General features: G+C 72.4%; 62 protein-coding genes (1 of these 62 running past the window's edge). 17 read left to right on the top strand and 45 right to left on the bottom strand.

Annotated elements, in window-relative coordinates:
* The 3 genes from AB0A74_RS16705 to AB0A74_RS16695 form a co-directional block, all read right to left on the bottom strand.
* A protein-coding gene (locus AB0A74_RS16705; RefSeq protein WP_358250233.1) for a demethylmenaquinone methyltransferase crosses the window boundary here: on the bottom strand, positions 1-282 show its start. Its footprint begins 513 nt before the window's first position; only the first 282 of its 795 coding nucleotides appear in the window; it begins with the start codon at positions 280-282; its stop codon lies off the left edge, out of view.
* Between the two features lie 727 nt (positions 283-1009).
* Complete coding sequence (locus AB0A74_RS16700; RefSeq protein ID WP_358250231.1) at positions 1010-2119, bottom strand: glycosyltransferase; 1110 nt, start codon at positions 2117-2119, stop codon at positions 1010-1012.
* Entirely contained in the window at positions 2116-3219 is a 1104-nt protein-coding gene (locus tag AB0A74_RS16695) for a glycosyltransferase family 1 protein (RefSeq protein ID WP_358250229.1), read from the bottom strand. Before AB0A74_RS16695 ends, AB0A74_RS16700 begins: the two co-directional genes overlap by 4 nt.
* Positions 3220-3374: 155 nt before the next feature.
* Here AB0A74_RS16695 and AB0A74_RS16690 point away from each other — a divergent pair, with 155 nt between their 5' ends.
* Entirely contained in the window at positions 3375-4199 is an 825-nt protein-coding gene (locus AB0A74_RS16690) for an inositol monophosphatase (protein ID WP_358250228.1), read from the top strand.
* Between the two features lie 112 nt (positions 4200-4311).
* On the opposite strand, the gene AB0A74_RS16685 is transcribed toward AB0A74_RS16690, so the two are convergent.
* From AB0A74_RS16685 to AB0A74_RS16655, 7 genes are all read right to left on the bottom strand, one after another.
* Complete coding sequence (locus AB0A74_RS16685) at positions 4312-4839, bottom strand: hypothetical protein (protein WP_358250226.1); 528 nt, start codon at positions 4837-4839, stop codon at positions 4312-4314.
* Between the two features lie 73 nt (positions 4840-4912).
* Positions 4913-5947: a 1,2-phenylacetyl-CoA epoxidase subunit PaaE gene (gene paaE, locus AB0A74_RS16680; RefSeq protein WP_358250225.1), complete on the bottom strand. Its 1035-nt coding sequence runs from the start codon at positions 5945-5947 to the stop codon at positions 4913-4915.
* Entirely contained in the window at positions 5948-6439 is a 492-nt protein-coding gene (gene paaD / locus AB0A74_RS16675; protein ID WP_358250223.1) for a 1,2-phenylacetyl-CoA epoxidase subunit PaaD, read from the bottom strand. It lies immediately after the preceding gene.
* Positions 6433-7314 (bottom strand): 1,2-phenylacetyl-CoA epoxidase subunit PaaC, encoded by an 882-nt coding sequence (paaC, locus tag AB0A74_RS16670; protein ID WP_358250221.1) that lies wholly within the window; start codon positions 7312-7314, stop codon positions 6433-6435. The genes paaD and paaC overlap by 7 nt, the downstream gene beginning before the upstream one ends.
* Positions 7311-7595 carry a 1,2-phenylacetyl-CoA epoxidase subunit PaaB gene (paaB, locus tag AB0A74_RS16665; protein ID WP_121224725.1) on the bottom strand — a complete coding sequence of 95 codons (285 nt, stop codon included), beginning with the start codon at positions 7593-7595 and terminating at the stop codon, positions 7311-7313. The genes paaC and paaB overlap by 4 nt, the downstream gene beginning before the upstream one ends.
* Positions 7592-8524 carry a 1,2-phenylacetyl-CoA epoxidase subunit PaaA gene (paaA, locus tag AB0A74_RS16660; RefSeq protein ID WP_358250219.1) on the bottom strand — a complete coding sequence of 311 codons (933 nt, stop codon included), beginning with the start codon at positions 8522-8524 and terminating at the stop codon, positions 7592-7594. The genes paaB and paaA overlap by 4 nt, the downstream gene beginning before the upstream one ends.
* A gap of 42 nt (positions 8525-8566) precedes the next feature.
* Positions 8567-9001, bottom strand: a complete 435-nt coding sequence (locus tag AB0A74_RS16655) for a DUF3592 domain-containing protein (RefSeq protein WP_358250217.1) — start codon at positions 8999-9001, stop codon at positions 8567-8569.
* Positions 9002-9064: 63 nt separating this feature from the next.
* Here AB0A74_RS16655 and AB0A74_RS16650 point away from each other — a divergent pair, with 63 nt between their 5' ends.
* Genes AB0A74_RS16650 through AB0A74_RS16640 form a run of 3 tightly spaced genes read left to right on the top strand, consistent with a single transcriptional unit; the run spans position 9065 to position 11975 of the window.
* Positions 9065-10294, top strand: a complete 1230-nt coding sequence (locus tag AB0A74_RS16650; RefSeq protein ID WP_358250215.1) for an isochorismate synthase — start codon at positions 9065-9067, stop codon at positions 10292-10294.
* Positions 10295-10338: 44 nt separating this feature from the next.
* On the top strand, positions 10339-10887 hold the full coding sequence (locus tag AB0A74_RS16645; RefSeq protein WP_358250214.1) for a sigma-70 family RNA polymerase sigma factor: 549 nt from the start codon (positions 10339-10341) through the stop codon (positions 10885-10887).
* Positions 10887-11975 carry a CU044_5270 family protein gene (locus tag AB0A74_RS16640; RefSeq protein WP_358250213.1) on the top strand — a complete coding sequence of 363 codons (1089 nt, stop codon included), beginning with the start codon at positions 10887-10889 and terminating at the stop codon, positions 11973-11975. The genes AB0A74_RS16645 and AB0A74_RS16640 overlap by 1 nt, the downstream gene beginning before the upstream one ends.
* A 100-nt stretch (positions 11976-12075) precedes the next feature.
* Here AB0A74_RS16640 and AB0A74_RS16635 read toward each other — a convergent pair whose 3' ends face one another.
* Both AB0A74_RS16635 and menD read right to left on the bottom strand, forming a co-directional pair.
* Positions 12076-13569, bottom strand: coding sequence for a M1 family metallopeptidase (locus AB0A74_RS16635; protein ID WP_358250211.1), 1494 nt, complete (start codon positions 13567-13569; stop codon positions 12076-12078).
* Between the two features lie 56 nt (positions 13570-13625).
* Positions 13626-15254, bottom strand: coding sequence for a 2-succinyl-5-enolpyruvyl-6-hydroxy-3-cyclohexene-1-carboxylic-acid synthase (menD, locus tag AB0A74_RS16630; protein ID WP_358250209.1), 1629 nt, complete (start codon positions 15252-15254; stop codon positions 13626-13628).
* Positions 15255-15416: 162 nt separating this feature from the next.
* Between menD and AB0A74_RS16625 the strand changes: the two genes are divergently transcribed.
* From AB0A74_RS16625 to AB0A74_RS16610, 4 genes are all read left to right on the top strand, one after another.
* Positions 15417-16328, top strand: coding sequence for a 1,4-dihydroxy-2-naphthoyl-CoA synthase (locus AB0A74_RS16625; protein WP_343935266.1), 912 nt, complete (start codon positions 15417-15419; stop codon positions 16326-16328).
* Between the two features lie 526 nt (positions 16329-16854).
* On the top strand, positions 16855-17868 hold the full coding sequence (gene menE / locus AB0A74_RS16620; RefSeq protein ID WP_358250305.1) for an o-succinylbenzoate--CoA ligase: 1014 nt from the start codon (positions 16855-16857) through the stop codon (positions 17866-17868).
* Between the two features lie 131 nt (positions 17869-17999).
* Entirely contained in the window at positions 18000-19265 is a 1266-nt protein-coding gene (locus AB0A74_RS16615) for a hypothetical protein (protein ID WP_358250207.1), read from the top strand.
* Positions 19266-19308: 43 nt separating this feature from the next.
* Positions 19309-20181, top strand: coding sequence for a 1,4-dihydroxy-2-naphthoate polyprenyltransferase (locus AB0A74_RS16610; protein ID WP_358250205.1), 873 nt, complete (start codon positions 19309-19311; stop codon positions 20179-20181).
* A gap of 24 nt (positions 20182-20205) precedes the next feature.
* On the opposite strand, the gene AB0A74_RS16605 is transcribed toward AB0A74_RS16610, so the two are convergent.
* Together AB0A74_RS16605 and AB0A74_RS16600 are read right to left on the bottom strand one after the other, a co-directional pair.
* Entirely contained in the window at positions 20206-20601 is a 396-nt protein-coding gene (locus AB0A74_RS16605; protein WP_358250303.1) for a hypothetical protein, read from the bottom strand.
* 84 nt (positions 20602-20685) lie between these two features.
* On the bottom strand, positions 20686-21735 hold the full coding sequence (locus tag AB0A74_RS16600) for a PLP-dependent cysteine synthase family protein (RefSeq protein WP_358250203.1): 1050 nt from the start codon (positions 21733-21735) through the stop codon (positions 20686-20688).
* 68 nt (positions 21736-21803) lie between these two features.
* On the opposite strand from AB0A74_RS16600, the gene AB0A74_RS16595 reads away from it, so the two are divergent.
* From AB0A74_RS16595 to AB0A74_RS16585, 3 genes are read left to right on the top strand one after another with little or no spacing between them, the layout of a single operon-like run.
* Positions 21804-22796 (top strand): ADP-ribosylglycohydrolase family protein, encoded by a 993-nt coding sequence (locus tag AB0A74_RS16595; RefSeq protein ID WP_358250202.1) that lies wholly within the window; start codon positions 21804-21806, stop codon positions 22794-22796.
* 33 nt (positions 22797-22829) lie between these two features.
* Entirely contained in the window at positions 22830-23150 is a 321-nt protein-coding gene (locus AB0A74_RS16590; protein ID WP_358250200.1) for a helix-turn-helix transcriptional regulator, read from the top strand.
* Positions 23147-23440, top strand: a complete 294-nt coding sequence (locus AB0A74_RS16585; RefSeq protein ID WP_358250198.1) for a hypothetical protein — start codon at positions 23147-23149, stop codon at positions 23438-23440. The genes AB0A74_RS16590 and AB0A74_RS16585 overlap by 4 nt, the downstream gene beginning before the upstream one ends.
* A 14-nt stretch (positions 23441-23454) precedes the next feature.
* Here AB0A74_RS16585 and AB0A74_RS16580 read toward each other — a convergent pair whose 3' ends face one another.
* Positions 23455-23721 (bottom strand): DUF4229 domain-containing protein, encoded by a 267-nt coding sequence (locus tag AB0A74_RS16580; RefSeq protein ID WP_358250196.1) that lies wholly within the window; start codon positions 23719-23721, stop codon positions 23455-23457.
* A gap of 11 nt (positions 23722-23732) precedes the next feature.
* Positions 23733-24194, bottom strand: coding sequence for an Lrp/AsnC family transcriptional regulator (locus tag AB0A74_RS16575; protein WP_358250194.1), 462 nt, complete (start codon positions 24192-24194; stop codon positions 23733-23735).
* A gap of 150 nt (positions 24195-24344) precedes the next feature.
* Here AB0A74_RS16575 and AB0A74_RS16570 point away from each other — a divergent pair, with 150 nt between their 5' ends.
* Both AB0A74_RS16570 and AB0A74_RS16565 read left to right on the top strand, forming a co-directional pair.
* Positions 24345-24563, top strand: a complete 219-nt coding sequence (locus AB0A74_RS16570; protein ID WP_121224681.1) for a BldC family transcriptional regulator — start codon at positions 24345-24347, stop codon at positions 24561-24563.
* A gap of 51 nt (positions 24564-24614) precedes the next feature.
* Complete coding sequence (locus tag AB0A74_RS16565) at positions 24615-24794, top strand: hypothetical protein (protein ID WP_309116979.1); 180 nt, start codon at positions 24615-24617, stop codon at positions 24792-24794.
* 49 nt (positions 24795-24843) lie between these two features.
* On the opposite strand, the gene AB0A74_RS16560 is transcribed toward AB0A74_RS16565, so the two are convergent.
* From AB0A74_RS16560 to AB0A74_RS16545, 4 genes are all read right to left on the bottom strand, one after another.
* Entirely contained in the window at positions 24844-26166 is a 1323-nt protein-coding gene (locus tag AB0A74_RS16560) for an AAA family ATPase (protein WP_358250192.1), read from the bottom strand.
* Positions 26167-26265: 99 nt separating this feature from the next.
* Positions 26266-27204, bottom strand: a complete 939-nt coding sequence (ccsB, locus tag AB0A74_RS16555; RefSeq protein ID WP_358250190.1) for a c-type cytochrome biogenesis protein CcsB — start codon at positions 27202-27204, stop codon at positions 26266-26268.
* Positions 27204-28691: a cytochrome c biogenesis protein ResB gene (locus AB0A74_RS16550; RefSeq protein ID WP_358250301.1), complete on the bottom strand. Its 1488-nt coding sequence runs from the start codon at positions 28689-28691 to the stop codon at positions 27204-27206. Before AB0A74_RS16550 ends, ccsB begins: the two co-directional genes overlap by 1 nt.
* 50 nt (positions 28692-28741) lie before the next feature.
* The gene (locus tag AB0A74_RS16545; RefSeq protein ID WP_358250188.1) at positions 28742-29518 is read right to left on the bottom strand and encodes a cytochrome c biogenesis CcdA family protein; all 777 of its coding nucleotides are present in this window, start codon (positions 29516-29518) and stop codon (positions 28742-28744) included.
* Positions 29519-29675: 157 nt separating this feature from the next.
* Between AB0A74_RS16545 and AB0A74_RS16540 the strand changes: the two genes are divergently transcribed.
* Positions 29676-30632: a M64 family metallopeptidase gene (locus tag AB0A74_RS16540; RefSeq protein ID WP_358250186.1), complete on the top strand. Its 957-nt coding sequence runs from the start codon at positions 29676-29678 to the stop codon at positions 30630-30632.
* A gap of 641 nt (positions 30633-31273) precedes the next feature.
* On the opposite strand, the gene AB0A74_RS16535 is transcribed toward AB0A74_RS16540, so the two are convergent.
* The 20 genes from AB0A74_RS16535 to AB0A74_RS16440 all read right to left on the bottom strand — a co-directional run bounded on the left by AB0A74_RS16535 (position 31274) and on the right by AB0A74_RS16440 (position 48373).
* A complete protein-coding gene (locus tag AB0A74_RS16535) occupies positions 31274-31840 on the bottom strand; it encodes a TlpA disulfide reductase family protein (RefSeq protein WP_358250184.1) in 567 nt (188 codons plus the stop codon).
* Positions 31837-32466, bottom strand: coding sequence for a histidine phosphatase family protein (locus tag AB0A74_RS16530; protein ID WP_358250182.1), 630 nt, complete (start codon positions 32464-32466; stop codon positions 31837-31839). The genes AB0A74_RS16535 and AB0A74_RS16530 overlap by 4 nt, the downstream gene beginning before the upstream one ends.
* On the bottom strand, positions 32463-33752 hold the full coding sequence (gene hemL / locus AB0A74_RS16525) for a glutamate-1-semialdehyde 2,1-aminomutase (RefSeq protein WP_358250180.1): 1290 nt from the start codon (positions 33750-33752) through the stop codon (positions 32463-32465). Before hemL ends, AB0A74_RS16530 begins: the two co-directional genes overlap by 4 nt.
* Before the next feature lie 11 nt (positions 33753-33763).
* Positions 33764-34063 carry a hypothetical protein gene (locus AB0A74_RS16520; protein WP_358250178.1) on the bottom strand — a complete coding sequence of 100 codons (300 nt, stop codon included), beginning with the start codon at positions 34061-34063 and terminating at the stop codon, positions 33764-33766.
* Between the two features lie 14 nt (positions 34064-34077).
* A complete protein-coding gene (locus tag AB0A74_RS16515) occupies positions 34078-34515 on the bottom strand; it encodes a DUF3093 family protein (protein WP_358250177.1) in 438 nt (145 codons plus the stop codon).
* Positions 34515-35036: a hypothetical protein gene (locus tag AB0A74_RS16510; protein WP_358250175.1), complete on the bottom strand. Its 522-nt coding sequence runs from the start codon at positions 35034-35036 to the stop codon at positions 34515-34517. The genes AB0A74_RS16515 and AB0A74_RS16510 overlap by 1 nt, the downstream gene beginning before the upstream one ends.
* Positions 35033-35785: a hypothetical protein gene (locus AB0A74_RS16505; RefSeq protein ID WP_358250173.1), complete on the bottom strand. Its 753-nt coding sequence runs from the start codon at positions 35783-35785 to the stop codon at positions 35033-35035. Before AB0A74_RS16505 ends, AB0A74_RS16510 begins: the two co-directional genes overlap by 4 nt.
* Before the next feature lie 16 nt (positions 35786-35801).
* A complete protein-coding gene (locus AB0A74_RS16500; RefSeq protein WP_358250172.1) occupies positions 35802-36203 on the bottom strand; it encodes a hypothetical protein in 402 nt (133 codons plus the stop codon).
* Positions 36200-36733, bottom strand: coding sequence for a hypothetical protein (locus tag AB0A74_RS16495; RefSeq protein WP_358250170.1), 534 nt, complete (start codon positions 36731-36733; stop codon positions 36200-36202). The genes AB0A74_RS16500 and AB0A74_RS16495 overlap by 4 nt, the downstream gene beginning before the upstream one ends.
* A gap of 82 nt (positions 36734-36815) precedes the next feature.
* Positions 36816-37508: a hypothetical protein gene (locus tag AB0A74_RS16490; RefSeq protein WP_358250168.1), complete on the bottom strand. Its 693-nt coding sequence runs from the start codon at positions 37506-37508 to the stop codon at positions 36816-36818.
* A 257-nt stretch (positions 37509-37765) separates the two neighbouring features.
* On the bottom strand, positions 37766-38272 hold the full coding sequence (locus AB0A74_RS16485; protein WP_358250166.1) for a hypothetical protein: 507 nt from the start codon (positions 38270-38272) through the stop codon (positions 37766-37768).
* On the bottom strand, positions 38254-39231 hold the full coding sequence (hemB, locus tag AB0A74_RS16480) for a porphobilinogen synthase (RefSeq protein WP_358250164.1): 978 nt from the start codon (positions 39229-39231) through the stop codon (positions 38254-38256). The genes AB0A74_RS16485 and hemB overlap by 19 nt, the downstream gene beginning before the upstream one ends.
* A gap of 62 nt (positions 39232-39293) precedes the next feature.
* On the bottom strand, positions 39294-40826 hold the full coding sequence (locus AB0A74_RS16475; RefSeq protein ID WP_358250163.1) for a bifunctional uroporphyrinogen-III C-methyltransferase/uroporphyrinogen-III synthase: 1533 nt from the start codon (positions 40824-40826) through the stop codon (positions 39294-39296).
* A gap of 14 nt (positions 40827-40840) precedes the next feature.
* Positions 40841-41782: a hydroxymethylbilane synthase gene (gene hemC, locus AB0A74_RS16470; RefSeq protein WP_358250161.1), complete on the bottom strand. Its 942-nt coding sequence runs from the start codon at positions 41780-41782 to the stop codon at positions 40841-40843.
* A complete protein-coding gene (locus tag AB0A74_RS16465; RefSeq protein ID WP_358250159.1) occupies positions 41779-43113 on the bottom strand; it encodes a glutamyl-tRNA reductase in 1335 nt (444 codons plus the stop codon). The genes hemC and AB0A74_RS16465 overlap by 4 nt, the downstream gene beginning before the upstream one ends.
* A 70-nt stretch (positions 43114-43183) precedes the next feature.
* Positions 43184-44110 (bottom strand): redox-sensing transcriptional repressor Rex, encoded by a 927-nt coding sequence (locus tag AB0A74_RS16460; RefSeq protein ID WP_358250157.1) that lies wholly within the window; start codon positions 44108-44110, stop codon positions 43184-43186.
* Between the two features lie 134 nt (positions 44111-44244).
* On the bottom strand, positions 44245-44892 hold the full coding sequence (locus AB0A74_RS16455) for a fasciclin domain-containing protein (protein ID WP_343934189.1): 648 nt from the start codon (positions 44890-44892) through the stop codon (positions 44245-44247).
* Positions 44893-44980: 88 nt separating this feature from the next.
* Positions 44981-46468: a molybdopterin-dependent oxidoreductase gene (locus AB0A74_RS16450; RefSeq protein ID WP_358250155.1), complete on the bottom strand. Its 1488-nt coding sequence runs from the start codon at positions 46466-46468 to the stop codon at positions 44981-44983.
* Positions 46469-46526: 58 nt separating this feature from the next.
* Entirely contained in the window at positions 46527-46763 is a 237-nt protein-coding gene (locus tag AB0A74_RS16445; protein ID WP_358250154.1) for a glutaredoxin family protein, read from the bottom strand.
* Between the two features lie 140 nt (positions 46764-46903).
* A complete protein-coding gene (locus AB0A74_RS16440) occupies positions 46904-48373 on the bottom strand; it encodes an AMP-binding protein (RefSeq protein ID WP_358250153.1) in 1470 nt (489 codons plus the stop codon).
* A 171-nt stretch (positions 48374-48544) separates the two neighbouring features.
* Between AB0A74_RS16440 and AB0A74_RS16435 the strand changes: the two genes are divergently transcribed.
* The 3 genes from AB0A74_RS16435 (at position 48545) to AB0A74_RS16425 (ending at position 51421) form a co-directional block, all read left to right on the top strand.
* Entirely contained in the window at positions 48545-49198 is a 654-nt protein-coding gene (locus tag AB0A74_RS16435; RefSeq protein ID WP_358250151.1) for a sigma-70 family RNA polymerase sigma factor, read from the top strand.
* 102 nt (positions 49199-49300) lie between these two features.
* Positions 49301-50488, top strand: coding sequence for a DUF5667 domain-containing protein (locus AB0A74_RS16430; RefSeq protein ID WP_358250150.1), 1188 nt, complete (start codon positions 49301-49303; stop codon positions 50486-50488).
* A 39-nt stretch (positions 50489-50527) separates the two neighbouring features.
* Positions 50528-51421: an HAD-IB family hydrolase gene (locus tag AB0A74_RS16425; RefSeq protein WP_358250149.1), complete on the top strand. Its 894-nt coding sequence runs from the start codon at positions 50528-50530 to the stop codon at positions 51419-51421.
* A 104-nt stretch (positions 51422-51525) separates the two neighbouring features.
* Here AB0A74_RS16425 and AB0A74_RS16420 read toward each other — a convergent pair whose 3' ends face one another.
* The 5 genes from AB0A74_RS16420 to proC form a co-directional block, all read right to left on the bottom strand.
* Positions 51526-52485, bottom strand: coding sequence for a lysophospholipid acyltransferase family protein (locus AB0A74_RS16420; protein WP_358250147.1), 960 nt, complete (start codon positions 52483-52485; stop codon positions 51526-51528).
* 10 nt (positions 52486-52495) lie between these two features.
* Positions 52496-53533: an NAD-dependent epimerase/dehydratase family protein gene (locus tag AB0A74_RS16415; protein WP_358250146.1), complete on the bottom strand. Its 1038-nt coding sequence runs from the start codon at positions 53531-53533 to the stop codon at positions 52496-52498.
* 183 nt (positions 53534-53716) lie between these two features.
* Positions 53717-53818, bottom strand: coding sequence for an AURKAIP1/COX24 domain-containing protein (locus AB0A74_RS16410; protein ID WP_015105422.1), 102 nt, complete (start codon positions 53816-53818; stop codon positions 53717-53719).
* A 125-nt stretch (positions 53819-53943) separates the two neighbouring features.
* Positions 53944-54153: a helix-turn-helix domain-containing protein gene (locus AB0A74_RS16405; protein ID WP_015105423.1), complete on the bottom strand. Its 210-nt coding sequence runs from the start codon at positions 54151-54153 to the stop codon at positions 53944-53946.
* Positions 54154-54273: 120 nt separating this feature from the next.
* Positions 54274-55086 carry a pyrroline-5-carboxylate reductase gene (gene proC, locus AB0A74_RS16400; RefSeq protein ID WP_358250143.1) on the bottom strand — a complete coding sequence of 271 codons (813 nt, stop codon included), beginning with the start codon at positions 55084-55086 and terminating at the stop codon, positions 54274-54276.
* Positions 55087-55247 lie beyond the last annotated feature (161 nt).

Below are 55247 nucleotides of genomic sequence, written 5' to 3'. Positions count from 1 at the left end.
CACGTCCCGGTGCCGGCCGCCGAGCAACATGCCGATCGAGAAGTCGGCCGCGACGCACCACGCGCCGGACGCCGCGTACTCGACGGTGGACACGGCCGTCCCGGCCGCGAGGTCGAGCACCTTCTCCCCGGCCCGAGCGTCGAGAACCCGCCGACTCCACTCCCGCCAGCGCCGGTCGAACCCCAGGGTCATGACGGAGTTCGTGCGGTCGTAGCCCGCGGCCACGCCGTCGAACATCTCGGCAACCTCGCGGGGGTTCTTGTCCAAACCTGCACGCGACATGACCAAAGCCTAGGCGACACCCCCTGAGACCGAAATCCCGCACACCCCCAGGCAGCCTGACCTGCACGAACGCCCATTACTCACGCTGGCGCGAGCCGTCCAGGTTTACTGCGGACGCAATGTTCACCCGATGTCGCGAATTGATCGCAATTCGGGCACCTTCAGGCTTCGCCGAACGTTGCCGTAAAGAAGAGGAGGCGGCACGGCGCAAGGCAAACGCACCCTCACACCACCCCCAACCACACCACACCTACAGCCGACACAAGCCAGCGAACCTGCCAGCCCCAGCCCCCGATCACCCAGCAGCCCGCCCACCCAGCAGCCCGCCCACCCAGCACCGCCCGCCCCCGCCCACTCCAACCCCGCCCACTCCGCCCGCGCCCAACCCGCCCCCCACACGCTCCGCCCCACCCGAGCCACCACACGCCGCCATGCTCCAGCGCAGGTAGCGCGAGCACGCGGCCCTGGGCCGGCTGGGGTGGCGGGTCACCGGGTGGCGGGTCGTGGGCCTGAGGGGCTGGCGGGTGTCCGCCCGGGGTGCGCGCGTGCGGCTCGCGGGCTTAGGCGGCGGGCGCAGGGTGCCGGTCGAGGCGGCGGGCGCAGGGTGCCGGTTGAGGCGGCGGGCGCAGGGTGCCGGTTGAGGCGGTGGGCGTGCCGGGGTGGGCGGCGTGGAGTGCGGGTGGTGGCTTGGTGGGGCGCTGAGCGGTTGGGTGGCTTGTGGGGCTGGCTAGGTGGCTTGTAGGGCGGTGAGCATGCCGGTTATGGCTGTTTGCCATGGGTATTGTTCGGCTCTTGCTCGGGCGGCTTCTCGGCGTTCTTGTTCCGGGTTGTCCAGGAGGGAGCTCACCGCGCCGGCGAAGGCTGTGGCGTGGTCCGGGACTGCGGCTCCGCAGTCTGGTTGCACGATCTCGCGCAGGGCCGACGACGCCGAGACGACCACCGGGGTGCCCGAGGCCAGGGCTTCCAGGGCCGCCAGGCCGAAGGTCTCGTGGGGGCCCGGGGCCAGGGAGATGTCGGCCGTCGCCAAGAGGGTGGCCACCTCGGTCCGCCGGTTCACGAAACCCAGGAAAGTGACGGGTAGACCGGACGCTCGCCGTTCCAGGGCCTCCCTGCGGGGGCCGTCGCCGGCTATCACCAAGCGGATGTTGTGGCCGGACTCGTGCAGGGCCGCGGCGGTGTCCACGCTGCGTTCCACGTGCTTCTCCGGCGACAGCCGGCCGCAGTGGATCAGGAGGGCGTCGGCGCCTTGGGCCAAGGTTCGCTTGAGGGTCCGGTTGTGGCGGGTCGGCGTGAAGGTGTGCAGGTCCACGCCCAGGGGGACGCGGGTGACGTTGGTGGCGCCGATCCGGTCGAATTCCTGCCTCGCGAAGTCCGTCGTGCACACGACCGTGTCGTAGGACGCCGCCATGCGCGCGTTCGCCCAGTCCGCGCCCGCCCTCGCCAGCGCCGGCGGTAGGAGGAACTGTTCGAGCAGGCGGTCCAGGCGTTCGTGGGAGATCACGACGTTCGGAACGCCGTTCGCCCGCGCCCACTTGCCCATGCCGCGCAGGGTCAGGCGGTCCGACACCTCCAGGCGGTCCGGGCGCAGGTGGTCCAGCAGCGTCCGCACGCGCCACGGGTCCACCGCCCGGTAGCCGCCGGTGCCGGGCAGCCTCGGCGCGGGGAGCGTGATGCGGCGGACGTTGGGGGACAGGTGCTCGTCGGCGTGCGCCGCCCCCGGCACGACCAGGGTCACCTCGTGGCCCGCTCCCGCGTAGCCCGCCCCCAGGTGGTGCAACGCGGTGCGCAGGCCGCCCGACCGCGGACCGTAGAAGTTGGCCAGCTGCACGATCCTCATGCCGCTTGCCGCTCCGGCGTCCCGAGGACGGCGTGGTAGTGGCCCACCAGTTCGGCGCACACCGCGGACCACGTCCGTCCCCGAACCCAGCGCCGGGCGGCGTGGCCGTAACGCTTGCGCCGCAACGGGTCCAGCAGGGCGGTCACGGCGGCGCGCAGGTCGTCGTCGGTGGTGAACAGGTAGCCGGTGTCGGGTTGGACCAGGTCGCGCGGGCCGCCCGCGTCCGGGGCGACCACGGGCACACCGCTGGCCATCGCCTCCTGCACGGCCTGGCAGAACGTCTCGTGCGGTCCGGTGTGCACGAACACGTCCAGCGACGCGTAGGCCTCCGCCAAGGCGGCGCCGGTGCGGAAGCCGAGGAAAGCCGCGCCCGGCAGGTCCCGCCGGAGAGCCGCTTCCTCGGGGCCTTCGCCCACGACGACCAGGCGGATCCCGGGGATGTCGTGCAACGCGCGCAGGCGGTCCACCTGCTTCTCGGGGGACAGCCGGCCGACATAGCCGACCAGGACTTCACCGTTGGGCGCGAGCGAACGGCGCAGGGCGTCGTCACGGCGGTGCGGTGCGAACAGGTCCACGTCCACTCCCCTACCCCACCGGTGGACGCGCGGAACCCCGTGCTCGCGCAACGCGTCAACGGCCCACGTGGACGGCGCGAGGGTGCGGTCCGCCTGGGCGTGCAGGCGGCGGGTCCAGCGCCACGCGGCGCGGGCGGTGAGGCCGAGGCCGTAGTGGCCGGCGAACCCGGCGACGTCGGTCTGGTAGACCGCGACCGTCGGCAGGCCGAGGCGGCGGGCGGCGGACAGGCCCCGCGCGCCCAGGACGAACGGGCTGGCGAGGTGGACGACGTCGGGGCGGAAGTCGGCGAGCGCGGTGAGGACCTTGCGGGTCGGGACGCCGACGGGCAGGGAGCTGAACCGGGGCAGGTCGACGGCGGGCACCCGGACGACCGGGGTGCCGTGGTGGTGGTCCGCGCCCGCGCCGGGTGCGACCACGAGGGCCTGGTGGCCGTGCGCACGCAGGTGCTCCAGCACCCGCAGGACGGAGTTGGTCACCCCGTTCACCTGCGGGAGGAAGCTCTCGGTGACGATCGCTACACGCACGCCGATCACCTTGAGCCGCGAAGGACACGGTGGCGTGACGGATCGGGGAACGAAGGTCGAAATCCTCGCGTCGCGGTTGACGTTGACCGAAGGATCGTCATCGCTTCACCTGGAGGTCGTGTCGCGGACACCAGGGGCGGTGACACTAGGTCGGCATGACCGTCTTGTCGTCCCGACCCGCGCAGCCCGTCGATCCCGGACTGGTGTCGATCGCGCTGGAGATAGCGGGGCGCCTGGCGAACGACGCGTCGGACGTCATCATGGCGACGGCCGGCCGGGGCGCGCGGCCCGACGAGGACGCGTCGCCGTTCGACTGGGTGACCGACACGGACCGCACGCTGGAGCGGCACACGCGGCGGGTGCTGACGGCGGAGTTCCCGGACATCCCGGTGTTCTGCGAGGACACCGACGAGGACGTGGCGTCGGACGCCGAGTTCCGCTGGGTGGTGGACCCGGTGGACGGGACGGCGAACTACGTGGCGGGCGTGCCGTGGTGCGCGTACAGCCTGGCGCTGGTGGACCGGTGGGGGCCGGTCGTGGGCGTGGTCGCGGACCCGTACCGGGCGCAGATCTACGCCGCCGCGCGCGGTCGGGGGATGCGGGCGAACGGGACGCCGGTGCGGCTGGGTGAGCAGGCGGTCAGCTCGATCGTGTGCACGGAGATGACGCGGACCGGGCCGTGGCCGGGGATGGGCGAGTTCATCTCGCGGGCGGCGGTGTCGGGGACCGGGGTGCGGGTGCTGGGGTCGAAGGCGCTGGCGGTGGCGCAGGTGGCGTTGGGTCACGCGGCGGCGGCCGTGCTGCACAGCTACCACGAGTGGGACGTGGCGGGGGCGGTGGCGCTGGCGGTCGAGTCGGGCGCGGCCGTGCTGGACCGGCGTGGCGAGGACGACCCGTTGCCGGTGGACGGGTTGCTGGTGGCGATGCCGGAGGTGGCCGAGGAGGTCCTGGGCTGGTGGCAGTCGTCGATGACCCGATAGTGTGATCAACAACTGCCGGCCGTCGTGCTAGCATCGTCTTGCCGGTTCCAATAGGAGCCGGAAGTGAACCCGGTTCACCGTCCGGACGGTCGGTTGCCGGGTTTCGCGCTTTCTACGGCCTTTCCAGCCGGCACACCGCGTCGACCAGTCCTTCCACTCGCCGCCGCCACTCGCCGCCTGCGCCGTAGCACCATGCGATCGCGTCGCTCGACCACAGCAGCGGGTCCTCAAGGGGCTTGAGGTGCTCGTAGCTGAAGTCCGAGAGCTTGCCCGCCACCGCCGCCAAGGTGTGCCGGTCACGGCCGTCCTGGTGCTGGCAGCTTTCCAACACCAGCCTGGCCGCGCCTGCCTCGACGAGGTGCGCCGCGGCGGCGGCCAGGCACACGCGCCGCGCGACGATGTCGTCGTTGTGCGCGCACAACCAGATCCGGGCGCGCAATCCGAGTGCGTGGAGCCGGGTGACCACCTCGCCTCTCCGGCCGTTGCTCTCCTTGGCGAAGTGGATGCGACGTTGGCCGGGTTTCACCAGGCGTCGGATCGCGGAACGAAGTCGGTCGAGGTCGCGCGGCTGCACGGTGACCACGGCGACCAGGTAGGTGGAGCCTCGGCGGGATTCGTCGAGGAAGGCGTGCAAGGACATGGTGACGATCATGCCGTAGCACTAATGTGATACGACATTCGGCCTAATCGTTACCTGGCTACACTAGTTGCGCTCACGCGTCGAAGTCGACCGTCACCGCCGGGGTCACCGGCACCGACTGGCAGGTCAGCACGAAGCCCGCCTCGACCTCCGCCGGGTCCAGCGCGTAGTTGCGTCGCATCTCCACCTCGCCCGACACGACCAGTGCCCGGCACGTGCCGCACACCCCGCCCTTGCACGCGAACGGCAGGTCCGAGCGCACCCGTTGGGCCGCGTCCAGGATCGGCGTGTCCGGCGGTAGCGGGACCGTCGTCGTCCGCCCGTCCAGGATCACCGTGCCCTCGCCCACCGACGACAGCACCTGCTCGGCGCGTCGGGGCGGCGGTGGGGGTTCGTCCACGTAGAACAGTTCGTGGTGGACCGACGTGGCCGGGACGCCCAGGGACGACAGCACTTCCTCGGCGTCGCGGACCATCCCGTACGGGCCGCACAGCCACCACTGGTCGATGGACGACATCGGCACCACCGACGCGAACAACGCCCGCAGCTTCGCCGCGTCCAACCGGCCCGTGAAAAGCTCCACGTCGCGCGGCTCGCGGGACAGCACGTGGATCAGTTGGAACCTGGACGGGTAGCTGTCCTTCAGGTCCGCCAGGTCCTCCGCGAACATCACCGTGTCGGTGCGGCGGTTGCCGTAGAGCAGCGTCACGCGTTCGCCCGCGGCCAGAGCCGTCGAAGCGATGGACAGAGCCGGCGTGATGCCCGAGCCGGCCACCACCAGGCCGTGGTGGGACCCGCCGGCCGGGGTGAAGCCGCCCGCCGGGGGCAGGACTTCCACCACGTCGCCCGGCGTCAGCCGGTCCACCAGCCACGTCGAGAACAGGCCCGTGTCCACCCGCCGCACGCCGATCCGCGGCGGGGCGCCGACCGGCGCGCAGATCGAGTACGACCGGCGTTCGTCGCCTTGGCGCAGGGTCAGGTACTGGCCCGCGCGGAACGCGAAGTCCGACGCCAGGTCCGCCGGCACGTCGAACGTGATGGCGACCGCGTCCTCGCACAGGCGATCCACGGACGCCACGGTCAGCTTGTGGAACACCGGCCGGGCCATCTAGATCTCCTTGATGTGCTCGAAGGGCTCGGCGCAGTCCAGGCAGCGCCGCAGCGCCTTGCACGCCGTGGACCCGAACCGGGACAGCTCCTCGGTGCGGGGCGACCCGCAGCGCGGGCACGCCACCCGCGCGGACGGCGGGGTGAGGGTCAGGGGAACCGGGCCGACGGCGCGCGGGCCGACGCGGGCCGGGGGCGCGATGCCCGCCTCGGCGAGCTTGCGCCGGCCCTCCTCGCTGATCCAGTCCGTGGTCCACGCCGGGGACAGCGACGTCCGCACCTCGACCTCGGCGTAGCCGGCGGCGCGCAGGGACCGCTTGAGGTCGGCCCCCATCTCCTCGACCGCCGGGCACCCGGAGTAGGTGGGCGTGATGGTCACCAGGACCCGCCCGTCCTCCTCCTCGACCGACCGCAGCACGCCGAGGTCGGCCAGCGTCAGCACGGGCAGCTCCGGGTCCCGGACCGCCGACGCCACGTCCAGCGCGGTCACCACGTCGCCCCCGGCAGGGACCGGTGCAGGTGCTGCATCTCGGCGAGCAGGTAGCCCATCGCCTCGGTGTGGACGCCGTCGCGCCCGGCGCGCCCGTTGACCCGCGCGGCGGGCACGGACGTGGGCCGCTGCACGCCGGCCGCCGCGAGCACCGTGTCGATCACGGAGTCGAACTCGGCCCGGTAGGCGGCCGGGTCGAGACCGAGCCGCTGCTCCACGGGGTGCGCCGCGAACAGCTCCTCCACGAACGGCCAGACCCGCTCCAGGCCGGCCCGCATGCGCCGGTGCGACTCGTCGGTGCCGTCGCCCAGCCGCACGACCCACTGGGCCGCGTGGTCGCGGTGGTAGGCCAGTTCCTTCAGCCCCTTCGCGGCCACGGCGGCCACGACGGGGTCGGCGAAGCCCAGCAGGGCCGAGTACTGCGCGATCTTCCACGTCGAGAACACCAGCAGCCGCGCCATCGTGGTGGCGAAGTCGCCGCCCGCGAACGGTCCGCACTCGATCTCGGCGAGGTGGACGTTGCGGAAGTCCCGCTCGTCGCGCAGGTACGCCAGCGCGTCCTCGTCCCGTCCGAGCCCCTCGACCTCGCCCGCGCGGGTCAGCAGGAGCCGGGCCTGGCCGAGCAGGTCGAGGGCGATGTTGGCCAGCGCCACGTCCTCTTCCAGCTCCGGCGCGCGCGAGCACCACTCCGCCAGCCGCTGCGACAGCACCAGGGCGTCGTCGCCGAGCATCAGGCAGTAGGAGAACAGGTCCGCACTGTCCACATCGGACGGAATCGCCCGGTCGACTCCGGGGAGGGACTCGGAGAACCCCGTGCCGAACGCCCAGTGGGTATCCTCGTGGTCGATCAGCGACTCATAAGCGTTGTCGAAGCTCATAGGTGCGGCACGTCCTCGGGGATCGAGTAGAACGTCGGGTGCCGGTACACCTTGTCGCCGCTGGGCGCGAAGAACGGGTCCTTCTCGTCCGGCGAGGACGCCGTGATGGCGGCGGCGGGCACGACCCAGATCGACACGCCCTCGTTGCGGCGCGTGTAGACGTCACGGGCGTTGCGCAGCGCCATCTCCGCGTCCGGCGCGTGCAGGGACCCCACGTGCACGTGGTTGAGCCCGCGCTTGCCCCGCACGAACACCTCCCACAGCGGCCACGACGAACTCATGCCACACCCTCCTGACGTGCGTGACGGGCGGCGTGGGCCGCGGCGGCGGCACGCACCCATTCCCCGTCCTCGTGCGCCTTGCGCCGGTGCGCGACGCGCTGCGCGTTGGCGGGCCCGTTGCCGCCGACGACCTGCCAGAACTCGTCCCAGTCGGGCTGGCCGAAGTCGTAGTGCCCGCGCTCTTCGTTCCACTTCAGCGCCGGGTCGGGCAGGGTCACGCCGAGCTTCTCCGCCTGCGGCACGGTCATGTCCACGAACTTCTGCCGCAGCTCGTCGTTGGTGTTGCGCTTGATGCGCCACTTCATCGACTGCTCGGTGTTGGCGCTCTCGGAGTCCGGCGGGCCGAACATCATCAGCGACGGCCACCAGAACCGGTCCACCGACTCCTGCACCATGGCGCGCTGGGCGTCCGTGCCGCTCATCATGGTCATCAGCAGCTCGTAGCCCTGCCGCTGGTGGAAGGACTCCTCCTTGCAGATGCGGATCATGGCGCGCGCGTACGGGCCGTAAGAGGTGCGGCACAGCGGCACCTGGTTGCAGATGGCCGCTCCGTCCACGAGCCAGCCGATGGTGCCGACGTCGGCGTAGGACAGCGTGGGGTAGTTGAAGATCGACGAGTACTTCTGGCGGCCGTTGATCAGGTTCTCGGTCAGCTCGCCCCGGTCCGCGCCGAGCGTCTCGGTGGCGGCGTACAGGTAGAGCCCGTGGCCCGCCTCGTCCTGGACCTTGGCCAGCAGGATCGCCTTGCGGCGCAGCGAGGGCGCGCGGCTGATCCAGTTGCCCTCCGGCTGCATGCCGATGATCTCGGAGTGCGCGTGCTGCGCGATCTGCCGGATCAGGGTCTTGCGGTAGCCGTCGGGCATCCAGTCCCGCGGCTCGACGCGCTGCTCACCGCTGACGGCGCGCTCGAACTCCGCCTCCAGGTCCATGCGACCGATGTTACACCTGGAGTCGGTTTACGGGAACAAGTGTCACAACCGGCGGCGCACCCACCAGCGCAGCGGCAGCAGCACGGCCCACACGCCGAGCAGGAACGTCGAGATGGGCAGGATCGCCAGGGTCCAGGTGCGCTCGGCCACGCGCGCGACCTCCGGGTCCGCGGTGTCGTACTCGATGCGCACGAGCTGGCCCGGCTCCAGGCCGTCCGGGTAGAGCACGCCCTGCGAGGGGCTGTAGACCTTGCCGTCCGGGGTCGCGAACCGCACCACCGTGCGCTGGAACGAGACCGACACCACCTCGGCGGTCGCCTTGCCCATGCGGTTCTCGATGGCCAGGTCGTCGCGCACGCACGCGGCGAGCAGGGTCACGCCGATCAGCGTCACGACGCCGCCCAGCACGAGCAGTGCCCGGCCCACCAGCCGCTTCGCCTTCCGCCGACGACCGGTCCGCACTGCGTTGTCCACCACAACTGAGGAGTCTAGGGCTGGGCGGACGCGGAATCTCAGCGATGAGTCCATACCCTCGACGCCGTGACCACAGCTCCCGCCTCCCGGACCCGACAGCGGTTGCGCGTGCACACCAGGCGCGTCCCGGCCGGTGGCCTGCTGGGCAGGCTGCCCGCGCCGACCGGCGCCCTGGCCTGGGTGCGGGACGGGTCAGGCCTGGTCGGGTGGGGTGAGGCGGCTCGCGTGGAGGTGTCCGGGCCGGACCGGTTCGCCGCCGCCGACACCTGGTGGCGCGACTTCACCGCGGCCCTGGACGTCGAGGACGAGGTGGGCGTGCCCGGTTCGGGGCCGGTCGCGTTCGTGAGCATGGCGTTCGCCGACCGGCCGGGGCACTCGGTGCTGGTCGTGCCGGAGGTCGTGGTCGGGCGGCGCGGCGGTGAGACGTGGCTCACCACGGTCGGCGAGAGCGAGCCGCACCCGGTGCAGCCGGTCACCCGGCCCTCGACCGTCCGCTACGCCGACGGCGAGCTGTCGGTCACCGCGTACCGGGAGGCGGTGCGCACGGCCGTGGCCCGGATGCGGGCCGGCGAGCTGGACAAGGTCGTCCTCGCGCACGACCTGCTGGCCGTGGCCGACGCGCCGATCGACCACCGGTTCGTGCTGCGCGGCCTGGCCCGGCGCTACCCCGAGTGCTGGGTGTACGCGGTGGACGGCCTGGTCGGGGCCACGCCCGAGCTGCTGCTGCGCCGGTCCGGCCAGGTGGTGGACTCGCGGGTGCTGGCCGGCACCACGTGGCCGCACGACGGCATGTCCGACGACGAGCTGGAAGCCGCGCTGATGTCGTCGGGCAAGAACCGCGAGGAGCACGAGTACGCGGTGGCCTCGCTGGCCGAAACGCTGCGGCCGTTCTGCGCCACCATGTCCGTCGAGGGCCCCTCGGTGCTGCGCCTGCCGAACGTGTCGCACCTGTCCAGCGACGTCATCGGCACCCTCAACGACTCCCCCTCGCTGCTGCGGCTCGGCGAGGCCCTGCACCCCACGGCGGCCGTCGGCGGCACGCCCCGGGCCGACGCGATCACCGTCATCGAGGAGCTGGAGGGCATGGACCGGGGCCGCTACGCCGGTCCCGTGGGCTGGATCGACGGCAACGGCGACGGCGAGCTGGGCATCGCGCTGCGCTGCGCCCGCGTCGAGGGCCGCACCGCGCGGCTGTTCGCGGGCTGCGGGCTGGTCGCCGAGTCCGACCCCGACTCCGAGGTCCGCGAGGCGCACGCCAAGATGCTGCCCTTCCGCGAAGCCCTCGAAGGCATGTGACCGAGGTCACCGGGACGCCGGCGGGGCCTGCGGTCAACCGGTGTGTGACCACAGCACTGGAGAAACCGCCGGACCTGCGCGGGCCCGACGTGACCGCCGTGTTCGCGCAGCTGTTCGACGCCCACTCGCGGCAGCTGCGCGGCTACCTCGCGGGCCGCGTCGGCGAGTCCGCGGCCGACGACCTGGTGGCCGAGACGTTCCTGGTGGCGTTGCGCCGCCGGCACACCTACGACCCGGACAAGGCCCCGGTCAAGGGCTGGCTCTACGGGATCGCGACCAACCTGGTGCGCGAGCACGTCCGCCGCGAGGTGCGCGGCCACCGCGCCGGCCTGCGCGCGGTCGGCCGGCCCGAACCCGACCACGGCGCGTTCGTCGCCGACCGCGTGGACGCCGAACGCGCGTCCAAGGCCGTCGCCGCCGCGCTCAACGACCTGCGCGACGAGGACCGGGACGCGCTGCTGCTGACCTCCTGGGCCGGTCTCACGCCGGCCGAGGTCGCCGCCGCCCTCGGGGAGCCGGCCAGCACGGTCCGCTCCCGCCTGCACCGCGTCCGCGCCCGCCTCCAAGCCCTGCTGACCGAGAAGGACCGCTGATGAGCGACCTCGACGACGTCCTCGACCAGATCAACCACCAGGCCCGCCACTCGACCGGCGCGCTGGACGACGTCCGCGCCCGCGTCCTGGCCGCCGCCGCCGAGGAGGAGCCGCGCCGCGCGGGCAGGTTCACCGTCCTCCCGGGCTCGCGGACCGGCGCCGCCCGCCGGATCCGGTGGGCCGTGCCGGTCGCCGCCGCTGCCGCCGCCGCGCTGATCGCGGGCATCGCGCTGAACCAGACGCCCCCCACGACCACGGACAGCGCCCTGACCGTCGCCACGTCCTCGGCTCCCGCCGTGCAGCTGCTCTCGGCGCAGGAGGTGCTGAACAACGCCGCCGACGCGATCAAGGCCGTCGACCCGGTGCTCGCGCCGGGCCAGTACCGGTTCATCCGCGAGCACGCCTGGAACCAGGCGGGCATGACCGGCTACAGCTGGCTCAAGGAAGTCGCCTACGAGAAGTGGATCCCGCAGGACCAGTCCCAGGACTGGCTGGAGCGGCGGCACTGGCTGCCCGGCCTGAAGTGGCTCGGCGGCTCGGTCCCGCGGTCCGAGGCGCAGGAGCCCCAGGCCACCGACACCGACACCGGTGAGCGGCGCGGCAAGTGCGGCAACTTCTTCCCCAACGCCCAGGACGCCAAGGCCTGCGGCGACCCGAAGGACTGGGACAACCCCGCCTTCTACGAGGCCCTGCCGCGCGACCCGCAGGCGATCGTGGACTACCTGCGCGGCGCGACCGCCCACCGCGGCGCGACGCCGGCCGTGATGTTCCACTGGGGCGTGCAGCTGCTGCGCACCGGCCTCATGCCCGCCGACCTGCGGGCCGGCTGGTACCGGGCGCTCGCGCTGCTGGACGGCGTGAAGGTCTACGAGTCGGCGGTGACGCTGGACGGCCGCACCGGTGTCGCCATCGGCATCGAGGACGAGAAGGAGCGGCGGGACCTGATCGTGGACCCGGCCACCGGCGAGTTCATCGGCGAGCGCACGGTCGCCGGGCCGAACCCGCACTACTCGTACATCGAGCCCGGCACGGTCACCGGCTACAGCGCCATCACCACCAAGGTCGTGGACGGCATCGGCCAGAACTGAGCCCCAGCGGCCGACGACACCGGCCGAAGCCGGGGCCCCGCGACGCCAGGAGCGGCCCCCACCTCGCGCGAGGTGGGGGCCGCTCCGCGTCTTCAGGCGATCAGTGCACGTGCGAGTCGAGCAGCACGTGGGTCTCGCGGATCTTCTGGAACGCCTTCGGCTCCGCCACCACGGCCTGCGTGGCGAACGTGGCCGCGCCCGGCGCCGCCGCCGGCTTGCCCGGCGTGAACAGCCAGGTCTGGAACAGCTCGTCCAACTGCTGCGCCGACACCGACTCGGACAGCGCGATGAACTCCTCGATCGTGCCGTTGCCGTACTTCTTCTGCTGCGTCCAACGCTTCAGGATCGTGAAGAACGCCTCGTCGCCCACGGCCACGCGCAGCGCGTGCACGGCGAGCGCGCCACGGTCGTAGACCGCGCCGTGGAACAGGTCCGCCGCACCGGGGTCACCGGGCAGCACCTGCCAGAAGGCGCTGTCCGCCGGGTACAGGTCGTAGATGTACTCGGCGTTCTCCTGCGCGGTGCCCTCGCCCACGTGCTCCGACCACAGGAACTCGGCGTAGCTGGCGAAGCCCTCGTTCAGCCAGATGTCCCGCCAGCGCTGCACCGACACCGAGTCGCCGAACCACTGGTGCGCCACCTCGTGCGCCACGACGTAGGTGTTCGCGCCGCGCCGGAAGAACGCCGGGTCGTAGGTCGAGCGGGTCTGGTTCTCCAGCGCGAACCCGATGCCCGGCGCGACCACGCCGCCCTGCGCCTCGAACGGGTACGGGCCGAAGCTCTGCTCCAGGAACTCCGTCACCTCGGGGGTGCGCTCGACGCTGGCCTTGGCGGGCAGCTCGTTCTCGCCCAGGTTCAGCGAGTACGCGTTGACCACCGGCTGGCCGTTGGGCGCGGTGGACTGCCGCACCTCGAACTGGCCGATCGCCACGTAGGTCAGGTAGGTGGCCTGCGGCTTCAGGCTCCGCCACCGCCACCGCGTCCAGCCGTTGATCTGCTTGGCGGTGCCGTTGAACAGGCCGTTGGAGATGACCTCCACGCCGTCCGGCACGGCCACCGACACGTCGAAGGTCGCCTTGTCGGTCGGGTGGTTGTTGCTCGGGTACCACCACTGCGCGATGTCCGGCTCGTCGATCGCCAGCGCGCCGTCGGCGGTGCGCTTCCAGGCCGTGTAGCCGTCCACGGAGTGGCTGGAGGGCACGTCGGAGTACGTGACGACGATGGTCACGTCGGAGCCCTTGCGGAGGCTCTGCTTCGGGTCGACGACCAGCTCGCCGCCGCTCTGGGTGAACGAGGCGACGCGGTTGTTCACCCGGATCGAGCTGACCTTGAGCAGGAAGTCCAGGTTGAACCGGCTCAGGTCCTGGGTGGTCCGGGCGACGATGGTCGTCGTGCCGGACAGGTTGTCGGAAGTCGGCTGGTAATTGAGCCGGATGTCGTAGTGGGAGACGTCGTACCCGCCGTTGCCCGCATTCGGGTAGTACGGGTCGCCGATGCCCGGTGCGCCGGGTTCCGCGGCGGTCGCGGTGCCGGCGAGCAGCAGCAGTGAAGCCGCGGTGGCGGTGCCTAGCGTGAGCTTCGCTCTGAGGGACATGCCGGGAAGCTAGCTTTCCCGCAAGGGCTTCTGTACCCCCGTCCGTAGGTTCCTGGCTAATGGAAAGCGGTTGACACCGCCGCCTTGAGACGGCTGTGCAGATCGCGCAATTCGGTGCGTTTCGCCCGGATTTCCACCACGCGCATTCCGTTCGGCGGGGTCAGCGCTCGTCTCAACTGGTCGGCCGTCTCGACGCGGGTGTGCGGGACGCCGTGCGCGGCGCACAGGAGCGCGAGGTCGGTGCCGTGCGGGGTGCCGAAGACCCGCTCGAACGTGGCCGCGTGCTCGGGCGCGCCCTGTTCCAGGAGGGTGAAGATGCCGCCGCCGTCGTCGTTGAGGACGACCACGGTCAGGTCGGGGCGCGGTTCGCCGGGGCCGAGCAGCAGGCCGTTGGTGTCGTGCAGGAACGTGAGGTCGCCGATCAACGCGAACGCGGGGCCGGCGGTGAGGGCGAGGCCGGCGGCGGTGGAGACGCTGCCGTCGATGCCCGCGACGCCGCGGTTGGCGTGCACCCGCACGTCCGCGCGGGGCGTGGCGACCAGGTCCACGTCGCGGACCGGGTTCGAGGAGCCCAGGAACAGCCGGCTGCGCGGCGGGAGGGCGTCGAGCAGGTCGCGGGCCACGTGCAGGCCGGTCGGCCACGGTTCGCGGGTGAGCAGGTCGTCCACGGCCGCGGCGGCGGCCTTGTCCGCGTGCCGCCAGGCGGCCAGCCACGCCGGGTCCACCTCGTGCTCGCCCAGCACCAGGTCGGTCGAGGTGTGGGTGGCGGCGAACTGCGGGTCCGGCCAGTCCGGGGCGTCGGACAGGACGTGGACGGTCGGGGTGGTCGCGAGCAGGCGCGTCACGCCCCGGGACAGGGTGGGGCGGCCGACGACGACCACGGCGTCCGGGGTCAGCTCGGCGGGCAGGTCGCCCGCGTTGAGCAGCAGGGAGCCGTGGCGCAGCGCGTCGGCGGCGGTCGCCGTGGGTTCGGCGACGACCGGCCAGCCGGCGCGTCCGGCCAGGTCGTCGAGGTCCTTGTCGGTGTCGCCGACGACCACCAGGGTGCGCGGGCCGAGGTGGTCGGCGGCGTGCACGGAGGTCGTGGCGCGCGGGTCGGCGCGGGTCCAGGGCATGTCGAACGGGCGGCCGTCCAGCGGCTCGACCCAGTCGTCCCCGGCCGGGACCAGGGGCTCCCGGAAGGGGACGTTGACGTGCACCGGGCCGGTGTCGCGGGCGGCGGCGACGGCGCGGCAGACCAGGGAGCGCCACAGGCCGTTCTGGCCGGTGCGGCGTTCGGCCACGGGGAACTGGAGCGTGGCCACGCCGAGGATGCCGTGCTGGTCGACGGTCTGGCTCGCGCCGGTGCGGTACAGCTCGACCGGGCGGTCGGCGGTGAGGGCGATGACCGGTGTCCGCGTGTGCCGCGCCTCCAGGACCGCCGGGTGGAGGTTGGCGACGGCGGTGCCGGACGTGCAGGTCACAGCGGTGACCTGGCCGCTTCCCTTGGCCAGGCCGAGGGCCAGGAAGCCGGCGCTGCGCTCGTCGATGCGGACGTGCAGCGTGATCCGTCCCGCGGTGGCCGCCTCCGCGAGGGCGATGGAGAGCGGCGCGTTGCGCGAGCCGGGGCTCAGCACGACGTGCCGGACGTCGTTGCGGATCAGCTCGTCGACGAGCACCCGGGCCTGCGCGGTGGACGGATTCACCTGCACATTGTCGCTCAGCGCTCGATCGGGTGATTCACCTTGCTGAGTCGAACAGGTGTTCGAATACTCGGATCATGACCACTGCACAGCACCGACACGCCGTTCCCGGCCATCGGCGGCCTGGGCCGCTCTCAGCTTCCGCGCGGGCATATTGTCCCCTGCGTGGCAGACCAGGACGTTTCCGAGCTGTTCGACCCGACCCGCTGGAAGCCGGTCGAAGGCTTCGACTTCACCGACATCACCTACCACCGCGCGGTGGACCAGGGGACGGTGCGCATCGCGTTCCACCGCCCCGAGGTGCGCAACGCGTTCCGGCCCCACACGGTGGACGAGCTGTACCGCGCGCTGGACCACGCCCGGATGAGCCCCGACGTGGGCTGCGTCCTGCTCACGGGCAACGGCCCGTCGCCGCGCGACGGGGGGTGGGCCTTCTGCTCGGGCGGTGACCAGCGCATCCGCGGGCGCAGCGGGTACCAGTACGCGTCGGGTGAGACGGCCGACACCGTCGATCCCGCGCGGGCCGGGCGGCTGCACATCCTGGAGTGCCAGCGGCTGATCCGGTTCATGCCGAAGGTCGTGATCGCGGTCGTGCCGGGGTGGGCGGCCGGGGGCGGGCACAGCCTGCACGTGGTGTGCGACCTGACGCTGGCCAGCGAGGAGCACGCGCGGTTCAAGCAGACCGACGCCGACGTCGGCAGCTTCGACGGCGGTTACGGCTCGGCGTACCTGGCGCGCCAGGTGGGGCAGAAGTTCGCGCGCGAGATCTTCTTCCTGGGCCGGACGTACTCGGCGGCGGAAATGCACGCGATGGGTGCGGTGAACGCGGTCGTGCCGCACGCGGAACTGGAGAACACCGCGCTGCAATGGGCGAAGGAGATCAACGGCAAATCCCCGACCGCGCAGCGGATGCTGAAATACGCCTTCAACCTCATCGACGACGGCTTGGTGGGCCAACAGTTGTTCGCCGGCGAAACCACCCGGCTCGCGTACATGACGGACGAGGCGGTGGAGGGCCGAGACGCATTCCTGGAAAAACGCGACCCGGACTGGTCCGACTACCCGTACTACTACTGACCCCGGCCACCCCATGACAACCACACACCCACCAACCCTGGCCACCCTCCGCACAGCCCTGACCCAACCCGGGCCCACCCCGACCCTCTGGGCAGACTCGGAGGGCTCGGCAGACTCGGCGGGCACAACGGACACGGCGGCCGGGGCGGACTCGGCGAGCCCAGCCGGCTCGGCGGGCTGGGCGAGCGCCGGCAGCCCGGCAGGCACCCGGGACTCGACAGGCGGCGGCTCGGCCGGCGCGGCGCGGGCGGCCAGCTCGCCGGCCTCGGCAGGCACAGCCGACGCGGCGGCCCGAGCACGCTCGGCCAGCCCTGCCAGCCCTGCCAGCCCTGCCAGCCCTGCCAGCCCTGCCAGCACTGCCAGCACTGCCAGCCCAGGCAGTTCCGCGGGCGCAGAGGGCTCGGCCAGCGCAGGCGGCTCGGCAGGCCCTGCCGGCTCGGGCGGCTCGGCGGGCCTGGCCGGCTCGGCGCGGCCTGCCGGCGTGTCCGACCCCGTCTCGGGTGGGCGGGTTGTCGTGGCGGCCGGGTTGCCTGGTGGGCGGGAGTTGGGGGGGCTGGTCGGGTGGGAGCGGGAGGCCGTGTTGGCGGTCGCCACCTCCGGCTCGACCGGATCGCCCAAGGTGGTGTTGCTGTCGGCCGGTGCGCTCGTCGCGTCCGCCGAGGCGACCCACGCACGGCTCGGCGGGGCGGGCACCTGGCTGCTCGCCCTCCCCACCACCCACATCGCGGGCGTCCAGGTGCTCGTCCGCTCGATCGTCGCCGGCACCGAACCCGTCGTCATGGACCTCGCCGCGGGCTTCCGCGCGTCCGGGTTCGCCACCGCCGCGCGCGCCCTCCTCGCCACCCCCGGCCCGCACTACACCGCCCTCGTCCCGACCCAGCTCGCCCGCCTGGTCGCCACCGAAGGCCCCGGGCTGGCCGCGATCCGCGCGTTCGACGCCGTCCTCATCGGCGGCGCCGCCACGCCGCCCTCGTTGCTCCACCGCGCCCGCGAGGCCGGCGTCAACGTCGTCACCACCTACGGCATGAGCGAGACCGCCGGCGGCTGCGTCTACGACGGCCACCCGCTCGACGGCGTCAAGATCCGCCTCGACACCCGCGGCCGGGTCGAGATCGCCGGACCCACCCTCGCCCTCGGCTACCAGGGCGGCGAGCCGTTCGGCGAGTGGTTCCGGACCGGGGACCTCGGGCGGATCACCGCCGGCGGCACGCTGGAGATCACCGGCCGCGCCGACGACGTGATCATCAGCGGCGGGGAGAACGTCTCGCCGCAGGAGGTCGAACGGGTGCTCGCCGCGCAGCCCGGGGTGCACGAGGCGTGCGTCGTGGGCGTGCCGGACGACGAGTGGGGACAGGCCGTGGTGGCCGCCGTCGTCCCCGCCGACCCCGACGAGCGCCCCGACCCGGACGTCCTGCGCCAGGCGGTGCACGACGCGGTCGGCCGGTTCGCCACGCCGAAGCGGGTCGTCTTCCTCGGGGAACTGCCCACCCGGGGTCCCGGCAAGGTCGATCGCGCCGCGGTCGCTCGCTCGTTCGGGTGAGTTTTTCCCACGGCCATCTTCTTGTTGGTTGACAAGTAACGCCGGCACGCGCTTGGCTCGGGCGAAGAACCGTGACGGGTGGCCCCTGTAGCGGTCCCTCCGCTCCACCTGTCCGGGCGAGGAGTGCTGCGATGACGAGGCGCTACCTGTTACCACTCGCCGTGACCGCCGTGCTGACCGCCGGCCTGGCCGCAGCACCCACCGCTGCCGCCGCACCCGACGCCGGCACGTCCCACGCCACCGCACCCGACGCGCCCACCGCCGCCGGCGCGCCCACCACGAGCGCGCCCGGCGCCTCCTGGCGCGCCGACCTGTCCATTGTGGACGCCGATGACAGCGGCGTCATCTCGGACGGCGGCGCCGTGCGGCTCGACCGGGCCGCGCCCACCCCGGCCAGCGCCCGCGCCGCCGTGCGCACCGGGTTCCTCCAGCTCGCCCCGCACCGGCTCACCACCCCGGCCAACACCGTCGCCGCCACCGTGAAGAGCACCGTGCCCGCCGGCGCGGAAGTCGCCGTGGACGTCCGCGGCGCGCTCGGCGACGACCAGTGGACCGAGTGGGTCGAGGCCCGGCCGGACGCCCCCGCCGTCCTGCCCGCCACCACCGACACCGTCCAGGTCCGGCTCGCCCTCACCGCCGAGCGCCAGACCCCCGAGGTGCGCGAGCTGACGCTCACCGCCTCCACCACCGAGTCCTTCACCACGGAGGCGGCCGGCCTGTCCTACCGGATCTTCGCCACCCGCGAGGGCCTGGTCGGCGGCACCACCGCCAACGGGCACGTGATCAAGGAGCGCGACCACTTCGTCGCCCTGCCGTCGCGGCGCGGCCTGTCCGCCAACAACGCGGGCACCTACAGCGTCCGCGTCTGCGCGTCCAACGGCCGCTGCGAGTGGGCCCCGGTGTGGGACGTCGGCCCGTGGAACACCAAGGACGACTACTGGAACCCGTCGGCCACCCGCGAGATGTGGAAGGACCTGCCCCAGGGCAAGCCCGAGGCGCAGGCCGCCTACCAGGACGGCTACAACGGCGGGAAGGACCAGTTCGGCCGCACCGTCGCCAACCCGGCGGGCATCGACCTGGCCGACGGCACCTTCTGGGACGGCCTCAAGCTCACCGACAACGCCTGGGTCACCGTCACCTACCAGTGGACCGGCTCCGGCCCGGCGGGCTACGTGCGCACGGCGGGCGACCCGCTGAACGTCCGCAGCGGCGCCACGTCCACCGCGACCCAGGTCGGCCTCGCGGCCAACTACGCGATGGTGCGCGTCGAGTGCCAGGTGACCGGCCAGTCCGTCACAGGCTCGCAGGGCACCTCGAACATCTGGTACCGGGTCGCGGCGGGCAAGTACGTCGCCAAGGCCTACGTGTCGGGCGTGTCCGGCGCCACAACCTGCTGACCCGGCAACGGGTCCCCGAGATCCATCACGGAGGATGGGCGGCATGGCCACCCTCGCCCAGTGGATCTCGGGGACCCGTCCCCGCACCCTGCCGAACTCCATCGCGCCCGTCCTGGTGGGCGCGGGCGCGGCGCACCACATCAACGGGTTCGACCCGACGTACTCGGTGCTCGCCCTGGTCGTCGCCGTCGCCCTCCAGGTCGGCGTGAACTACGCGAACGACTACTCCGACGGCATCCGCGGCACCGACGCGAACCGGGTCGGCCCGTTCCGCCTGGTCGGCTCCGGCGCGGCGAACCCCCGGGCCGTGCGGACGGCGGCGTTCGCGGCGCTGGGCGTCGCGGCCGTCGCGGGCCTGGTGCTGGTCGTGCTCAGCGGCCGGTGGTGGCTGGTCGCGTTCGGCGCGGTGTGCATCGCGGCGGCGTGGTTCTACACCGGCGGGCGCAAGCCGTACGGGTACTCGGGGCTCGGCGAACTGGCCGTGTTCGTGTTCTTCGGCCCGGCGGCCGTGCTGGGCACGCTGTACGTGCAGACCGGCGAGGTCACCGGCATCGGCATCGGCGGCGCGATCGCGATGGGCTGCTTCTCCACCGGCGTGATGATCGCGAACAGCCTGCGCGACATCCCGACCGACCTGCAGGCGGGCAAGCGGACCCTGGCGAGCACGTTGGGCGACCGGGACTCCCGCCGCCTCTACCTGGCGCTGGTGACCGTGCCGTTCCTGCTCACGCTGGCGATCGGCCTGCGGGTCCCGCTCGCCCTGCTGGGCCTGCTCGCGCTGCCGCTGGTCTTCCTCGGCGCGCGCCGGGTGGCCAAGGGCGCCAAGGGCCGCGACCTGATCCCGGTCCTGCAGACCACCGGCCTGGCGATGCTGGTCTGGGGCCTGGTCACCGCCGTGACCCTGGCGCTGGACTGACCCGCGGGCCCGTGTCGCACGGGCCTACCAGGCGTCCTCGGTGAACGTGCCGGGGAGTTCGTCGTCGTCGCGCGGTCGGGGTTTGGGGGGTTCCACGCGGATCTCCTCGCCCCGGCACAGCGCGGCCAGTCGTTCGCGGTCGGCTTCCAGGGCGGCGCGCACGCCGCGGTCGTGGGCCGCCTCGCCCACCAGGACCTGGCGCCAGCTCAGGTGGCCGCCGGCGATGCGGCGTTGCAGCGCCTGCAGTTCCGGTGACGCCTCGTTCGACTTGGCGAACGCCATCACGCGGCGCACGTCCTCCGCCGAGGGTTCGCGGGCCGGGTAGCGCAGCTTGGCCGCCTCCCGCATCGCCTGTTCGGCGGCGGCGACGGACCGGCCCAGCACCTCCTCGGCCGTCATCACCTCGGCGGTCCGCCACATGCTCACGGAGAACCCCTTCCCGACAGACCGATCCACGCTGCGACGCACGCCGCCCCGCCCGCGTTCCCTCGAACCCGCACTTTTCTAGGCCGACCACGTCCCGGTCGAGCGGAACCGGGTCAGCGTCGCCAGGTGCGGCGCCAGGTCCAGGCCCTGCGCGGCGACCCACTCGTCGTCGTAGTAGGTGTTGGCGTACCGCTCGCCGCCGTCGCACAGCAGGGTGACCACGCTGCCGCGCAGGCGCGACGCCCGCATCTCGGCGATGAGCTGGAACGCGCCCCACAGGTTCGTGCCGGTGGACCCGCCCACGCGCCGCCCGAGGACCTCCTCGACGTGCCGGATGGTGGCGATCGACGCCGCGTCCGGCACCTTGATCATCCGGTCGATGACCTGGCCGACGAACGACGGTTCGACGCGCGGCCGGCCGATGCCCTCGATGCGCGACCCGCGCGAGCCGACCCGGGTGGGGTCGCCGTCGCACCAGGCGTCGAAGAACACCGAGTGCTCGGGGTCCACGACGGCCAGCCGGGTGTGCAGCTTCTTGTAGTGGATGTACCGGCCGACGGTGGCGCTGGTGCCGCCGGTGCCCGCGCCGACCACGACCCACTCGGGTTCGGGCGCGGCTTCCAGCGCCATCTGCTGGAAGATCGACTCGGCGATGTTGTTGTTGCCGCGCCAGTCCGTGGCCCGCTCGGCGTGGGTGAACTGGTCCATGAAGTGCCCGCCGAGCTCGGCGGCGAGCCGGCGGGACTCGTCGTAGATGGCGCCGGGTTCGTCGACGAAGTGGCACTGGCCGCCCTGCCGCTCGATCAGCGCCACCTTCTCCCCGCTGGTGGAGCGGGGCATGACGGCGATGAACGGCAGTCCGAGCAGGCGCGCGAAGTACGCCTCGGACACGGCCGTGGAGCCGGAGGACGCCTCGATCACCGGGGTGCCGCCGACGACCCAGCCGTTGCAGATGGCGTAGAGGAACAGCGACCGGGCGAGGCGGTGCTTGAGCGAGCCGGTGGGGTGGGTGGACTCGTCCTTGAGGTAGAGGTCGATGCCCCATTCGAGTGGAAGGGGGAAGTGCAGCAGGTGGGTGTCGGCGCTGCGGTTGGCGTCCGCCTCGATGATCGAGACTGCCTCGCACACCCATTCCCTGGTCCGGGAGCTACATCGGTCTACGGAAGTGGTCACGCCGGCACGATAACTTCTGCGGCGTGACCACACGTGGGAGCGGGACGCTGCGGGGCTGCCTGCTCGCGGGCGCCGTGGGCGACGCCTTGGGCGCCGCGATCGAGTTCGACCGGATCGACCGCGTGCGCGGCCGGTTCGGTCCGTCGGGCCTGACCGACTACGCGCCGGCCTACGGGCGGCTGGGCGCGATCACGGACGACACCCAGATGACGCTGTTCACCCTGGAGGGCCTGGTCCTCGCGAAGCGCCGGGGCAGCGACCCGGTGCACGAGGTGCGGGTGGCCTACGGGCGGTGGCTGCGCACCCAGGGCGGTCCGGAGGTGGCGCACGACGGGTGGCTGCTGGACGTGCCGGAGCTGCACGAGCTGCGCGCGCCGGGCAACACGTGCCTGACGGCGCTGCGGTCGGGCCGGCTCGGCACGGTCGAGTCGCCGATCAACGACTCCAAGGGCTGCGGCGCGGTGATGCGCGCGGCCCCGGTGGCGTGGTGGTCCGACGACCCGGGCGAGGTGTTCGCGCTGGCCACGGCGACGGGCGCGCTGACCCACGGCCACCCGAGCGGCTACCTGTCGGCCGGGGTGCTGGCGGTGGTGGTGCAGCGGTTGCGGCTGGGCGCGGCGCTGCCCGAGGCGGTGGACGTGGCGCGGGAGGAGCTGACCCGCTGGGACGGTCACGAGGAGCAGTTGGCCCTGCTGGACCTGGCCGTGGAGATGGCGGCGCGGGGCGTGCGCCCGACGCCGGAGGTGGTCGAGACGACGCTGGGCGGCGGCTGGGTCGGCGAGGAGGCCCTGGCGATCGGCCTGCTGGCCGCCCTCACGGCCCGGTCCCCGGCCGACGGCCTGCTGCTGGCGGTGAACCACTCGGGCGACAGCGACTCGACCGGCGCGATCTGCGGCAACCTGCTCGGCACGCGGGACGGGGCCGACGACGTGCCGGAGCACTGGTTGGCGGACCTGGAACTGGCGGACGTGATCACGCGCCTGGCCGACGAGGCGGCCGAGCTGTTCGAACGTTGACCGGGCTTGATCTACATAGGTAGGATTAGAGTCGTGGAGCCGTTGACGCGGGTGGGTCGGGCGACGGTGGACGTGCTCGCCGTTCTCCTCGACAGCGACCGCCCGCGGTGGGGGCTGGAGATCATCAAGGTGACCGGCCGGCCGTCCGGCAGCGTCTACCCGCTGCTCGACCGGCTCGAACGGGCGGGGTGGGTCTCGTCCGAGTGGGACGACGACCCCGAGCGGCGCGGGCCGCGCCGGCGCGCCTACCGGCTCACCGCCGACGGGGCGCGGGAGGCCGCCAAGGTGGTCGCCCGGCGGACCGCCAGAGCGAAGAGGGCTTTGCCGAACACCGGACCGGAGGCCGCGCGATGACCCGTCTCGCCCTGCTCGTCGTGACCTGTGCCGTCGCGTTGCTGGCCCGCCACCAGCGGGACCGCTACCGCGAGCAGTGGCGCGCGGACGTGCTCGGGGCGACCGAGGCGGGGTTGTCGCCGCTGGGGGTGGCGGTCGGCGCGCTCCGGATCGCGAACGTGCGCAAGGCCGTCCTGCCGATCGGGGTCCTGGCCCTCGGGCTGCGGCTGCGGGAGAGCACGCGGTTCTCCGCGGCGCTCGCCGTCCTGGTGTTGGCCAACCTCGGCGGGATGTTCCTGCTGGTCGTCTAGGCGGTGCAGCCGGCCTAGCCCTCGGCGGCCTCGCCGCGCAGCTGGGCGCGCAGCTTCTCGCGCTCGGCCCGCCGCGCCGCCTGCTTCTCCTCCAGGCCCTGCGCCACCCGCGTGCGCAGGCCCTTGAACAGGAACAGCGACAGCGGCAGCGCCACGACCACGCCCACGGCCAGGGCGACCAACAGCGGCACGTTGAGCAGGACCAGGACCGCCGTGACCGCGGCGACCATGCCCAGCCGCGCGCAGACGTACAGCGTCACATCACGACCCAGGTGTTGCACGGTTACCCAGGCTACGCGCCGCCGTCGGCGGCCGCGGTGTTGGGACGGCCCTCGAAGCGCGTGGACAGCACCACCGTGGTCCGCGTGCGCGCCACGCCGGGGATGCGGCGCAGCCTGCCCAGCGAGCGCTCCAGGTCGTCCACGGTGGCCACCCGGACCTTCACGATGAACGACTCGTCGCCCGCCACCCGGTAGCACGACTCGACCTCGACCAGCTCGCCCAGCGCCAGGGCCAGCTCGTCGTCGTCCGCGGTGTCGGTGGGGTGGATGCCGATCAGCGCCGTCACCCCCAGGCCGACCGCGCTGGGGTCCACCACGGCGTGGTAGCCGACGATGACCCCGGTGGCCTCCAGCTTGCCGACCCGCTCGTGCACGGCGGAGGCGGACAGGCCGACCTTGCGCCCCAGGTCGGCGTAGGTGGCCCGGCCGTTCTCGCGGAGGGCGGCGATGATCTGGCGATCAAGTGCGTCCACCGGGCCTAGCGTAGGGGTAGCGGCACCGATGTCCGAACCGCCCACTTCGTCCCTTACTACCTCTTTACCATCACCCAAGTGTTCGAGTACCCGAAGGCCGGGATGCCACGATGCGTCCGGTAGGTCTGATCGGCATCGGGGAGGAAGACCGTGACCGTCACGCAGGGACACCAGGGGGAACGGCTGCTCACGCCGGGTGAGGTGGCCAGTCTGTTCCGCGTCGACCCCAAGACCGTCACCCGGTGGGCGACCGCCGGCCGCATCGGCTCCATCCGCACCCCGGGCGGTCACCGCCGGTTCCGGGAGTCCGAGGTCCAGGCCCTGCTCTCGCAGTTGACCACCGAGGCGACCGAACCGGTGCGGCACTGAGTCCGTTCACCTCATGACACGGGTAACCTCGTGGCGAAGGAGGTGGCGACCATGCTCTACGTGCTCGCGCTCATCGGTGCGCTCACCATCGCCGTGCTGCTGTGGCGCGCGTTCGGGCCGGATCGGGTCGACTCCGCCCCCAGCCGCCGTGTGATCGCGCCGGACGACGACCCGGAGTTCTTGCGCAAGCTGGGCGAGCAGGCGAAGAAGAAGCGTCCGGAAGAAGAGTGACCGCACGTCGAAGAGGGGCCTCCCGGGCGGGAGGCCCCTCTTCGGGTGCTCAGGTGACCTTGTTGGGGAAGTCGTCGGCCACGGTCGCGGCCAGCTCCAGGAGGGCCAGGCGGGTCTCCGGGCCGAGCTTGTCCAGCTCGATCTCCGCGCCCTCCTCCAGGTGCGCGTCGAACGGGATGCGCACCACGGCCCGGCAGCGCTGCGCGAAGTGCGCGGCGAGCTTGTCCAAGTCCACCTTGCCCGACCCCGGCCGCACCGAGTTGATCACGGCGACGGACTTGGCCACCAGGTCCCGGTAGCCGTGGGCCTCCAGCCAGTCCAGGGTCGCCGCCGAGGTCTGCGCGCCGTCCACCGAGCCCGACGACACCAGCACCAGCGAGTCGGCCTGGTCCAGCACGCCCTTCATCGCCGAGTGCATCAGGCCGGTGCCGCAGTCGGTGAGGACGATGTTGTAGAAGAGTTCGAGCAGCGCGACCGTGCGCAGGTAGTCCTGGTCGCTGAACGCCTCCGACACGGCCGGGTCCTGCTCGGAGGCGAGGATCTCCAGCCGGCTGGGCGACTGCGAGGTGTAGGCGCGGACGTCGCTGTACTTGGTGATGCGGGCCGCGTCGCGCAGGAGGTGCCGCACGGTCGCGGTGGTCTCCCGGGGCACCTTCAAGGCGAGCGTGCCGCGGTCGGGGTTGGCGTCCACGGCGATCACCCGGTCACCGCGCAACGACGAGAACGTCGAACCGAGCGTGGTGGTCGTGGTGGTCTTGCCGACGCCGCCCTTGAGGCTCAGCATCGCGATCTTGTAGCACCCGCGCAGCGGCTGGTTGATCCGCGCGATCAGCTCGCGCCGCCGCACGTCCGCCGGGCTCTCGCCCAGGTTGACCAGCCCGCCGGTCACCGAGTGCACGGTCTTGCGCCAGCCGGACTGCGGCGGCCGCTTCGCGCGCTTGATCAGCTGCTGCGACGACACCTCGTGCGCCGTGGCCTGCTGGGCGCGCTGCGGCGGCTGGAGTGGCTGCTGGGGCTGGACGCTCTGCGGGAAGTTGTTCGGGAACGGCCCTTGGAACTGGTGCGGCCCCGACTGCCCGGCGACCTGGTACGGCCCGGACTGGTTGCCTACCTGGTACGGCCCGGACTGGTTCCCGACCTGGTACGGCCCGCTCTGGTTGCCGACCTGGTACGGACCCGACTGGTTCCCGACCTGGTAGGACCCGGACGGCGTGCCCTGGGCGGGGTCGAGGTAGACGGTGGTGGGATCGACGTAGTGGGCGCCCGAACCCTCGACCTGGTAACCACCGGACTGGTTCGGGTTGGGCTGCTGCCCTTCCGCGCCCGACGGCGGCTGCCACGACGACTCAGGACTCTCGTAGCGACCGGTCACCGCTGGGGTCCTCCCTGCGCAAAGCGGATCGAGCCTCCCCCGACCTCACGGTTCGACGGTAGTCGGCCCCCAGCGGTTCCACGACACTGGGTACGCCGGTCAGCCGACACCCGCGTAAGAGTGCAATCCAGTCGTGACCAGGTTGATGAAGAACAGGTTGAACACGTTGAGCGCGAAGCCCAGCGCGTTGATCCACGCCGCGGGACGGCCGCGCCAGCCGGCGGTCGCGCGGGCGTGCAGGTAGGCCGCGTAGACCACCCAGCACACGAACGCGACGGTCTCCTTGGGGTCCCAGCCCCAGAACCGGCCCCACGCCGCCTCGGCCCAGATCGCGCCGCAGATGATGCCGATGGTGAACAGCGGGAACGAGAACACCGTGCTGCGGTAGGCGACCCGGTCCAGCACGTCGGCGTCGGGCAGCTTCGCGAACCGCGCCCGGCCGGAGGACTTCAGCAGGTACAGCACGCTGGTCACGCCGGGCACGAGCAGGATGCCGCTGGACACCGAGATCACCGACACGTGCACCACGAGCCAGTACGACTGCAACGCCGGCTGCACGGGCGCGGCCTCGGCGTACAGCACCGTGCCGCCCAGGAACATCAGGACGACCACCGGCACCAGCACGAACCCGCCGAGCTTGCGCACCGGGAACGCGCGCATCAGCACCAGCCACGTCGCCACGGCCGCGAACGTCAGCAGCGAGCCGTACTCGTACATGTTGCCCCACGGCGCGCGCTCGGTCGCGAAACCGCGCAGCACCAGGGAGGTCAGTTGGAGCAGCGCGCCCAGCACGGTCAGGGCGACGCCCATGCGGCCGAGCTTCTCGGCGCGGGACCGCTCCTGCTTCACCACCAGGCCCGGCGTCCACGTGCCGTCCTCGGCGGTGCCGGCCACCTTCGCCGCGCCGACCAGCTCACGCGCCTTGGTGCGCCCGAAGGCCGCCTCGCACAGGTAGAACACGGCCGCGACGAAGTACACGGAGACGGCCGCACCGTAGGTCCAGTCGCTGTAGGTGGACAGCGTCTCGTTGACCGGCATCACTTCTCCTCCTCCAGCAGGTCACGCGCGAGCGAGCCGAACTCCTCGCCGTACCCGGCCTGGTCGGTGCGCGCGAGCCCGCCGACCTCGACAACCGTACGCCCGTCCGCCGCCGGGACCGCCCGGACCCAGACGCGGCGGCGCTTCACGCTCAGCGACACGCCCAGACCCAGGATCACCAGCACCGAGAACGCCAGCACCCACACCTGCGTGGGGTCGTGCGACACCTGGAGCGACACCCAGTCCTTGACGCCCTCGAACCGGACGACCGTGCCGTCGTCGAGGGTCAGCTCCTCGCCCTGGCGCAGGTTCTGGCGGGCGACCCTGGTCAGCTTGCCGTCCCGCACCTGCTGCTCGTCGATGGAGAAGATCGACTGGCCGCGGCCGGAGTCGGTGCCCAGGTCGCCCCGGTAGACGTCGATCGCCACCGCCGGGTCGCGCGCCTCGGGGAACACCGAGTCCAGCAGCTCGCCGCGGAACCCGGCGGTCGGCGCGAGCAGACCGGTGATGGCGAGCTGGTTCCGGCGCCGCTGCTCGGTGTCGGTGACGCCGGGCGGGTCGAACTTCGTCGCGCCCTCGGAGGCGAGGGTGACCTCGTTGACCGGCCGCCACTGGGTGGTGCCGGTGCGGACCTCGCCGTTGGGGAACCGGACGGTGAAGATCGGGGTGTAGCCGTGGCCGAGGAGGTAGACGCGGTCGCCGGCGGTGCGCAGCGGGCTGTTGACCTCCAGCGGGTACGGCCGCCACGTGCCGGTCCGCAGGTCCTCGCCGGACTGGTAGTCGATGTCCGCGCGGAAGCTCTGCGCCTGCCCGTTGTGCAGGTAGGTGGCGTGGAAGTCGTTGACCCGCACGCAGAACGGGGACAGCTGGGTGCCGTCGACGCGCAGGCCGGGCCGGAAGCTGTCGAAGTTGAACACGCCGGAGTTGCAGAACTGGCCGCCCTTGGACTGGACGATCACCTGCCCCTCGTAGCCGACCATCTTGCCCAGCGCGAACGCGACCAGCAGGCCCAGCAGGGAGAAGTGGAAGACGAGGTTGCCGGTCTCGCGCAGGTAGCCGCGCTCGGCGCTGACGCTGCGCGCGCCGTCGGCCTCCTCGCGCTCGACCAGCCGCCACCCCCTCAACCGCGCCTTCGCCGACGCCATCACGGCTTCCGGGCTCGCGGACAGCTCGGCGGTCGCGTGGTGCGGCAGGCGGGACAGGTTGCGCGGGGTCAGCACGGGCTTGGCCCGCATCTGATTGAAGTACTCCCACGTGCGCGGCAGCAGGCAGCCGACCAGCGACACGAACAGCAGCACGTAGACCGCGGAGAACCAGTAGCTGGCGTAGACGTCGTAGAACTGCAGGCGGTCGAGGAACCGGCCCCACCAGCCGTTCTCGGCGATGTACTCGGCGACCTTCTGCGCGTTGAGCGAGCGCTGCGGCAGCAACGCGCCCGGCATCGCCCCCAGCGCCAACAGGAACAGCAGCGTCAACGCCGTGCGCATCGCGGTGAGACCGCGCCACGTGTTGCGCAGGAAGGCCAGGAACGCTTTCACTACAACGGCAGTTCCACGTCGCTGACCACGGCGTCCCGCAGCCAGAACACGAAATCGCCCCACAGCCCGGTGACCAGCGCCACGCCGACCGCGATCAGCAGCACCCCGCCGAACACCTGCACCTGCCGGACGTGGCCGCGCAGCCACCCGGTCACCCGCACCGCCCACCGCGCGCCCAGCGCGATCAGGATGAACGGCAACCCGAGCCCGATGCAGTAGGCCAGCACCAGCACCACCCCGCGCCCGGTGGCCGACCCGACCTCGGTGCCGCGCGCGAGGGCGAGCACCCCGGACAGCGTGGGCCCGACGCACGGCGTCCACCCGAGCGCGAACACCCCGCCCAGCAACGGCGCGCCGATCAACCCGCCGCGCGGGGTGCGGTGCAGCCGGATGTCCTTCTGGAGCGCGGGCACCAGTCCGATGAAGACCAGTCCCATCGCGATGGTGACGACACCGCCGACGCGCTGGAGCGTGTCGGCGTTGAAGTAGAGGGCGTCGCTCAACCCGAGCACCACGAACGAGGTGAGCGCGAACACGACCGTGAACCCGAGCACGAACAACCCGGCCGCACCCGCGACCCGCCACCGCCCGGCCTTGCGCCCTTCCCCGTCCGCCACCGCCGGCGCCTCGGCACCCACCAGCCCGGCCAGGTAGGCCAGGTACCCGGGCACCAGCGGCACCACGCAGGGGGACGCGAACGAGATCGCCCCGGCCAGCACCGCCACGCCCGTGGCCAGCACCAACGGGCCGGAGATGGCGAGGTCGGTGGGGTTCACGCCAACCAGGGTAGGGAGCCCCCACGACCTCCCGCCCACCGGCTGCCCTTAGTGATGACCCCCGTCACGCCGATAGGGGCTTTTCCCCGTTCCCCTATCGGTTAAACCCGTCTTTCCACCCTTGTGAGTGAGTGACCTGCTTCATAGCGTCACGACCATGCGAGTTCACCGGCTCACCCTGCCCGTGCTGGCCGTCGCACTGGTCGTCGTCACCGCCCCCGCCCCCGGCGGCGCGGCGCAGTCCCCCGTGGAGTGGCGGGAGGTGTTCTCGCCGGACGGGAGCATCACCCAGGTCGCCGTCCCGAGGGCCCTGGAGACCAGAGCCGAGCCCGCGCAGGTGGCCGCGGACGTGGTGGCGATCCAGGAGACCGGCGCGCCCGACCAGCGCTTCGACCTGGTCTTCGTCGGCGACGGGTACACGCAGGGCGACCTGGCGACCTACCACGACCACGTGGTGAGCAAGTGGACGGAACTGTCGGCGGTCGAGCCGTTCAAGTCCTACAAGCAGTACTTCAACGTCTGGCAGGTCAACGTCGTCTCCCCGGAGTCGGGAGTGGACAACGACCCCACCCTGGGCACGAACCGCGACACGGCACTGGACATGGGCTTCTGGTGCCAGGGCCGGGACGTCAACACCGAACGCCTCCTGTGCGTCAACCAGACGAAGGCGGGCCAGTTCGGAGCCCTTGCCCCACAAGCCGACCAGGTCATCGCCCTCGGCAACACCACCAAGTACGGCGGCGCGGGCGGCGGCATCGCCACCGCGGCCGGCGCGAACGACCAGGCCGGCCAGATCGCGGTGCACGAACTCGGCCACTCCATCGGCGGCCTGGCCGACGAGTACGACTACCCGTACGACAGGTACACGGGCGGCGAGCCGACCGAACCCAACGCGACCACCGACCCGACCGGCGCGAAGTGGTCGAAGCACACCGGCCAACCGTCCCCGGACGGCGGCACGGTAGGCGCGTACGAAGGCAGCCGCTACTACCGCTACGGCCTCTACCGCCCGACGGAGAACTCGATCATGCGCACCCTGGGCCGCGAGTTCAACCTGATCGGCCGAGAAGCCATGATCAACGCCTTCAAAGCAAAAATCCCCGACCTGAACTGACAACACAGACCAACCGGCGCGAAGCGCCGAGCGGGCAGTCCACCGGAGAGGACACAACCCAAGCCGGGCTTCTTGCTTGTGTCATCTCCGTATGGCCCGCCCGAAGGGCTACCACATTTTCCCGGGGTTGGGCCAAAAAGTTTTGCGAGGAACGAGCAAAAGTTTTTGGCCCAACCCCGGGAAAATGTGGTTGGCTTTGCCGGGTCATGCGGAGATGACACAAGCAAGAAGCCCCCGCTTGCGCAGTTGTGTCATCTTTGGTGGCTCGCCCGCCGGCGAGGCTCTTTTACGCTTTGAACTCACGCTGTTGCTAATCAAATCCACGCTTCGCGGGTCTAAACGCAACGCGCTCCGCGCTGACCCGGGATGAACGCGCTTCGCGCTTGGAAGCGCTGGCGCGCTCTAAAGACAAAAGCGGCCGGGAGGCCTCCAGTGGGGGGAAGGGCCTGCGTGTTCCCCACCGCATGACCTGGCGGAGCCGACCACACTTTTCGGGGGTCGGTCGAAAAACTTTTTGCTCGTTCCTCGCAAAAACTTTTTGGCCCGACCCCCAAAAAGTGTGGTAGCCCTTCGGGCAGGTCATACGGTGGGGAACACGAAGGCCCCTTGTGGCTGGGAGCCCGATCCAAAAACAGGTGCCGCTACTCGGCGGCCAGTTCCTTGACGATCGGCGTGATGTCCGAGGCGATCACCCCGACCAGGAACACCGCCGCCACCCGGTGCTGCTTGTCCAGCACGAACGTCGACGGCACGGCATTGGGCGGCAGGCCCTTGAACACCAGGATCGATCGGCCCGACTCGTCGTAGATCGACGGGTAGGACAGCTGCCGGTTGGCCAGGAAGTCGCGGGGTCCGTCCGGGGAGCTTTCCTTCACCGCCACGCCGAGCACCTGGACGACGTCCGCCCCCAGCTCGTCCTGCACCTTCTGCAGTTCCGGGGCCTCCGTCCGGCAGGGCGGGCACCACGATCCCCAGATGTTGACCACCACGACCTTGCCCGCGTAGTCGTCCAGGCTGACCGTCTTGGCGGCGTCCCGCACGTCCGGGCCGCTCAGCCCCCGCACGACCTTCCGGTCGTCCGCGTCGTAGCGGATGCGGACCTGGCCGGCCGGGGCCACCAGCTGGAAGTCCGAGCCGGCGACCACCGCGTCGTCGCCGGTCGAGCAGCCCGTCAGCACCAGCAACGCGACCAGGAGCAAGCGCCTCATGCCCCGGTCACCCTCGGGTTCGTCGCGCCCACCGGCTCGGTGTAGACGACCTTGACCAGTTCCTCGCCCTCGAACACCAGGCTCGTCAGGGACGCCAGGGAGCACTCCCGCCGGCGCGGGTCGTGCCACATGCGCTTGCCCTCCAGGAACCTCCGCAAGGTCCAGATCGGCAACTGGTGGGACACGCAGACCGCCTCGTGACCCTCCGCCGCCAGGCGTGCCCGTTGCACGGCGCCCAGCATCCGGTGCGCGATCTCCAGGTACGGCTCGCCCCACGACGGGCGGAACGGGTTGACCAGCTTGGGCCAGTGCTTCGGGGACCTCAGGGCGCCGTCACCGACCGCGACCTTCAGGCCCTCGAACTGGTTGTCCGCCTCGATCAGCCGGTCGTCGGTCGCCAGCTCCAACCGGTGCGAGTCGGCGATCGGGGCGGCGGTCTGCTGTGCACGGTCCAAAGGGGACGCCACGACGTGCGCGATGTCGTGGTCCCGCAAGTGCTCCGCCACGGTCAGGGCCTGCTTCTGGCCCCGTTCGGACAGCTTGAAGCCGGGCAGGCGGCCGTAGAGGATGCCGGTCGGGTTGTGCACCTCGCCGTGCCGGAGCAGGTGGACGACGGTGCGGCTCACTGCTTGGCCTCCGCTGCCGCGCGGGCGGCGTGGGGCAGGGCTTCCGCGATCACCGCGAAGTCCTCCTCGGTCATGGCGGCGTTGACGAACCACGCCTCGAACGCGCTGGGCGGCGGGTAGACGCCGCGTTCCAGCAGGGCGTGGAAGAACGGGGGGAAGCGCCAGGTCTGGGCGGCCTGGGCGCCGGCGTAGTCGGTGACCTCGTCCTCGGTGAAGAAGACGCTCACCAGGTTCCCGGCGAACTGCACGCGGTGCGCGACGCCGGCCTCGGTCAGCGCGGCGGTGAACAGCGCGCCGAGGCGGGTGGCGTTGGCGTCCAGCTTCAGGTACACCTCGTCGGTCGCCGCGCGCAGCGTGGCGAGGCCCGCCGCCACCGCGACGGGGTTCCCGGACAGCGTCCCGGCCTGGTACACCGGCCCGGACGGGGCGAGCCGCTGCATGATCTCGGTCCGACCGCCGAACGCCGCCGCGGGCAGGCCGCCGGACATGACCTTGCCGAACGTGTAGAGGTCGCCGGGCACGTTCTCCAGCCCGAACCAGCCCGCGCGCGACACGCGGAACCCGGTCATCACCTCGTCCATCACCAGCAGCGCGCCGTGCGCGTGGCACAGCTCCAGCAGCTCGGCGTTGTGCTTGGGCGCGACCGCGCCCATGTTGCCCGCCGCCGCCTCGGTGATCACGCAGGCGATCTCGTCCGGGTTCTCCGCGAACGCCGCCCGCACGGCCTCGATGTCGTTGTACGGCAGCACGATGGTGTCGGCGGCCTGCGCGCCGGTGACGCCCGGCGACGTCGGCAGGCCCAGCGTGGCCACGCCGGACCCGGCCTGGGCGAGCAGCGCGTCCACGTGCCCGTGGTAGCAGCCCGCGAACTTCACCACCTTGCGCCGGCCGGTGTAGCCGCGGGCCAGGCGGATGGCGCTCATCGTCGCCTCGGTGCCGGAGTTGACCAGCCGCACCTGGTTGACCGGCGCGACCCGGTCGATGATCTCCTCGGCCAGCTCGATCTCGCCCTCGGTGGGCGTGCCGAACGACAGGCCGTGGACGGCCGCCGAGCGCACCGCGTCCACCACCGCGGGGTGGGCGTGGCCGAGGATCATGGGGCCCCACGAGGAGACCAGGTCGACGTACTTGTTGCCGTCGGCGTCCCACAGGTGCGGGCCCTCGCCGCGCACCATGAACCGGGGCGTGCCGCCCACCGAGTGGAAGGCCCGGACCGGCGAGTTGACGCCACCGGGGACAACCGCCGCCGCGCGCTCGAACAGCGCCTGGGATCGCGTCGAAGTCACGCCCCCCAGTCTCACACGTCCGGCGGATCGACCTGCTTCCGACCACGGGCACGGACCGCGAGCACCACCTGGCGGCCCGCGTCCAGCAGCAGCACGCCGGCCAGCGTGGCCAGGCCGATCGCCGCTCCGATCCAGTTGCCGAGGTACCGCGTGGACTCCAGGGGCGCGCCGTCGGCCACCGGGTAGCTGTAGCGCAGAACACCCCGGTTCCAGCACCACACGACCGCGAACGCGAGCGCCACCACCGCGACCACCTCGACGCCGGCGACGATCGCGCGCTTGGGCTGGTGCAGCCCGGGAACAGTCGTCACGGTGCGCAAGCCTCTCACGTCCGGTGCGACAGCAGGCGGTGGACGGCCCCGCGCAGCGCGTCGGGGTCGCGCGCCCACGCGGTGACCACGGTCCCGTCGGCGAGGCGGACGGGCACCTCGGTGGTGCCGCGCGGCACGCTCCACCCGCCGCCGAGCACCTTGGCGCCCGCGCGCGGCTCGACGCCCTCGACCTCGGCGATGTCGCGGACCGGCAGCTCCTCCTGGCCCAGGCGCAGCGCCACGGGCGTGAGCCGCACCCCGTAGACGCGCCGCCGCCCGGCCACCCACAGCGCGGCGCTGCACGTCAGCACGAACCCGACGACCGCCCACAGCGCGAACCACACGCCGCCGGTGACCGCCTCGACCAGCACGCCGACCAGCACGAACACCGGTCCCCACAGCAGCGGCCACCAGGACGCGCCGGGCTCGGAGTACAGGACGGGCTGCTCCACTAGCCCAGGTTCCCCGCGAACCAGTGCCGGGTGCCCGGCAGGAAGCTGACCACGGCCGCGACCGCGGGCAGCACGAGCCGCGCCACGATGACCACCCACGACAACGGCTCGTCCAGGTCGTCCCGGGCCGCGACCAGGGCCGCCGCCAACGCCAGGACGCCGATGACCAGCGACCCGCCGCACAACGCCATCCGGGCGTAGTAGCTGCCGCCGAAGAACGCGATCGCGCCCCACAGGCCCGCGAAGAACAGGCACCCCGACACGAACAGCGACATGATCGGGCCGAAGCCCTCGAACGTGCCCTCCTCGACGCCGATCCGGACGATCGAGCCCAGCGGCCAGGCCAGCGCGGCGAACAGCCACAACCCGAACCCGAGGACGACCACCCCGGGTCGCTGGACCCGGGTGGTGTGCTGGTCCACGCCGCGCATGGCGGGGAACCCGTGCTCGACCGGCGCGGCCTGCGGGTACTGCCGCGGGTCCCAGGGCTGGTGCCCCGGTCCGGCGGGCGGCTGGGTCATCGGGTGCTCACCGCTCTCACGTAGGCGTTGACCGGCGGGACGAACATCGCCACTATGCCCAGCAGCACGGCCGCGAGGAACAAAAGTGCCCAGACCGTGCCCACGAGCCAGTTCACGTACGGCACCGCGCTGGTCGAGAACGCCGCGAGCATGGCCAGCCCGAACACCACCCCGGCCGCGCCGAGCACCGCGAGCAGCACGCGCGGCCAGTTCCGCCCGCCGCGCAGCTTGATCGCCGCGACGACGTACGGGACGGCGAGCACGGCGAAGCCCAGCACGAAGAACATCGGCGTCAGCTGGGCGACGATCTCGGACTCGGCCCGCGTCATCGGCTCGACCTCGGCCTGGGACTCCTCGTACAGCTCGTTGGCCAGCACGTCCGAGGACACGAAGAACATCCCGGGCAGCGCGAGCACCACCAGCACGGTCGCCACCAGCCAGCTCCACGACGACACCAGCAGCGCGACCGGCCGTTCCAGCACCGACATGTGCACCGCGCTCGCCGACACGTACGGGTGCGCGACCGGCAGTCCGTAGGCGGGGGCCGCGTACGGGTCCGGGGCGGCGTACGGGTTGGTCGCCGCGTACGGGTTGTCGGCCGCGTACGGGTTGTCGGCCGCGTACGGGTTGCCGGTCGGCTCGGGCGCAGCCGGCATCGGGCCGGGGAAGCCGTAGCCGGTGGTCGGCTCGGGCTCGCCGGGCAGCCGGACGTGGTGGAACGGCGAGGCGAACGGGTCGGGCTCGGGCATGGTCGGCTCCGGGGGGCTAGTGCTGCCCCACCCACTCTGCCGTACCGCGCAGCCAGGTGAGCGCGGTTCCGACCGCGATGAGCAGCACCACCACCAGGTTCGCGCTCGCCGAGCCGGACAGCAGCAGCCACAGCACGTGCAGCAGGGCCACGCCGGTCAGCGCGCGCCGGGCCCAGCCCCGGCCCAGCCGCAGCATCCGCCCGAACGCCACGTACCCGGCCCCGAACACCACCGCGACCGCCGTGAGCTGCACCAACAGCGTCGTCACCGCGCCGGTGTCGAAGCCCTCCCGCGCCGCCGCGTCCTCCAGCGCCGCGCGCCGCACCCACAGGTAGGCGACGTTGACGACGCCGAACACGGCCAGCGCGTACCAGACCGCCACCGCGGCCCGGGCGGTCCCGGGCGGCTGGTCGCTCACCGGTTCCGCTTCACCGCGTCGAAGTAGGCCTTCGCGCCGGGCAGGTACAGCAGCACCACGCCGGCCACGCTGATCAGCGCGATGAGCAGGCCCCACGGCGACGGCCCGAACAGCACGAACAGCAGGACGACCGCCGTCAGCACGGCGAGCACGACCCGCGCCCAGCCCTTGCCCGCCCGCGCCTGGAACGCGAAGAGGACGAACAGCCCGGCCATCACCGCGCTGGCGATGATCGCGAGCATCCAACTGGCGGTGACGGCGGCGTCGAACGCCTCGGGCGTGAGGTCCCGGGCCTCGGGCGTCTGCCGCACGGCCTCGACGAACTGGTCCCGCTGCGCCACCGCGACCACCGCGCTGACCACGAACATCGCCCCGACCGCGAGCCACAGGAAGAACGAGATCCGCACCTCGTTGGGCAGCGGCGGCCGAGCGGCGACCGCGGCGCCGGACAGCTCGGACTCGCTCAACGGCGGCGGCGGGGGAACGTGCGGCGCAGGCCTGCCCTCGTCGGGGTCCTCGGGGGTCGTCACGATTAAGAACGCTAGAACCACGAAAGGTCGCTGTCCACCGCGACAGGCGGTGGACAACGACCTTGTGACCGGGCGGCTGGGGTCAGCTCGCCTTGAAGTAGTGGTTGGCGTCCGGCTTGAACATGAACACCAGCGCGCCGATGATCAGCGCCAGCTGGATGATGTTGAACAGGCCCTGGATGACGCCGAAGATGCCGAGGCTGAACAGCAGGCCGATGCCGATCAGGCCGATCAGGCCGAACAGGATGCCCAGGCCACCCAGGATGGTGAGGGTGATGCGCGCCCAGTTCTGGCCGTTGCGCATCTGGAAGACCACGGCGATCCACACGGCGAACAGGATCAGGCTGAAGATGGCGCCGCCGTAGGACGGCTCGACCGCCGCCGCCGACGTGTCGAAGCCCGCGTCGCGCAGCGGCTTGAGGGCCGCCTCCGCCGCTTCCTTCGCCGTGATGAAGCTGAAGATCGAGGACAGGATGCCGAGGCCCGCGCTGATCATGAAGAGCAGGAACGCGGTGTCCACGGACTTGGGGCGCGGCGGCCGGTGCATCTCGTGCGGGGCCAGCGGCGGCGCGGCCGGCGGGTAGCCGGGCTGCTGCGGGTACCCGCCGGGCTGCTGGGGGTGCCCGCCCTGCTGGGGGTAGCCGCCCTGCTGCGGGTAGCCACCCTGCTGGGGGTGCCCGCCCTGCTGCGGGTAACCGCCCTGCTGGGGGTACCCACCCGGCTGCTGCGGGCCGCCCGGCCCACCCTGGCCGTACGGGTTCTGAGGAGTGGTCATGCGCGGACCGTAGAAGCATGTGCGCGTCCCGTCGACCTGAAATCACAATCCGTTAGCTACCCGTGGTGCAACACCGCTGACGGAACGCTGTGATCCGGAGGTCCCCCGAACTGTCGAACCAGACATTTCCGCCGGCGGCCCCGAGTGCAGGGACAACGGCCCGGATCCGGCGGCCGGCACCCACGGGAGGTCCGCCGCGGACCGGCCCGCGAGTGCGCCACGTCACCCCGGGCCGGTGGCCGGAACCTGCCGCGCGGTCAGCTCGGTTGGAGCCTGGCCTTGGGGGCGGTGAAGTGCGAGGACACCGACGGCAGGTACATCAGGACCAGCGCGACGCAGTCCAACACCATCGTGATGACGCCGAACACGACGTCCTCCGGCCGGATGGCCAGCTGGAACGCCGCCGCCAACCCCGACGCCACGGCGACCAGCCGCACCACGCCGAAGAACACGCCGGCCGCGCCGAACACGGTCAGCACGATCCGCGCCCAGTTGCGGCCCTGCGCCATGCGGTTGGCCAGCAACGCGTAGACCAGCACCAACAGCCCGCCCAGGAGCAGGCCGAACATGACGCCGCCGCTGGCCGCCGCGTCCAGCTCGTCCTGCGACAGCGTGGGCTGCTGCTTGCGCAGCTCGCCGATCAGCATCTCCCGGTCGGCCAACTGCACCAGGAACCGGCCGAGGCCGACGACGGCGCTGCCGATCCACAACCACCGCGCGATGTCGACCAGCCGCGGCGGCGGGGTCACTCCCGGTCGAGCCACCGTGCCGCCTCCACCGCCCAGTAGGTGAGCACGATGTCCGCGCCCGCGCGGCGGATCGACGTCAGCGTCTCCAGCACGGTGCGCTCGCGGTCGATCCAGCCGTTGCGGGCGGCGGCCTCGACCATCGCGTACTCGCCGGAGATCTGGTACGCCGCCACCGGCACGGTCGAGACCTGCGCGACGGCCGCCAGCACGTCCAGGTACGGCAGGGCGGGCTTCACCATGACCATGTCGGCGCCCTCGGCCAGGTCCAGCTCGACCTCGCGCAGCGCCTCGCGGGCGTTGGCCGGGTCCTGCTGGTAAGTCTTGCGGTCGCCGGAGAGCTGCGACTCCACCGCGTCCCGGAACGGCCCGTAGAGCGCGGAGGCGTACTTGGCGGAGTAGGCGAGGATGCCGGTGTCGGTGAACCCGGCCTCGTCCAGCGCGGACCGGATGGACCCGATCTGGCCGTCCATCATGCCGCTGGGGCCGACGACGTGGGCGCCGGCGCGGGCCTGGGCGACGGCCATCTCGCCGTAGACCTCCAGCGTGGCGTCGTTGTCGACCTCGCCGGTGGGGGTGAGCACGCCGCAGTGGCCGTGGTCGGTGAACTCGTCCAGGCAGCAGTCCGACATCAGCACGGTGGCGTCGCCCAGCTCCGAGCGCAGGTCGCGCAGGGCGGCGTTGAGGATGCCGTCGGGGTCGGTCGCGCCGGAGCCGACGGCGTCGCGCGTCGCGGGGACGCCGAACAGCATGATGCCGCCGACCCCCGCCTGGACGGCCTCGACGGCGGCTTTGCGCAGCGACTCGCGGGTGTGCTGGACGACGCCCGGCATGGACGCGATCTCGGCCGGGGCGTCCGCGCCCTCCTTGACGAACATCGGCAGCACGAACTGGCGCGGGCGCACGGTGGTCTCGGAGACCAGGCGGCGCATCGCCGGCGTGGTGCGCAGGCGGCGCGGGCGGTGGGCGGGGAACACGGGTGGCACTCCCTACGAAACGCGGTCGGGGCCACCGTTGAGTGGCCCCGACCGATTGCTGTTTACGAGCGGCGCAGGCGCTTGGTCTTGCGAGGAGGCGGCAAAGCCCCTTCGGCACGCAGTCGGGCCGCGTGCTGGGCCAAGGCGTCGACCAGGGCCGGCACGTTGGCGTCCTCGGGCTGCACGTCCACCCTGAGACCGAACTCGCGCGCGGTCTCCGCCGTCTGCGGGCCGATGCACGCCACCAGCGTCCGGGCGTGCGGCTTGCCCGCGATGCCGACCAGGTTCCGCACGGTGGACGACGAGGTGAAGCACACCGCGTCGAACCCGCCGGACTTGATCATCTCGCGGGTGTCGGCGGGCGGCGGGGCGGCGCGGACGGTCCGGTAGGCCGTCACGTCGTCGATCTCCCAGCCGCGCTCGCGCAGGCCCGCCGCGAGGGTCTCGGTGGCGATGTCGGCCCGGGGCAGCAGCACGCGGTCCACCGGGTCGAGGATGTCGTCGTAGGGCGGGAAGTCGGCCAGCAGGCCCTCGGAGGACTGCTCGCCGGAGGGCACCAGCTCGGGGATGATCCCGAACGAGCGCACCTTGGCCGCCGTGGACTCGCCCACGCACGCGATCTTCACGCCGGAGAACGCCCGAGCGTCCAGGCCGAACTCGCGGAACTTCTCCCACACGGCGCGCACGGCGTTGGTCGAGGTGAACACCACCCACTGGTAGCGGCCGTCGACCAGGCCCTTGACCGAGCGCTCCATCTGCGCGGGCGAGCGGGGCGGCTCGACCGAGATGGTCGGCACCTCCACCGGGATCGCGCCGTGCGAGTGCAGCCGGTCGCTCATCGCGCCCGCCTGCTCCTTGGTGCGCGGCACCAGCACCCGCCAGCCGTACAGGGCGCGCGACTCCCACCAGGACAGCTTCGAGCGGTTCGCGACGGCCGCGCCGACGGTCACCACCAGCGGTCCGCCCAGGTCGCCGGCGTCGGCGGCGAGCGAGGCCAGCGTGGTGTCCACGGTGCGCTGGCCGAAGCCGGTGCCGTCCGCGGTCACCGCGACCGGGGTCTGCGGGGCCAGGCCGTGCTCGACCAGCGAGGACGCGGCCTCGGCGAGGTGGCTGCCGGTGGCGTGCAGCACGAGCGTGCCGGGCGCGGCGGCCAGGCTCGCCCAGTCGGTGACGCCCCGGACGTCGGCCTCGGTGTGCACGGCGCCCTGCGCCACGCCCGCGTACGCGGGCACCGCCGTGCCCGCCGGGACGCCCGGCACCACGTCGAACGCGATGGTGGTCTTCGAGACGGCGTGCGCCTCCTTGACCACGGAGTCCAGCGTCAGCGGGTCGCCCGCCACCAGCCGGACCACGGCGTGGCCGTTCTTCGCCTCGGCGACCAGGTCCTTCGCCACGTCGGCCGGGTCGCCGACCGCCGGGCGGGTCTCGACGCCGTCCGGTACGAGGGCGACCACCTCGGACGGCACGTCCGGGTCCGTCACCACCAGCTCGGCCTTGGCGAGCAGGTCACGGGCACGGACCGTGAGCAGGCCGGTGTCGCCGGGGCCGGAACCCACGAAGGCGACGCGGCCAGGGGTCTTGCGTGCGCGGGTCATCAGGGCACTCCCCATCAACTACGCCCTTCCGACCGCGCAGCGGCGAGGCCGGAAAGGTCGAGCAACTCGGCGGCCAGCGCGCGGCCGAGTTCCTCTGCTGCGGTCAAGTCACCGGTGGCGGACGCACGGAGGAGGTCGCCGTCCTCCGCCGCCATGACCCCGCGCAGGGACAGGCGGAGGACAACCGCTCCCTGCTCGTCGAGGTCTTCCACCACATCGGCCAATGCGCCGACCGGCGCGCTGCAACCAGCTTCGAGCGCGGCCAGCAGCGCGCGCTCGGCGGCGACAGCGGCCCGACTGGCCGAGTCGTCCAGAGTGGACTGGAGGAGGTGCTCGGTGTCGACGTCGTCGACCCGGCACTCCACCGCGAGCGCGCCCTGGGCGGGCGCGGGGAGCATCTGGATGGGCTCCAGGGTCTCGGTGATCTCGGCGGTGCGGCCCAGGCGCGCGATGCCCGCGCGGGCCAGCACGACGGCGTCCAGCTCGCCGTCGCTCACCTTGCGGATGCGGGTGTCCACGTTGCCGCGCAGCGCCACGACCTCCAGCCCGAGGCCGAGGGCTTCGAGTTGGGCGGCCCGGCGCGGCGAGCCGGTGCCGACGCGCGCGCCGGCGGGCAGCTCGCCCAGGGTCAGGCCGTCGCGGGCGACCAGCGCGTCGCGCGGGTCCTCGCGCGGGGGCACGGCGGCCAGCGACAGCCGGGGGTCGCGGGCGGTGGGCAGGTCCTTGTAGGAGTGGACGGCGACGTCGATCTCGCCGTTCGCCAGCGCGTCGCGCAGCGCCGAGGTGAACACCCCGATGCCGATCTCGGCGATCGGCGCGGACGACCGGTCGCCGGGGGTGGAGATGGTCACGATCTCCACGTCGGCGCCGGCGGCGCGCAACGCGTCGGCCACGTGACCGGTCTGCGCGAGTGCCAGGGCACTACCACGCGTGCCGATCCTCAGGGTGCGGTTCACCGCTTCTCACCTTTGGTCTGCGTCGGGTTCTGCGTCGAGAGGGGGGTGCTGACGGCGGCCGGTTTCTGCGGGTCGAGGCCGAACAGCTCGCGCAGCGCGTCGGCGTAGCCCTCGCCGCCGGGCGCGGCGGCCAGCTCCTTGACCCGCACGGTGGGGGTGTGCAGGAGCTTGTCGACCACGCGGCGCACGGTCTTGGCCAGCTCGTCGCGGACCGCGCCGTCCAGCTGCGGCAGCCGGGAGTCCAGGCGCAGCAGTTCGGCGTCCACGACCTCGGCGGCCCGCTTGCGCAGCGCCGTCACGGTGGGGGTGACCTCGGCCTTGCGCTGGCCCGCGAGGTAGGAGCGGACCTCCTCGGCCACGATCTCGGCGGCGAGGCCGGCGACCTGGCCCGCGGGGGCGTCGGACAGCCGGCGCTGCAGCGTCTCCAGGTCGACCACGCGGACGCCGGAGAGCAGCGCGGCGGCCGGGTCCACGTCCTTCGGCAGGCCCAGGTCGCACACGACCAGCGGGCGGCCCGGCTCGCGGTCGCCGATCAGCTCCGCGCCGACCACGGTGTCCACCGAGCCGGTGCAGGCGAACAGCACGTCGGCGCGGGCGATCTCGTCGGCCAGGCCGGCCAGGCCGGTGGAGCGGGCGGGCACGCCGTCGGAGGTCAGCGACTCGGCCAGGCGCGCGCCGTTGACGGCGGTGCGGTTGGCGATCACGACCTCGCCGATGCCGGCGCGGCGCAGGTGCGCGGCGGCCAGGCCGCCCATCGAACCCGCGCCCACGATCAGCGCGCGCCGGCCGTCGAGGCCGCCCAGCGCCCGCGCGGCGTCGGACAGGGCTTCGGAGACCACGGACGCGCCGGCCTGGTCGATGTCGGTGTCGGAGTGCACGCGCTTGCCGACCCGCAGCGCCTGCTGGACCAGCTCGTGCAGCGTGCGCCCGACCACACCGGCCTCGTCGGCGCGGTTGTAGGCGGTGCGCAACTGGCCGAGGATCTGGGCCTCGCCGACGACCATGGAGTCCAGGCCGCCCGCGACGGAGAACAGGTGCTCGACGGCCGCGGCCGAGTAGTGCACGTAGAGGTGCTCGAACAGGTCGGCGGGCTCGGCGGCGGCCTGCCGCGCGAGGACCTCGACGACCTCGTTCATGCCGCCGTGGAAGGTCTCGACCACCGCGTAGACCTCGACCCGGTTGCAGGTCGAGAGCAGCACGGCCTCGGAGACGCTGGGCGCCCGGAGGAGCTGGTCGAGGACCTTGCCGAGGTCGGAGTCGGCGACGGCGACGCGTTCCAGCACGGGAACGGGGGTGGTGCGATGCGAAAGACCGACGACGAGGACACTCATGCGGGAACCCTGTCCGCGGTCGGCCCCGCCGACGTGTCCCCGGGAGCCCTCCGGCTCACAACCCGCACGATCACGGGCGAATCACCACCCCGTCCACACCGACACCGTTGACGACGTCACCGGCGGCTTCGTCAGCCCGTCGCGCGACGTGGAACGACAGGATCTGCATCTCGACCGCCAGGTCGACCTTGCGCACCTCGACGTAGTCCGGCACTTGGAGCACAACGGGTGCGAAGTTCAGGATGCACTGCACTCCGGCGGATACCAAACGGTCGCAGACGGCTTGAGCGGCCTGCGGCGGCGTCGCGATGACGCCGATCGAGACCTCGCGCTCGGCGCAGACGGACGTGATGTCGTCGATGTGGTTGACAGGTATGCCACCTACGGGCACACCGGTCAGGTCCGGGTCGATGTCGAAGAGCGCGGCGACCGGGAAACCGCGGCTCGGGAAGCCCCCGTAGTTGGCCAGCGCGTGACCAAGATTACCGATCCCGACGACCGCGACGGAGTGCTTCCGGGTCAGTCCGAGGATGCGCTCGATGTGGCTCACGAGCACCTCGACGTCGTAGCCGACGCCCCGCGTGCCGTACGAGCCGACGTAGGACAGGTCCTTGCGCAGTTTCGCCGAGTTGACCCCGGCGGCGCCCGCCAGCTCCTCGCTGGAGATGGTCGTCACGCCCTGCTCGGCCATGCCGGAGAGCACCCGCAGGTACACGGCCAGCCGGGCCACGGCGGCCTCCGGGATGGCCCGCGCGCGCTCGCGGACGTCGGCGGCGGACTCGGCCGCGTCGGCGGATCTCTTCGCGGCGGCGGTGGTCACAACCTCGTCACCCGCGCCCCGCCGATCCACCACGCTGGCTCTCCTCGACATCCGACCGATTGACCCGCCGGGCACCGTCACCAGCGGGGTGATACGCCCACCGTACCGCTTGTGAACGTATGCACAAAGTTGATGGGCGGCGGCCGGCGCGGCCGGCTGATCTCGGTCAACCCCCATGGAACATCCCCCCGCAACGAAAGGGGGCCGAGCGCGGGCGTGGATACGCGCCGCACTCGGCCCCGGGTGGTCAACGGGCGTTCTTCCAGCACCGTTCCACCATCGAGTGAACCTCGTACGAGGTCCGCTCAAGATCACGCCGCGGGAGGCGTGAGCACCTTGCCGATCACGAAGACGGTGGCGTTCTTGGTCGGGATGTTGCCGCACAGGACGGGTGCGCCGTTGACCGTCATGGTCTCGCCGGAGCCCTCGATCTTCAGGTCCTGACCGGTCAGCGCCTTCACGGTGCCGGCCTGGCGCAGGCCGTCGGCGTCGTAGCGCTTGCCGACCACGTGGAACTGGAGGATCTTGCCCAGCGTCTCCGGCTGGCCGGCCAGCTCGGTGAACTTGGCGTCGCCCAGCTCGGCGAACGCCGGGTCCGCGGGCGCGAACACGGTGATCGCGGACTGCGAGTTCAGCGTGTCCACCAGGTTGGCCGCCTTGACCGCCGCGACCAGCTTGGTCAGCAGCGGGTTGTTGCTCGCGGCGGTGGCCACCGGGTCGTCCACCATGCCCTGCAGCGAGCCCTCGTTCTGCGCGTCCTGGGGGACGCCGGCGCAGCCGGGGCCGAAGACGTCCGTGGTCTTGGTGACGCCGTCCGCCATCGCCTGGGTGGTCGTGGTCGTGGTCGTCGTCGTGGTGGTCGTGCCGGTCGCGGTGGACGCGGTGTCGTTGGCGCTGCACGCGGTGAGCGCGAAGGCGGCGACGGCGGCTCCGACCAGGGCGAGCTTGCTGTTCCGCACGGCGGATCACTCCTTGGTTTTACCGGGTTCGGTATTCACTGAGGTGTTCGAACCAGGGTCGGATCCGGTTCGACCTCTTTGGCGTGAATCACTCGACCGTGAAGAACAGGGAGTGCCAGCCGGTCGCGCCGTCGGGCACGGGGGCCACGCGGGCCTGCGGCTGGGTGAACCCGGACTTGTCCGTGGCGCGGCTCTCGACGGTGTGCCCGCCGGGCCCGAGGTCCAGCGGCAGCCGCCACATGCGCCAGGCGTCGTCACCGGCGTCGGCGGACAGCTCGGCGACCCGCCACGGGCCGCCGTCCACCCGGACCTCGACCTTCGCGACGCCGGTCGGCTGCGCCCACGCGACGCCGGCGACGGTGACCCGGCGGCCGGTCCTGGACAGGCCCTTCGGGGAGTCGATGCGGGACATGGTCTTGATCGGGGCGCGCTCGGCCCAGCCGCGCTCCAGCCAGTAGGCGCGCTTGGCGGCGAAGGTCGTCAGTTCGAGGTCCACGACCCACTTGGTGGCGCTGACGTAGCCGTAGAGGCCGGGGACGACCAGGCGGGCGGGGAAGCCGTGCTCGACGGGCAGGGGTTCGCCGTTCATGCCCAGGGCGATCAGCGCGCCGCGGTCGGGGTCGAGGACGACGTCCAGGGGCGTGCCGGCCGTCCAGCCGTCGGCGCTGGTGGAGAAGAGCTGGTCGGCTCCCGCCCGGACGCCGGCCTCGCGGAGGACCTGGTGGAGGGGGACGCCGATGAAGGTGGCGGTGGAGACGTACGGCCCGCCGACCTCGTTGGAGACGCACGTCATGGTGATCGTGCGTTCCACCAGGTCACGGCCGCGCAGGTCGGCGTGGTCGAGGGTCAGCTCCCGGTCGACCAGGCCGTGGACGCGCAGCGCCCAGTCCTCCGCGCGCAGCCGCGGGACGCTCAGGGCGGTGTCGATCCGGTAGAAGTCGCGGTTGGGCGTGATGAACGACGGCGTGCCGTCCCGGGCGAAGTCCGCGCCGGCGGGGACGGCGGGCGCCTTCACGGCCGCCTCCAGCGTCCCCACGGCCGCCCGCGAGCCCTCGACGTCCGTGCGGGTGCCGAGGAACTGCCCGCCCAGGCCGGCGACCACACCGGCCCCGGCCGCGATCAGGAAGCTCCGCCGGCCCTCGACCCGCCGCTCGGCGAGCGCCTCCCGGTGCAGCCACCGGAACACGCCGATGCCCACCGCGCCGGCCGCGAGCGGGGCGAGCACGCCCAGTCGTCCCAGGTCGGGCCGGTAGAGCACCGCCGCGACCCCGACCACGCCGAGGACGGCGGCCAGCACCGTGCCGGGGGTGGGCGTGCGCCGGGACAGCAGCCCGGCGGCGACGGCCAGGCCCAGGACCACCAGGGCCATGCCGATCAGCAGGACGAGCTTGTCGTAGGTGCCGAACGCGCGGACGGCGAAGTCCTTCAGCGGCGACGGGGTGAAGTCGATGAAGGTGTTCCCGACCGCCAGGAACGGCGAGGCGGAGGGCCCGACGAGCGCGGCCACGAGGTGCCCGGCGGCCAGGGCGGCGCCCACGCCGACGATCCCGACCAGGGCGGCGGTCCAACGGCTCATACCGGTGATTCGACACCCGCCGCGATCCGGTTCGCCGATTCCGTAAGAGGTCGGTAAGTCAGGCGAGCGCGGCCCGCAGCCGGTCCTCCTCGACCTTCCAGTACCCGTGCTCCTCGCCGTCCACGAGGATCACCGGCACGCGGTCCCCGTACTCGGCGCGCAGTTCGCGGTCGGTGTCGACGTCCTGCACGTCCCAGCCGACGCCCAGCTCCCCGCAGATCCGCTCCAGGTCGGCTTTGGCCTGCTCGCAGGCGTGGCAGTCGGCCCGGCTCATCAGTGTCACGTGGTGGCTCACACCGGCGATTCTCGCAGCACCCGGGGGCGGGCTCGGGTCGGTGGGAGGCGCGCGGGGCGGCTCGGGTCGGCGGGAGGCGCAGGCGGGCGCGGGGCGGCTCGGGTCGGCGGGAGGCGCAGGCCGGCGTGAGGCGGGGCGGCTCAGGTCAGCGGGAGGCGCAGGCGGGCGCGGGCGAGCTTGCCGGTGGCCGAGTGCGGCAGGGTCGGGGCGAACTCCACCACGGTCGGCACCTTGAACTTGGCCAGCCGGGCCGCGCAGTGCTCCTTCACGGCCTCCTCGGTCAGCGTCGCCCCGTCGGCCGCCACCACCACGACCTTCACCGACTCCCCGGTCCGCTCGTCGGGCACCCCGACCGCCGCCGACTCCGCGACCCCCGCCAGCTCGGCCACCACCTGCTCGACCTCGTGCGGGTAGACGTTGAAGCCGTTGACGATGATCAGGTCGCCCGCGCGGTCCACCAGGTGCAGGTCGCCGTCCTCGTCGAAGAAGCCCACGTCACCGGTCCGGAACCAGCCCGAGGCGTCCGGGCCGTGCGCGCCGTCCGGCCAGTAGCCGCTGAACAGGTTCTCGCCACGCGCGGCGACCAGGCCCGTCCCCGGCTCGTCCTCCTCCAGGTCCAGCGGCCGGCCGTCGGTGTCCACCAGGCGCACCTCGACGCCGGGCAGCGCCCGGCCCACGGAACCCGCCTTCGGCACCCCGCCGACCAGCGTGGACGTCAGCACGGGGCCGGTCTCGGTCAACCCGTAGCCCTCGTAGACCGGCAGGCCCACGGCCTGGCGCAGGGCGTCGAGCACACCCGCGGCCAGCGGCGCGGCGCCGGACGTGAACAGGCGCACGGTCGCCAGGTCCTCGCGCAGCCGCTCGACGGGCTGGTTCAGGATCGCCCGGTACATCGGCGGCACGCCGACCAGCGTCGTCACCCGGTGCTCGCGGATGGCGTCCAGCGCCGCCGACGCGTCGAACCGCTCCAGCAGCACCGCGGTCGCCCCGGCCCCGGCGACCTGCAACAGTCCCGGCCCGAGGCCGTAGACGTGGAACAGCGGCAGCGCCAGCAGCACCCGGTCGCCCGCCGTCACGGGAGCGGGCCGCAGGGACGCGCACTGGTCCACGTTGGCCAGCAGCGCCCGGTGCGACAGCATCGCCCCGCGCGGCTGCCCGGACGTCCCGGACGTGTAGCCGAGCACGGCCACGTCCTCGCCCGACCCGATGGCGGTGAACTCTTCGCCCGGCTCCAGCTCCGGCGCGGGCAGCGCCTCGACGTCCGCCCCGCCGGCGTCCCCGACCAGCAGGCGGGCGCCGCAGTCGGCCAGGACCCGCTGCAGCTCGCGCGCGGGCTGACCGGGCGCGACCGGCACCACGACCGCCCCGGCGCGCAGCGCGCCGAACACGGCCACGCAGAACCCGGCGCCCGTGGGCAGCCGCACGACGACCCGGTCACCGGGCTCGACACCGGAGTCCACGAGCCGGTGAGCCTCGCGGTCCACGAAGGAGTCGACTTCGGCCCAGGTGTAACTGTTCGCAGTCGTGACATCCACCAGTGCGACGTGCTTGGGTCCACGGTGCGCGGAGGCGCGAACCAGGTCGGCGACGTTGCGAGCGGAAGCGGTCAAGGTGACCTCCTGGTGAACACTGCGGACCCTCCGCGCAGTCTGTCACGCACGGGCGGCGTCACGCAGTGCCTCCGAACGCGTCGCAGATTCGAGACCGGTTGCCGCTACCTACTACGGAGTAACAACACGTATGCTGCCCGAACGGCGACTCTGTGGAGGTGCCGCGAGCCGATGAGCGCAAGGGCGAGCGACAACACCATCAGGACCAACCGGACGCTCCGCTCGATGTGGAGCACTGGAGGGCAGTCCAGCACGATCGAGAGCGTGGAGACCGACCCGGCGGAAGAGCCGTGGGACCTCGTGCGTGCCGCCCAGGCGGGTGACACGGACGCGTTCGGGCTGCTCTACGACCGGTACGTGGACGTGGTCTACCGGTACGTGCTGTTCCGGGTGGGCGACCGCACGCTGGCCGAGGACGTGACCAGCGAGACGTTCCTGCGCGCGCTGCGCAGCATCGGGTCCATCAGCTACCAGGGCCGGGACGTCGGCGCGTGGTTCGTCACGATCGCCCGCAACATCGTCTTCGACCACGTGAAGTCCAGCCGCTACCGGCTGGAGGTGACCACCGCCGAGCCGGACGACAACCGCGAGGTCGCGAGCGGTCCGGAGCAGGAGGTGCTGACCGACGCGGCCAACGCCGAGCTCCTCCGGTGCGTAGCCCAACTGGGTGACGATCAACGGGAATGCATCACTCTCCGTTTCATCCAGGGCTTGTCCGTGGCCGAGACCGCCGCGAAGATGGGCCGCAACGAAGGCGCGATCAAGGCCCTCCAGCACCGCGCGGTGCGCCGGCTCGCCCAGTTGCTGCCGAACTGGCTGCGCTGACCCGCCGCCGAGGTTCCCCCGATCGCCCGGTCGTGCCGGCGTAACTCCGGAACCCCCGGCTTCGTTACTCGGGTCAGGTACTCCTCCACGAGTCGGTGCGGGATGGTGGGCAGAAGGATCACGCCGCTGGGGCGTCGCAGGCAGCACGAGCGCTTCGCTCGTGCGGTCGACGCGCGAGCCGAGCACGGACACCCGGCCGACGCTCCGCCGGGACCGGGACGACCGGCGCGGCCCGAGCCCGGCCGCCCCGCCGACGCGCGACCCCCGGCCACCACCGACGCGCGGCCCGCGACCACCGCCGACGCCGAGTTCGCCGACGAGCTGGCCGTCGTGGCGCTGCTGCGCGCGGCGGCGGCGACGAGCGGTCCGGACGAGGCGGCCAGGGCGCGGATGCGGGAACGGGTGCTCGGCGCGAGCCCGTCCCCGCCGACCAAGCTCGACCGCCGCGGACCCCGGGGCGGGGCGCGGGGGCGATTAGCCGTCGCCCTGGCCGCCGCGTTGTGCCTGGTGCTGTCGCTGGCCGGGATGAGCCTGCTGCTCTCCCGCGACGCGCTGCCCGGCGACGCGCTCTACGGCGTCAAGCGCACCGCCGAGTCGGCCTCGCTGGGCCTGACCTTCGGCGAGGAGTCCAAGGGGTACAAGCGGCTGGAGTTCGCGGCTGCCCGCGTGTCCGAGATGGAGACGCTGGCCGACCGCTACCGCGACTCCGGCGGCGGGCCGCTGGGCGGGTACCTGACCGCGCTGGCCGACTTCGACGCCGACGCCGCGGCCGGTTCCCGCGTGCTGGCCGCGTTCGGGTCGAACTCGGACCAGCGCGCCCTGACCGGGCTGCGCGACTGGGCGGTGTCCCAGACCACCCGACTGGGTGACCTGCGCGGACGCCTGCCCGTGCCGGCCGCCGACCGGGCCGGCACGTCCCTCGACCTGCTCGACCGCATCGCCCGGCGGGCGACCGACCTGGCCGCGCGGACCGCGTGCGCCACCGTCACCACCGGCCAGACCGACGACGTCGGCCCCGTGCCGGCGACCGGCGAGTGCGCGCCGCCGTCCACCGCGCCCAGCCCGTCCCCGACCGAGCAGCCGTCGGTCCTGGTGTCCACCCCCGGCGGCGGTCCGACGACGCCGGGCGGCGAGCCCACCGCGCCGCCCGCGGCCACGCCCGGCACGCCCGGCACGCAGGACCCGTCGCTCCCGCTGCCGCTGCCGACCGTGACGACGACCGTCACGCCACCCGTCCAGCTGCCGACACTCTCGCTGCCCCAGCTACCGCTGCCCGGTCTCACCGGCTGATCGCTACCCTGTCCCCATCGGACCCCGGGAGGCGCTGACGTGGTGAAAAGGCGTGTGGTGGAGGGCTCTGCCGAGCGCGAACGGCTCGCCGAACTGGCCGGTGCGGCCTCGGCCGAGGCGGCGCTGGCCACCCCGCTCGCGCCGGAACCGTCCGGCGCGCCCACCGACCTGACCGCCGCCGCGTTCTTCGACGTGGACAACACGATGATGATGGGCGCGTCGATCTTCCACTTCGCCCGCGGCCTGGCGGCCCGCAAGTACTTCAAGAACTCGGACCTGATGGGGTTCGCCTGGCAGCAGATCAAGTTCCGGGTCGGCGGCCGGGAGGACCCGCAGAGCGTCAAGGCGTCGCGCGAGCAGGCCCTGAGCTTCGTCGCGGGCCGGTCGGTGGCGGAGCTGGTGAGCCTCGGCGAGGAGATCTACGACGAGCTGATGGCCGACAAGATCTGGACCGGCACGCAGGCGCTGGCCCAGATGCACCTGGACGCCGGGCAACGGGTGTGGCTGGTCACCGCGACCCCGGTGGAGCTGGCGCAGATCATCGCCCGGCGGCTGGGCCTGACCGGCGCGCTGGGGACGGTGTCGGAGAGCGAGAACGGCATCTACACCGGCAAGCTCGTCGGCGACCTCCTGCACGGCCGGGCGAAGGCGCACGCGGTCCGCGCGCTGGCCGCGAAGGAGGGCCTGGACCTGCGGCGGTGCACGGCCTACTCGGACTCGGTCAACGACGTGCCGATGCTGTCGGTGGTGGGCACGGCGGTGGCGGTCAACCCGGACTCGGGCCTGCGCGAGACGGCCCGCAAGCGCGGCTGGGAGATCCGCGACTTCCGCACCGGCCGGAAGGCGGCGAAGATCGGCGTGCCGTCCGTGCTGGGCGCGGGCGCGCTGGCGGGCGCGATCGCGGCGGGCATGGCGTACCGCCGGCGCGGGTAGGCCTCGCCCGGCGTACGGCGAGGCGCGCCGCGTGAGAGGCCCGACAACGCCGGATCCGCCGCCACGCCGCCCCCGACGACGGCAGCGGTGGCCGGGGCGTCGCGCTAGCCCAGGAAGACGTTGCGCCGCTGGGTCAGCAGCCGGTACAGGGTCTGTTGGATGGTCTCCCGCACCTGGTCGGTCAGGTTGAACACCAGCATCGGGTCGTCCGCCGCGCCCTCGCCGTGGACGTCCGTGCGGATCGGCTCGCCGAACTCGATGTACCACTTCGACGGCAGCGGGATCGCGCCCAGCGGGCCCAGCAGCGGGAAGAACGGGGTCACCGGGAAGTACGGGAAGCCGAACAGCCGCGCCAGCGCCTTGATGTCGCCGATCTTGGGGTAGATCTCCTCCGCGCCCACGATCGAGCACGGGATGATCGGCACCCCGGTCCGCAGCGCCGCCGACACGAAGCCGCCCCGGCCGAAGCGCTGCAGCTTGTACCGGTCCTTGAACGGCTTGCCGATGCCCTTGAAGCCCTCCGGCCACACGCCGACCAGCTCACCGGACCGCAGCAGCCGCTCCGCGTCCGGGTTGCACGCCAGCGTCTGGCCGGACTTGCGGGCCAGCGCGCCCAGGACCGGGGTCTTGAACACCAGGTCCGCGCCCAGCATGCGCAGGTGGCGGTGCGCCGGGTGCTCGGCCCGGATGCCGTAGGCGGTCATGGTGGCGTCCAGCGGCAGGGTGCCGGAGTGGTTGGCCACCAGCAGCGCGCCGCCGGTCGCGGGCACGTTGTGCAGGCCGATGGTCTCCACCCGGAACCACTTCTCGTACAGCGGCTTCAGCGGGGGCATCAGGACGTGGTCGGTCAGGTCCGGGTCGAAGCCGAACTCGTCCACCTCGTAGTCGCCCTGCACGCGCCGCCGGAGGAAGGCCAGGACGCCCGCCAGGCGCTCCTCCCACTCCGACGCCGGCCGCGCCTCGGGGGCCGCCGCCTCCGGGTCCGGTTCGACGGGGTGCGGGACCCGCGCCAACCCGCCGCGCCGGTCCGGTGTCCGCAGGGGGATCACCCTCGCCTCTGCCACGTCCACCTCCTCAGCGGAGCTTCGCCGCCGTGTCGAGCACGGTGCGCTCGACCGACGCCACCAGCTCGGGGTCGATCAGGGGCCGCATGCCGCGACCGCTCACGTAGTCGTCGAACGCCTGTTGCGTGGTCCAGCGCGGGGTGAAGCCGAACTCGCGCTTGAGCAGCGTGGTGTCCACGACGCGGCCCCAGTTCAGGAACCGCATCTGGTCCGGGGAGAAGTCCACCAGGCGCGCGCTGCGGAACAGCCGGCCCACGGTCGGCACGGCGGCCGTGGGCACCGGGAGCGGCAGCTTGCCCGCGCGGCGGATCGCCTGGGACAGCAGCAGCACCCCGTCGCCGCCGACGTTGAACACGCCGGGCAGGTCGTGCAGGGTGGCGCGTTCCAGCACGGCCAGCGCGTCCTCGGAGTGCAGCAGCTGCACGCGGGCGTCGTAGCCGAGCACCGTGGGCACCACGGGCAGGGCGAAGTACCTGGTCAGGACGGTGTCGATGCGCGGGCCGATGAAGTTGGTGAACCGCAGCGCGGTCACGGCCACGTCCGGCCGGCGGCGGGCGAAGCCGCGCACGTAGCCCTCGACCTCGACGGCGTCCTTGGCGTACCCGCTGGACGGCAGGTCCTTGGGGCCCATGTCCTCGGTGAACACCGCCGGGTCGCGCGAGGAGGACCCGTAGACGGCGCTGGTGGACTTCACGACGAGCTTGCGCACGTGCGGCGACTTCTGGCACGCGGCCAGCAGCTGCATCGTGCCGATGACGTTCATCTCCTTCATCACCGTCCGCCCGGTCGGCCCGGCCGGGTTGGCGGTCACCGAGGCGTGCACGACCGTGTCGACGTGCGCGGTGGCGATGACCTTGGCGATGAGCGGGTTGCGGATGTCCGCGCGGACGAACTCGGCGCGCCCCATGCGGCGCAGCAGGTCACGCGGCGGCGGCTCGGTGTCCACGCCGAGCACCCGGTCGATGTCCGGGTTGGCGGCGAAGCGCGCGGCGAGGTGGCCGCCGAGGTAGCGGCTGCATCCGGTGACGAGAACGACCTTGGGCGCCATGCGACTCCGAGACGGTTGCGACCTGCGCGGACGGCTGCGACGTGGACTCTACCCACGGATTCGGGTACCCGATCGTCTCGTGGTCACGCTCTTGACGCAGGTCACCGCGCCGTTCACCCGGATGGCCGCCGGACATGCCGGTGCCGGCGCCCCGCGGGGGACGCCGGCACCGAAGACCAGGGCTTACTTGCCGCGCTTCCTGCGCTGGACGCGGGTCTTGCGCAGCAGCTTGCGGTGCTTCTTCTTCGACATGCGCTTGCGGCGCTTCTTGATGACCGAGCCCATGCGGGTTCCTCACTCACTAGACGAAGGTGTTTCTCCACGCGCCGGTGGAGACACCCGCCAAACTCGGGCGCGCCGACACCAGGCACGAACGGCCTGTCAGTTTACCCGGCTGCCGGCGCCCGCCCTCACCCGGCGTCGAAGTAGGCGTTCCGCAGGTACTCGTGGACCGCCTTCTCGGGCACTCGGAACGACTTGCCGACCCGCACCGCGGTCAGCTCGCCCGAGTGCACCAGCCGGTACACCGTCATCTTCGACACTCGCATCACCAGCGCCACCTCGGCGACGGTCAGGAACTTGACCTGGACCAGGGGTGCTCGATCGTTGTCCTCCGGCATGGATCACCGCGTCCTTCGACACGCGTCGTGCCGTCGGCTTCCCCACCGACGGTTCGACACGCACGTGCTCCTCTGAGAGTAACGGGACACCTGGGACTGGTGCGACGGCCAATGGCGGTATCAGTGGGCCTCGTGGGCCTGTCCCAGTTCCACCGAACGGTCCCGAGCAGCCTCGATGGCCGCCAACATGGCCGCGCGGACCCCGTGCTTCTCCAGTTCGCGGATGGCCATGATGGTCGTGCCGGCGGGCGAGGTGACGGCCTCGCGGAGGATCACCGGGTGGGTGTCGTTCCGGTTGAGCATCTGCGCCGCCCCGACGGCGCTCTGGATGATCAACCGGGTGGCCAGGTCGCGCGGGATGCCGAGCAGGATGCCCGCGTCGATCATGGCCTCGACCAGGAAGAAGAAGTAGGCGGGCCCGGACCCGGACAGGGCCGTGACGGCGTCCTGCTGGCTCTCGGGCACCCGCGCGACCTTGCCGACGGTGGTGAGCAGCTCCTCGACCAGGGCGAGGTGCTCGGTGGCGGCGTACCGACCCGCGGAGATGGCGCTCATGGCCTCGCCGACCAGCATGGGCGTGTTGGGCATGACCCGCACGACCGGCGTCCCCTCGGGCAACCGGCGCTCGAAGAGCGAGGTCGGCAGACCGGCGCACAGCGACACGACCAACGTGCCGGGCTTGAGCACGGGCGCGAGCTCGTCCAACAGCGGCTCGATGTCCTGCGGCTTGACCGCCACCACCAGCACGTCGGCCCGGCGGGCGGCCTCGGTCACGTCGAGCCCCTCGACGCCGTACTCCTCGGTGAGGGCGGCAGCCCGCTCAGGGTGCTTCTCGGTGAACACCAACTCCTCCGGCGCCCGCCCCCCGCGCAACAGCCCGGACAGCAAGGCCTCCCCGATCTTCCCCGCCCCCAGCACCGCGATCGTCGTCATGGCCCTAGCCTGCCACTCCGCCACCCCACCGCTTCCCGGCCCCACTCCGCGCGAAGCGCGGCCAATGGGCTATCAGCCACAGGAAGGGCCTCGGTTCGTCCCCCGTACGGCCTGGGCGCAGCCCAACCACAGATCGCCGGGGTCGGCCTGAAAAAGTTTCG

This window comes from Saccharothrix sp. NPDC042600 (genome assembly GCF_040647305.1).
Classification (GTDB): domain Bacteria; phylum Actinomycetota; class Actinomycetes; order Mycobacteriales; family Pseudonocardiaceae; genus Actinosynnema; species Actinosynnema mutabilis.
Note: the sequence above shows the minus strand (reverse complement) of the source record. Positions and strands in the feature narration are given on the sequence as shown.

Coding starts and splice junctions, on each gene's coding strand:
- AB0A74_RS16540 (WP_358250186.1), top strand. CDS start 29,676: ATGCGAGTTCACCGGCTCACCCTGCCCGTGCTGGCCGTCGCACTGGTC.
- paaE (WP_358250225.1), bottom strand. CDS start 5,947: ATGGCCCGGCCGGTGTTCCACAAGCTGACCGTGGCGTCCGTGGATCGC.
- AB0A74_RS16535 (WP_358250184.1), bottom strand. CDS start 31,840: ATGAGGCGCTTGCTCCTGGTCGCGTTGCTGGTGCTGACGGGCTGCTCG.
- AB0A74_RS16430 (WP_358250150.1), top strand. CDS start 49,301: ATGGTGGGCAGAAGGATCACGCCGCTGGGGCGTCGCAGGCAGCACGAG.
- AB0A74_RS16410 (WP_015105422.1), bottom strand. CDS start 53,818: ATGGGCTCGGTCATCAAGAAGCGCCGCAAGCGCATGTCGAAGAAGAAG.
- ccsB (WP_358250190.1), bottom strand. CDS start 27,204: ATGCCGGTCAACGAGACGCTGTCCACCTACAGCGACTGGACCTACGGT.
- paaA (WP_358250219.1), bottom strand. CDS start 8,524: ATGGACCTGGAGGCGGAGTTCGAGCGCGCCGTCAGCGGTGAGCAGCGC.
- AB0A74_RS16510 (WP_358250175.1), bottom strand. CDS start 35,036: ATGACCCAGCCGCCCGCCGGACCGGGGCACCAGCCCTGGGACCCGCGG.
- AB0A74_RS16640 (WP_358250213.1), top strand. CDS start 10,887: ATGAGCGACCTCGACGACGTCCTCGACCAGATCAACCACCAGGCCCGC.
- AB0A74_RS16450 (WP_358250155.1), bottom strand. CDS start 46,468: ATGAGCCGTTGGACCGCCGCCCTGGTCGGGATCGTCGGCGTGGGCGCC.
- paaC (WP_358250221.1), bottom strand. CDS start 7,314: ATGAGCTTCGACAACGCTTATGAGTCGCTGATCGACCACGAGGATACC.
- AB0A74_RS16635 (WP_358250211.1), bottom strand. CDS start 13,569: ATGTCCCTCAGAGCGAAGCTCACGCTAGGCACCGCCACCGCGGCTTCA.
- proC (WP_358250143.1), bottom strand. CDS start 55,086: ATGACGACGATCGCGGTGCTGGGGGCGGGGAAGATCGGGGAGGCCTTG.
- AB0A74_RS16465 (WP_358250159.1), bottom strand. CDS start 43,113: ATGAGTGTCCTCGTCGTCGGTCTTTCGCATCGCACCACCCCCGTTCCC.
- paaB (WP_121224725.1), bottom strand. CDS start 7,595: ATGAGTTCGTCGTGGCCGCTGTGGGAGGTGTTCGTGCGGGGCAAGCGC.
- AB0A74_RS16610 (WP_358250205.1), top strand. CDS start 19,309: ATGGCCACCCTCGCCCAGTGGATCTCGGGGACCCGTCCCCGCACCCTG.
- AB0A74_RS16415 (WP_358250146.1), bottom strand. CDS start 53,533: ATGGCGCCCAAGGTCGTTCTCGTCACCGGATGCAGCCGCTACCTCGGC.
- AB0A74_RS16690 (WP_358250228.1), top strand. CDS start 3,375: ATGACCGTCTTGTCGTCCCGACCCGCGCAGCCCGTCGATCCCGGACTG.
- AB0A74_RS16550 (WP_358250301.1), bottom strand. CDS start 28,691: ATGCGCACGGCGTTGACGCTGCTGTTCCTGTTGGCGCTGGGGGCGATG.
- AB0A74_RS16505 (WP_358250173.1), bottom strand. CDS start 35,785: ATGCCCGAGCCCGACCCGTTCGCCTCGCCGTTCCACCACGTCCGGCTG.
- AB0A74_RS16585 (WP_358250198.1), top strand. CDS start 23,147: ATGACCCGTCTCGCCCTGCTCGTCGTGACCTGTGCCGTCGCGTTGCTG.
- AB0A74_RS16460 (WP_358250157.1), bottom strand. CDS start 44,110: ATGGGGGTTGACCGAGATCAGCCGGCCGCGCCGGCCGCCGCCCATCAA.
- AB0A74_RS16405 (WP_015105423.1), bottom strand. CDS start 54,153: ATGCCGGAGGACAACGATCGAGCACCCCTGGTCCAGGTCAAGTTCCTG.
- AB0A74_RS16685 (WP_358250226.1), bottom strand. CDS start 4,839: ATGTCCTTGCACGCCTTCCTCGACGAATCCCGCCGAGGCTCCACCTAC.
- AB0A74_RS16435 (WP_358250151.1), top strand. CDS start 48,545: ATGAGCGCAAGGGCGAGCGACAACACCATCAGGACCAACCGGACGCTC.
- AB0A74_RS16700 (WP_358250231.1), bottom strand. CDS start 2,119: ATGAGGATCGTGCAGCTGGCCAACTTCTACGGTCCGCGGTCGGGCGGC.
- AB0A74_RS16615 (WP_358250207.1), top strand. CDS start 18,000: ATGACGAGGCGCTACCTGTTACCACTCGCCGTGACCGCCGTGCTGACC.
- AB0A74_RS16490 (WP_358250168.1), bottom strand. CDS start 37,508: ATGACCACTCCTCAGAACCCGTACGGCCAGGGTGGGCCGGGCGGCCCG.
- AB0A74_RS16475 (WP_358250163.1), bottom strand. CDS start 40,826: ATGACCCGCGCACGCAAGACCCCTGGCCGCGTCGCCTTCGTGGGTTCC.
- AB0A74_RS16605 (WP_358250303.1), bottom strand. CDS start 20,601: ATGTGGCGGACCGCCGAGGTGATGACGGCCGAGGAGGTGCTGGGCCGG.
- AB0A74_RS16565 (WP_309116979.1), top strand. CDS start 24,615: ATGCTCTACGTGCTCGCGCTCATCGGTGCGCTCACCATCGCCGTGCTG.